Here is a 56155-nt window from a genome sequence, read left to right as displayed (position 1 = left end):
TGGGTGTACTCGGCCGCCAGCGCGACGTCGCCGGGCAGATCGGCCGGGTCCAGCCGGATCAGCGGGACCCCGCGCTCCTGGAGCGCCGCCACCACCAGGTCCGCGGTCACGTCCTCCTCACAGGTGAGGATCAGGACCGTCATCGACGGGTCAGTCGTCGAAGTGCGTCTTGGATCCGGCGGTGGAGGTGGTGGTACCGGTGATGAGCAGCCATGCCCGGTCGTCGATGGCGGGGCGCCCGTCGGGCAGGACGTTCAACTGCCGGGCGTGATCGTAGGTGTAGGGGACGATGACCGGCGTCTGCTGTGTCTGCCGGGCGTAACCCAACGCGAACGGCCGCATGTTCTCTCCTTCGTCCGAGCTCCGGTTCCGCCGCCCGGCACGCTGGTCGTGCGGCCGACCCGGTCTCGCTCGTCGATGTCGTAGGTGACCGTACGCGGCCCTCGACCGTCGATTGCCAAATTTGTTCGCCTTTGATGACGACCTTGACGCTCCCTCACATGACGGTCCGACTCATATGACGGCCCGACTCATATGACTGCCCGGCCCATATGACGGACCGACTCGTATGACGCCCCGACGACTCGCGCTCGACCGCCACCCCGACCGCGCGGATCCACCTTCCGTTAACCTCTCGTTCACCTGTTCGTCGATCCCACTGATGATCAAGAATGGCCGTCGTCACGGGATGCGCACCGGCGGACCGTGATCACCCTGTACGACCTCTCCTAGCGAGGATCCATGCGTTCCACCATCGTCGCCGGCCTCCTGGCCGCCACGGTTCTCGTCACCGCGGCACCCGCGGACGCCGCCCCCACGTCCACCAGCGGCGCGTCGTCCCGAGACCGCTGTCCCCAACTCGACACCAGCCTGCCCTGGTACGGGGACAACCGCGCCAAGCTCCAGAAGATGATCGACGAGCGGGGCACCTGTTCCGGCATCGACGGCCGGCGACCGGTCGCCGCGTTCGACTGGGACAACACCGTGGTCAAGAACGACATCACCGACGCCACGCTCGCCTGGTCCCTCCGGCACGACAAGATCCTGCGCCCGGCGCGCTGGCGTGACACCAGCCGCTGGCTGACGCCGGCCGCCGACCGGGCCCTCACCGCCGCCTGCGGCACCTCCGTTCCCGTCGGCCGCCCGCTGCCCACCTCGGTCGACACCGACTGCGCCGACGAGATCTTCGAGATACGCGAGAAGTCGCAGACCATGGGCGGGGAACCGGCCTTCGCCGGGAACTGGAACCACCGTCGCACGGTGCCGGGCTACGCCTGGATCCCGCAGCTGTTCGCGGGTCACACCCCCAAGGCCCTGCGGTCCTTCGCCGCCCAGGCGCGCACCGAGCAGTTGGCGGCCCCGGTCGGCGCCACCCAGAAGGTCGGCACCCACACCATCGCCGGATACGTCCGCTACTACGAGCAGCAGAAGGACCTGATCCGCACGCTCAAGGCCGCCGGTTTCGACGTCTACATCGTCTCCGCCTCCTCCGAGCCGATCGCCGAGGCCTGGTCCGGAGGCGTCGGCCTCGACCGCCGACACACCATCGGCATCCGCAGCCTGACCCGGCACGGCAAGCTCACCACCGGGATTCGCGGCTGTGGCGACATGCCCGACGGACGCGGCGAGGCCCTGCCCTACATGGACGGCAAGCGCTGCTTCATCAACCAGGAGATCTTCAAGATCAAGGGTGCCGCGGCCTGGGAGCGCCAGGACCCGGCGCACCGGATCGCCCTCGGGGCGGGCGACGCCGACACCGATGTGACGTTCGTGGACGACGCCACCGGGGTGCACCTGGCGATCAACCGCAACAAGCCCGAGCTGATGTGCCGCGCCCTCGACGACGCCGACGGGCGCTGGGCGGTCAACCCCATGTTCATCGCCCCGCTGCCCCGCAAGTCCGGTGTCTACCCGTGCTCGACGACCGGCGCCACCCGCCCCGACGGCAGCCTCGGCCCGGTGCTGCGCCATGACGGCAGCGTGATCCCCGACCAGGAGGACCTGGCCCTCCAGGCAGGCTGACGACCGGGCCGGTGAGGCCCGGCCGGTGGCGTGTGGGCGGCGACTCCAACGGGCGGCCGGCCGCCGGCGACCGCTCCCCATCACGTGCCTGCCCCGTCGCCCGCCGATCCCCGTCGGCGGGCGACGGGGCCACCGGCCCGTCGATCCCACCAGGCAGCCGCCCGCCGTCCGGCGCCGCCCACCACGTCAGCCCCCATGGTGGTCGCGCGCACACCTGCTCGCGGAACTGTGGTGTCCCACCACATACGCCTCTGACCTGCGCATTTCTACGGTGCGGCGGCACGGAATCGTCCCCGCCGGCCCTCTGGAAGTGATGCTCATGCCCTCCCCCGCAACCGCTTCTCCGCCCGCCCCCGCCAGCCTCCGCCGCATCGTCGCCGCCAGCCTCATCGGCACCACCATCGAGTGGTACGACTTCTTCCTCTACGGGTCCGCGGCCGCGTTGGTGTTCAACAAGCTGTTCTTCCCGGACTCCGACCCGCTCGTCGGCACGCTGCTCTCCTTCCTCACCTACGCGGTCGGCTTCGCCGCACGCCCGATCGGCGCGCTGGTCTTCGGGCACTACGGCGACCGGCTCGGCCGCAAGAGGCTGCTGGTGCTGAGCCTGCTGCTGATGGGCGGGGCGACGTTCGCCATCGGGCTGCTGCCCACGCACGCCACGGTCGGGTCGGCGGCCCCGGTGCTGCTCACCGCGCTGCGGCTGGTGCAGGGCTTCGCGCTGGGCGGCGAGTGGGGCGGGGCGGTGCTGCTGGCGTCCGAGCACTCCGACCAGGCGGGCGGGAACCGGCGCGGCTTCTGGGCGTCCTGGCCGCAGACCGGCGCCCCGGCCGGACAGTTGCTGGCGACCGGGGTGCTCTCGGCCCTGACCGCGCTGCTCTCGGACGCGGCCTTCGAGTCGTGGGGGTGGCGGGTGCCGTTCCTGCTGTCGGGTGTCCTGGTCCTGGTCGGCATGTGGATCCGGCTGTCCGTCGACGAGTCGCCGGTCTTCAAGGAGGCGCTCGCCCGCGCGGAGAGCCGGAAGCAGGAGGCGGAACAGCCGCCGATCGTCGCCGTGTTGCGACACCACTGGCGTGACGTTCTGGTCGCCATGGGCGCGCGGATGGCGGAGAACATCAGTTACTACGTCATCACCGCCTTCGTCCTCGTCTACGCGACCGAACAGGCCGACCTGGGCAAGCAGACCGCCCTCAACGCCGTCCTCATCGGCTCGGCCGTGCACTTCGCGGTGATCCCCGCCTGGGGCGCGCTCTCCGACCGCCTCGGTCGCCGCCCGGTGTACCTGCTCGGCGCCGCGGGGGTGGGCGCCTGGGCCTTCCCGTTCTTCGCCCTGATCGACACCCGGGAGTTCGGCTGGGTGATCGTGGCGGTCACGGTGGGGCTGGTCTTCCACGGCGCGATGTACGCCCCGCAGGCGGCCTTCTTCTCCGAGATGTTCGCGACCCGGATGCGCTATTCGGGCGCCTCGATCGGAGCCCAGTTCGCCTCGGTCGCCGCCGGCGCGCCCGCGCCGCTGATCGCCACCGCCCTGCTGGCCGACTACGACAGCGGCACCCCGATCGCGCTGTACGTGATCGTCGCGGCCCTGCTCACCCTGGTCGCGGTCGGGGTGGCGAAGGAGACCCGCCAGCGCGACCTCGCCGCGGTCGAACCGACGGCCTCGGCGACGGCGAACGCTTCCGCGTCGGCTTCCGCGTCGGCTTCCGCGGCTCACCATCCGACGACGGGGCGGGCGTGAACCGCGCGGGCCCCACCGGTCAGCGGGCGACCGCCGCCGAGAGCCGGTGCAGCCGCAGCGCGAGCTGGATCTCCAGCAGGTGGGACGGCTCCTGCCAGCCGGGGCCCAGCAGCCGCGCCACCCGCTCCAGGCGCTGCGCCACGGTGTTGACGTGGACGTGGAGCGCGTCCTTCGTACGGACCGGGCTCATGCCGCTGGCGAAGTAGGCGTCCAGGGTGCGGACCAGGTCGGTGCCGCGCCGTCGGTCGTAGTCGATGACCGTGCCGATGGTGCGGTGCACGAACTCCGCCACCCGGTCGCCGTCCCGCGCCCCCGCCAGCAACAACCCGAGGAAGCCGAAGTCCTCCGCGGCGCCGCCCTCGCCCGCGCGGCCGAGCAGGTCCAGCACGCTCAGACAGCGCAGCGCCTCCGCGTAGGCGTCGGCGACCGCGCCGGGGGCGGCCGCCGGGGCGGGCACCGGCGCCGAGGCCCCCACGGTGACCGGTGCGTGTACGGCGGTGCCCAGTTGCCTGGCCGCCCGGCGGGCGGTGGCCGCGGCGTTCTCTCCAGGGGCGAGCGGCAGCAGCAGGACGACACCGCCGTCCCGCGCGGCGGCGAGGCCGTGCCCGGTCGCGGCCAGATGGGAGGCCGCGGACCACAGGCGCTGCCGGTCGACGGTCTGCCGGTCGACCGCGCGCCGGTCGACCGTCGCCCCGCGCGCCGCGCTTCCGCCTGGGGGACGGCGGTAGCCCACCGGTCCGCCCACCGGTCCGCCCGACGTGCGACGCCCGCTCGCCCGCGGGTCCGCTGTCGAGCTCGGGACCCGGCTCGGATGGGCGCCCGGCCCTGCGCTCGGACCCGCCCCAGGACCCCCGCTCGGACCCCCGCTCGGAGCCGGGCTCACGGTCCGGCCGGCGTCCGAGGTGTCCGCCGGGCCGCGGCCGGCCGTGCTGTGGCCGCCCACGCTCGGGCGACCGGCCGCGGGGGCGCCCGCCTCCCGGTCCCCGTGCGCCCGGGCACCGGGGACGGGGCGGGAGTCGGCGCCGGCCCGGCCCGGGGAGGCGGCGGGCCGGCCCCCGCGGACGCCCGCACCGGCGCCCGTCGGAGCCTTGGGGGCCGCGGCGGCCGGGTCGACGGCGTCCCCACCGGTGTCGACGCGGGCCGCCAGGACGACATGCGGCGCGTCCAGGTCCGCCCGCAGTCTCAGGGCGCGCTCGCGCAACAGCCCCGGGTCGCGGTCGGGGGCGTCGAGGAGGTCGTCCAGGAGCTCGCCGCGGACCCGCTGCTCCGCCTCGCCCGCGGACCGGCGGGCCAGTTGCAGCAGCGAGGTGACCATCGCGGCGCGCTCGAGCGTGCGTTGGTCGACCGGGTCCAGCCCGGGGTGGCCGTGCAGGACGAGCGCGCCGAGGAGTTCGCCGCCGGCGGAGACGGCGGCGATCCAGTCGTCGCCCTGCCGCACCGCGCGGCCGTCGGCGCGCGACCGGTCGACGGCCGCGAGCGGGCACGCCTCCGGCTCCACGAACTCCACCGCTCCGTTGAGCACTTCGGCGACGGCGGCGGCGACGTCGTGCACCCCGCCACCACGCAGCACCAGCTCGGTGAGCCGGTCGTGCACCTCAGAGGCGCGCTCGATGACGGCGCTGCGGTCCCGGATGATCTCGTTGGCGGCCTCCAGTTCGGCCAGCGCCGAGCGGGTCTCGGCCAGCAGGTTGGCGGTGTCGAGGGCGACGGCGGCGTGCGCGGCGAAGGAACCGAGCAGGGCGATCTGTTCGCGTTCGAAGACCCGCGCCCTCCGGTCCGCGGCGAACAGCACCCCGATGACGCCGCTGCCCAGCATGAGCGGCACCCCGAGGATGGCCACCAGCCCCTCGTCGATGACGCCCTCGTCGATGGTGTGGGTGTGCTGGAAGCGGGGGTCGTCCAGATAGCTGTCGGTGACGTACGGGCGGGCCGTCTGCGCGACCAGCCCGCCGAGCCCCTCCCCCATGCCGAGCCTCAGTTGCTGGAAGCGTGCCGAGACCGAGCCGTCGGTGACCCGCATGTAGGTGTCGCCCGCGCGGGGGTCGTTGAGCGTCAGATAGGCGACCTCGGTGCCCAGCAGCGAGCGGGCGCGCTGCACGATGGCCTGGAGCACCGCGTCCAGGTCGCGCAGCCCGGCGAGGTCGTGGGCGGTCTCGTAGAGGGCGGAGAGTTCGGCCTCGCGTCGCCTGCGGCCCTCCAGCTCTCCATGGACCCGCAGCGCCGCCAGCTTGGCGCGCTCCAGGGCGGCGAGCCGGGCGGGGCTTTCGCCCTCCGCGCGGGCGCGCAGGACGGGCCGCTCGAACGCCTCGGCGGGTGCGCCCCGCGCGAGCAGCTCGATATAGGGCTCGGCGCGTTCGGCGCATGCGGCGGCCTGGGCGGGCTCGGTGCGTTCGGCGGGCCCGGTGCGTTCGGCGGGCTCGGGGTTCAGTGGGCCGTCCATCCGCCGTCCATGGTGAGGGTGGTGCCGGTGACGAACGAGGTGTGGGGTCCGCAGAGGTAGGCGACCGCCTCGGCGACCTCCTCCGGCTCGACGAGCCGCTTGAGGGCCGTGTCGGCCAACAGCAGGTCGCTGACGACGCGTTCGGCGGGTATGCCGTGGGCGGCGGCCTGGTCGGCGATCTGCCGCTCGACCAGGGGCGTGCGCACGTAGCCGGGGCTGACGCAGTTGGAGGTGACGCCCCGCGCGGCCCCCTCCAGGGCGGCGACCTTGGAGAGGCCCTCCAGTCCGTGTTTGGCGGCCACGTACGCGGACTTGTAGGCCGAGGCGCGCAGCCCGTGCACGGAGGAGACGTTGACGATGCGCCCCCACCCCTGGCCGTACATGTGCGGCAGTGCGCCCCGGATCAGCCGGAAGGGCGCCTCCAGCATGACCGTCAGCACGGTCGAGAAGGTCTCGGGCGGGAACTCCTCGATCGGGCGGACCAGTTGGAGGCCCGCGTTGTTGACGAGGATGTCGGCGCCGTGGGCCGCCGCCTCGGCGGCGTCGAGGTCGGTGAGATCCAGCGGGCACGACTCGACGCGGCCCGACAGGCCGGGGGTGCCCGCGGCGCGCGCCGCGAGGCGGGCCAGGCCGTCGGCGTCCCGGTCGGCCGCGCGGACCGTGGCACCGGAGGCGGCGAGCCGCAGCGCGCACGCCTGCCCGATACCGCCCGCGGCGCCGGTGACGAGTGCGGTGCGACCACGAAGGTCGACGGTGCCTGATGTGGTGGACACGCTCATAGCGGGCAGGCTAGACGCCGCCGCGGCCGCGAACGATGTGTCCCCGCACCACCCTTCACCGGCGTTCGGCGGGTTCGAACCACGTGGGTCCGTCGTACGCCGCCTGCTTGATGCGGGTGACGGCGAACTCCTCCATCTCGGGCAGCTCGTCGACGGCGAACCAGCCGACCTCCAGGGACTCGTCGTCGTTGACCCGCGCCTCCCCGCCGACCGCGCGGCAGCGGAAGCAGACGTCCATGAACTGGCAGACGTCGCCGTTGGGGTAGACGACCGGCTCCAGGGTCTCGACAAGGACGATCCGCTCCGGCACGCAGCGCACCGCGGTCTCCTCGTACACCTCCCGCACCACCGCCGTGGCGGGCTGCTCGCCCGGCTCCGGGATGCCGCCGATGATCGACCAGCGCCCGTTGTCGGACCGGCGGCCGAGCAGCACCCGCCCCTCGTCGTCCAGGACGATCGCGCTCACTCCGGGCAGCGGCAGCAGGGCGTTCCCCAGGGAGGTGCGGAGTTCACGGATGAAGTCGGGTGTGGGCATGCGCCCGAGGGTATCGGCCGCGCGGCCCCCGCCCGGACCATGTGCCGGTCGTCCGCGGCCCCTTGCCACCCGGCGTGCGCCCCCGCACGCGGACGGGCGCACACCACGCCCACGGCTGCTCAGGGCCGTCGCCGAGCGCGATCCGGAGGCGGAACCTCTTCGTACACATATTCGCCCCAACGTTTCTGCATGGGTCCTCCCACGGCGCACCCCCACCCGCTACGGTGTCAGTCCTTGCCCGCGCCCGGGGCCGGCCGTGCCGCACCGTGGCGCGGCGCCCGTCAGCGCTCGGGGGGTCGACGGGATGGCGACGCCGACGGCGATACGACATGGCGCTTCGGAGCGCGGGGCGGCGCCCGATGTCGCGGGCGCCGCCCTTCTGAGCTGCTGCGCCGTCTGGGCGCTGGTCAGCGCGGCCGGGCGCGCGGCGCGCCCCGAAGGGACCCTGCTCGCGCTTCTCGCGGTGACCGCCGGGTACGCCTGCGGCCGGATCGCGGGCTCGCTGCTGCCGGTCGCCGCCGCGACGGCCGGCGCGCTGGCCGGGGCCGCGCTCACCGTCGCCCCCGAGCAGGCCGCGTCCACCGGCGGCGTCACGGTGGACGCCGCGCGGCTGACGCTGGCCACCGGCGCCGCGTGCTGCGCCGCGTGGGCCGCCGGCCCGGGGCCGCCGCGCCGGGCGCTGTGGCTGTTGGCCGGTGCCCTGGCGGCGCTGGCCCTCACCGCCGGCTGCGCGGCCGGCTTCGTCGCGGCGTGCGGGGTGCTGCTGTGTTCCCTGGCCGCGGGGCGGGTACGGCACCGGCTGCCGGCGCTCGCCGGGCTGGCGCTGGTGGCGGCGCTGGCGGTCGGCTCCACCTGGGCGGTGGCCGCGAACGCCCTGCCGCGCGGGCTCGCCACCTCCCTGGAGGGACAGCTCACCGAGCATCGGGTGCGCCTGTGGCACGACGCCGCCACGATCACCGCGGAACATCCGCTGCGCGGGGCGGGCCCCGACCTGTTCGGTGAGGTCAGCCCGGCCTCCCGGCAGTCGGCCGAGCCCCACGGCACGCCGTACTCCGCCCCCATGCAGCAGGCCGCCGAACAGGGGCTGCCGGGGGTGGCCCTGCTGGCCGCGGCCTTCGGCTGGACGCTGTACGCGCTGTGGCGCTCGCCCCGCGCCACGGCGGTCGCGCTGACCGCCGCGGCCGCCCTCACCGGGCTCGCCGTCCAGGCCGCCGTCGGCAACGCGCTGAGCTCCCCTCAGATCACCGCCGGCGCCGGCCTGCTGGCCGGCCTGGCCACCGCCCGCCGCCCCGGCGCCCCGATCGAGTCCGGCTGATCCGGCCGCACCCGGCCGCACTCGAACCAGCCCCGATGCGACCGAGCCCGGCCGTGGGCGTGACCGCTGGCGCGGACACGGCCGCGGAGACCGGGCCGGGCGCCCTGAGGTCGGGCCGCAGGCCGCCCCGGGAGCCGAGCCCCACACGGGCCGGCACCCGAGAGGCACCACCCCGTACCCCACCCGCGCGGGACGCCGACGCCCGCGGCACCCCCAGGCGACTCCGGGCGACCCGGTGGCGCCCCGCCCCGATGGGCGACGCACCGGCGACCGCCCTGGGGGCCCACCTCCGACAGCCCTCGGCGCGCTCTTGCTCCCATGCCCCTGCCCGCGCGGGACGGGCGTGCGATCGCCGCCCTTGACACGCCCTCGACAGCCCGCGGGGGCGGGAGGGCGACCGCTAAGCCTGTGACGTCGGGCGGGCCCGCAGTCGCAGGTGATCGCGGACGACCCGGACCGCGGCTTCGGCATCGTCCACGGTGACGGTGAAGACCCGGCCGTCGGAGAGGTGCAGGGCGATCCCCTCACCGCGCCGTACGATCACCGCGGTACCCCTCTCGGGGCGCCAGCGGTAGCCCCAGCCGCCCCACTGTCGTGGGGTGACCCATGGGACGAACTCGGCGCCGACGACGTCCTGGAGGAGGATGCGGCGGCGCGGCACGCCGATGTGGCCGCAGCGCACCTCCAGGCAGTCCTTGTCGACGCGCACCGCCACCTGGACGAAGGCCAGCGTGCCGAACAGCACGAGCAGTCCCGCCGCCACACAGCCGATGACGGACATGAGCAGCGGGGCCAGACCGGAGGTCCACGCGGAGTCCACCGCCAGCTCGACGCCGAGGGCCATGCAGCCGGCGCCCAGGAGGGCCAGCAGCCACTGACCGCGGTTGGTCGCGCGGCCGGTCCATACCTCGGGCGGTCGCTCTTGGGAGTTCGGCATGGGGTCCGTGGGAAGGTCCCTCATGGTGGCAGCCTACTCACGTTCCGCCTCGCGGGCAGCGAGCGCGGGCCGTCCGTACGACCAACCCGTGAGTAGCTCTCCGACGCGCGCGGAGGGCCCCGCGCGGAGGGCTCCCGACCCGCGAGTGGGGCCTCCCGGCCGCGTGCCCGCGCGGACCGGGCCGGGCCGGCACCGTACAGACTCGTGCGGTCCACGCGGGCAGCCGTACGGACCCGCGCGGTCCGCGCCGGCGGCCGTACGGAACCGTGCGCCGCGCGCGGAGGCCCGCGGTCCCGCGCGCCACGCTCCCGGAGCCCGCGCGCCCGCGGCGGGGGCGGGCAACACGGCGCCGCGGGCGCGTTCCACCGAAGGCGGGGTTTCCACCGAACGGGGGGTTCCGCCGAACGGGGGGTTCCGCCGAACGGGAATCCCCCGTGTCGCCGTACGACGCCGACGCCGAGCGCGCGGCCGGTCCGCGCCGAGGGCCGCCGAGCGGCCCGCGCCTAGCGCCCCGCGACGCCCGCCGGTGCCAGCAGGCCGCCTTCGGCGTAGTCCAGGGCCTCCGCCGGCAGGGCGGACTCGCGGCCGGCGAGGAGCACGGTCAGGGTGCCGGAGGGGGCCACGGTGCCGGCCGGGGCCGGGGTGGCGCCGATGCGGCGCAGCGCCTGGGCGGCGACGGCGCCGGCGGAGCCGTGCAGCACGATCGGCGGCGCGCCGGCCGGCTGGACGGCCGCGCGGATGCGCTCGGCGACCAGTTCGTAGTGGGTGCAGCCCAGGACCACGGCCCGGACGTCGCGGGGCGTGCGGGCGGCCGCGTCGGCCACCGCGGCGTCGATCGCCGCCGCGTCGGCGTGCTGGACCGCGTCGGCGAGCCCGGGGCAGGCCACCTCGGTGACCTGGACGCCGTCGGCGAAGTCGCGGATCAGGGCGCGCTGGTAGGGGCTGCCGGTGGTGGCGGGTGTGGCCCAGATGGCGACCGGGCCGCCGCCCGCCGCCGCGGGCTTGATCGCCGGCACGGTGCCGATCACCGGCAGCGCGGGCTCCAGCTCGGCCCGGATGGTGGCCAGGGCGTGCACGGAGGCGGTGTTGCAGGCGACGATCAGCGCGTCCGGCCGGTGCGCGGCGGCCGCGCGGGCGCAGGCCACGGCGCGGGCGGTGAGGTCCTCGGTGGTCCGGGGACCCCAGGGCATGCTCTCCGGGTCGGAGGAGAGGACCAGATCGGCGTCGGGCCGCAGTCGGTGCACGGCGACCGCCGCCGGGAGCAGACCGATTCCGGAGTCCATAAGCGCGATCTTCACCAGGTTCTCGCCTCGCTCTGTCGATCCTCGCCACTCCGTTGTGGCCCGTCCGCCGCCCCCCGGGCGCCGGATACGGCGCGAAAGCGACACCGGGACACTTTAGTCGATCGTCTGTGCGCGCCTCGGGGCGGCGGACCCGTCGGTCGGGCAGACTGCGGCGGATGAGCGCGCTGATGTGGATCGCCTGGGCGTCGTCAGGCGCCTGGGCGTGGCTGCTGCTGGGGCAGGGGTTCTTCTGGCGCACGGATCTGCGACTGCCGGCCCCCGGAGGGCTGGGAGACGGCCTGGGCGGCGCGGGGGGCGGGAGGGCCCCGGAGGACCCCGGCGAGGCCGCCCGGGGTGCGCCCGAGGGCGGGCCGGAGGGGTCCGCGGAGCCGCCCTGGCCCTCGGTCGCCGTGGTGATCCCGGCCCGGGACGAGGCGGAGGTGCTGCCGAGCAGCCTGCCGTCGGTGCTCGCGCAGGACTACCCGGGGCGCGCGGAGGTCTTCCTCGTCGACGACGGGAGCACCGACGGCACCGGCGAGCTGGCCCGCGCGCTGGCCGCGGCGGAGAGCCACGGGCTGCCGCTGACGGTGTCCTCTCCCGGCGAGCCGGCGCCCGGCTGGACCGGCAAGCTGTGGGCGGTGCGGCACGGCATGGCGCTGGCCCGCGCGCGCACCGACGCCGAGTACCTGCTGCTGACCGACGCGGACATCGCCCATGAGCCGGACAGTCTGCGGGAGCTGGTGCGGGCCGCGCGGAGCAACGGCCTGGACCTGGTCTCGCAGATGGCGCGGCTGCGGGTGGCGACCGGCTGGGAGCGGCTGATCGTCCCGGCGTTCGTCTACTTCTTCGCCCAGCTCTACCCCTTCCGCTGGATCGGCCGGACCGATCGACGCACGGCCGCCGCGGCCGGCGGCTGCGTGCTGCTGAGCCGGGCCGCCGCCGAGCGGGCCGGGATCCCCGGGGCGATCCGGCAGGCGGTCATCGACGACGTCGCCCTCGCGCGGGCGGTGAAGAGCGGCGGCGGCCGCGTCTGGTTGGGCTTGGCCGAGCGAGTGGACAGCGTGCGGCCGTATCCGGGGCTGCGCCCGCTGTGGCGGATGGTCTCGCGCAGCGCGTACGCCCAACTGCGGCACAACCCGCTCCTGCTGGTCGCGACGGTGGCGGGACTGGCGGTGGTCTACCTGGCGCCTCCGGTGGCGGCCTGCGCGGGTCTGCTGACGGGCGGCGGGGGGCCGCTGCTGCCCGGGGTAGTCGCGTGGGCGGTGATGGCGGGCACCTATGTGCCGATGCTGCGCTACTACCGGCAGACGCTGTGGCTGGCGCCGCTGCTGCCGTTGTCCGCCGCCCTGTACCTGCTGATGACCGTCGACTCGGCGGTCCAGCACTACCGGGGGCGCGGCGCGGCCTGGAAGGGGCGTACGTATCCCCGTCCCGAGGCCGCGCCGTAGCCCGCCCGTCATGCCGAAGACATGACCGCCCGGGAAGACATGAGCGCCCGGTAGGCGTTCGCCGTCACTTGCGGCCCGGGGTCCAGTTCATCCCCCAGCCGTAGGCGTGGTCCAGGGTCCGCTGCGGGCTGACGCCGCGGTCGGGGACCAGGTAGCGGGCCTCGCGCTGGACGACCAGGTCACCGCCGTCGTTGGTGATGAGGGCCAGCGCGCAGACCGGCGAGGGCACGGTGCACTCGTCGAGCGAGAACTCGATGGGCGCGCCGTGCTGCGGCGTGAGGGTGACGGTGGCGCTGAGGTTGGCGAAGCTGCGCGCGCCCTCGTAGACCGAGACGAAGACCAGGATGCGGCGGAAGGCGTCCTTGAAGTCCAGGTTGACGGTGAGGTTCTCGCCGGAGGCGCGGGCGCCGGTCCGGTCGTCGGCGTCGAGGTGGATGAAGGGCGGCTGGTGCAGCGAACCGAAGGAGTTGCCCAGCGCCTGCACGACGCCCTTGCTGCCGTCGGCCAGTTCGAAGAGTGCGCCGAGGTCGAGGTCCAGGTCGCCGTGGAGGGCCATGACCTTGCCGAGCTTCTGCTGCCAGCCCTTGAACTGCTTGCGCACCTCCCAGTTGAGGTTGACCCGCAGGACGCCGGCGGTACCGCCCTGCTTGGTGAGCGAGACGGTGGGCGCCTCCTTCGTCAGGGTGACCTTGGTGAGCCGCACCGGCGCGCCCGAGGTGGCCGGGGCGGCGGCCGGCGGGGGCGGCAGCGGCACGGACGCCCCGGCCGGCGGGGGCGGCGCGACCGGCGGCGCGGCGGCCGGGGGCGGCGGCGCGACCGGCGGGACCGGGGCCGGGACGGAGGCCGGGGAGGGCTCGGCCTCCGGGTCGTCGACGGTGATGCCGAAGTCCGTGGCGAGGCCGGACAGTCCGCTGTCGTAGCCCTGGCCGACGGCGCGGAACTTCCACGCTCCCTGCCTGCGGTAGAGCTCGCCGAGGACGAAGGCGGTCTCGACCGTGGCGTCCGTGCTGTCGAAGCGCGCCAGCTCCGCGCCGCCGGCCGCGTCCAGCACCCGGATGCGCAGCCCGGGGACCTGTCCGAAGCGGCCGCCGTCGGCGGAGGCGGCGAGCACGATGGTCTCGATGGCGGGCTCCACCCTGTCGAGATCGACGGCGAGGGAGTCCGTCACCTCGCTCCCGGCCGTGCGCTTGCCCTCGTGGCGGACCGCCCCGGAGTCGTGCGTCGGCTGGTTGTAGAAGATGAAGTCCGCGTCCGAGCGGACCTTCCCCGACACCAGCAGCAGCGCCGAGGTGTCGACGTCCGGCACCCCCGCTCCGGTCTGCCAGCCGAGCTCGACCCGCACGGCCGACACCGGAATCTGAACATTGGCGCCCTTGGACATCGCCATCTGTTCCCCCTGCCCTTCTCTTCGTTTCGCTTTCGTTCGCTTTCGCGAGGTTCTCGACTCATCAAGCCAACCGCGGGTAACCCGTCAAGACGCGCTCTTTACACGATCTCAACGGCCTTCGGCGACCGATTTTCCCAGGTTCGCTCTGATTGGGGAGCCGCGACCACGAGAAGCCCATGAAACAACCCTCTTATCGGACTCCCCAACCAGCACATCGTGGGCTTAACTTATGGACTATGACCTCCCCCCGCTCTACCTACGGCGGCGGCTACTACTCCTCGCCGTCCTTCCCGGACACCCCCATCTACGACAGTCTCGTCGCCGAGCGGGGGACGCCGCAGATCGCGCCCATCCGGGTCCCCTCGCCGTACGACCCCAGCGGCCACTTCCCCTCGGCCGCGCCCGCCCTGCCGGCCGCGCTACCCGCGCTTCCGGCCGCCCCGTCGCACCACACCCCGCCGCACGGCTACCCGGCACAGGGCCCCGCCCAGCCGCAGCCCGGCGGACTCCAGCACCCGCCCGCGCCGTACATTCCGCCGCAGGCGAACGGCCCGCGCGGCTACCCGGGCCCGCAGCCGTACCCGGCCCAGCAGGCAGCCCCGCAGCCGCAGCGTCCGGCCCTGCCCGGGCCGGGCGGACCGACCGGCTATGAGGCGATGCGCCCCGCGATGCCCCGCCCGGCCGCGCCGCGACCCGCCGTGTACGAGGACCAGTACGGCCGCCAGCAGCAGTACCCGAACCAGGGCTACTGACCCGGGCCGGCGACGGGACCGGACCCGTTCCTGACGGAGGGTCCGCGATCCCCCGCGCCACTCAGCCGACGACCCCGCGGGGGGCGAGGCCGTCGGCCGGCATGCCGTCATCCGGAGGCGTGGGCGCACCGCGCGCCCGCGCCTCCGAGCCATGATGCCGGGAGGCCGCGCGCCCGCGCCTCCGAGTCATGGCGCCGGCGTGTCGCGCGCCCGCCCGGCGCGCGGCACGCCCGTCACCCACCGCCCGGCCCGACGGCCGATCCGACGCCCGGGGACGCCCCGGCGCGCTCGCGCTCAGTGCCCCGGCAGGCTGGTCCCGTACGGGCCGTACAGGTCCAGCAGCCGGGTGCGCGCGCTCTGCAGTCGGTGCCCCATCGCCTGGGCGCAGGCGAGCACCAGCTCGTAGCCGAGCCGGGTGTCGTCCCGACAGAGCTGACGCACGAGCTCCGATTCGAACTCATGTGCGCGCACCGGGCTCAGTGCCTCCGCGCCCAGGTGCCAGCCGCCCGGCGGGAACAGCCAGGACCAGCCCAGCAGCTCGCCCGGCCCCAGGGTCTCGATCACGGCCGGTCGCCGCCCGGGGACCCGCATGTCCAGGGTGACCGAGCCGGTGCGGATGATCCAGAAGCGGTCGGCCTTGCCGCCCTCCTCGAAGATCCGGGCACCCGAGGCGAAGGCCACGTCGTGCGCGAGCTCCATGAGCCGGGCCCGGTGCTCCGCGCTCAGCCCGCTGAGAAGTCGACTCATGACCTCACTGTGCAACTTCGTCGGCCGACGCGCCTTTCGACGGGAGCTGTGGCATGGTCGGTCGAGGGGGCGGTTGGCGCGGGCGGCAGGGAGCCCGCGGTGGAGAACAGGTGGACGGAGCGCGCCGGCCCCCAGACGTCCACTCCCTCGGGGAGGGCAAGGCATGGAGACACGGTCCTCGCTCACGGACACCGCCGTGGAACAGCTCGACGCGCACTGGCGCGCGCTGAACTACCTCGCCGCCGGACAGATCTACCTCCGTGGCAACCCGCTGCTCACCGAGCACCTGCGGCCCGACCACATCAAGCCCCGGCTGCTGGGGCACTGGGGCACCTGCCCCGGGCTGAACCTGGTCTACACCCATCTCAACCGCGTCATCTCGGAGCGGGATCTGGACACGGTGTGCGTGTGGGGCCCCGGGCACGGCGGGCCCGCGGTGCTCGCCGGCGCCTGGTTGGAGGGCACCTACGGCGAGCTGTACCCGGACGTGGGCCGGGACGCGGCGGGGATGGGCCGGCTCTTCCGCCAGTTCTCCACCCCGGGCGGCGTGCCCAGCCATGCCGCGCCGGACGTCCCCGGCTCCTTCCACGAGGGCGGCGAGCTCGGCTACTCACTCGCGCACGCCTACGGGGCGGCCCTGGACAACCCGGACCTGCTGGTCGCCTGCGTGGTCGGCGACGGCGAGGCGGAGACCGGCCCGCTGGCCGCCTCCTGGCACGGCAACAAGTTCCTGGACCCGGTCCACGACGGGGCCGTGCTGCCCATCCTGCACCTCAACGGCTACAAGATCGCCAACCCGACGGTGCTGGCCCGCATCCCCGAGGACGAGCTGGACGCCCTGCTGCGCGGCTACGGCCACGAGCCGCTGTATGTGAACGCCGAGCCGGACAGCGACCCGGCCCACGTCCACCGCTCCATGGCGGCCGCCCTGGACGTGGCGCTGGACCGCATCGCGGCCGCCCAGCGCGGAGCGCGGGAGGGCGGACGGCATGGACAGGCCCCGCGGCCCGACGACGCCCCGGCCGGCCTCGGGCGCCCGCGCTGGCCGATGATCGTGCTCCGCACACCCAAGGGCTGGACCGGCCCGGCGCAGGTGGACGGGGTGCCCGTGGAGGGCACCTGGCGCGCCCACCAGGTGCCGCTGTCCGCCGTCCGGGAGAACCCGGACCGGCTGCGGGAGCTGGACCTGTGGCTCCGCTCGTACCTGCCCCAGGAGCTGTTCGACGAGGAGGGGCACCCGCGCGAGCACGTGCTGGCCTTCGTGCCCTCGGGGGACCGCCGGCTGGGCGCCAACCCGCATGCCAACGGCGGCCGGCTGCTGCGCGAGCTGCCGCTGCCCGACCTCGCCGATCACGCGGTCGACGTGGACAAGCCCGGCACCCGGCTGCACGAGCCGACCCGGGTGCTGGGCGGGATGCTGCGGCAGGTGATGGCCGACACCGCCGAGCGCCGCGACTTCCGGGTCATGGGCGCCGACGAGACCGCGTCCAACCGGCTGCAGGACCTGTACGCGGCCACCGACAAGAGCTGGCAGGCGCGGCTGCTGGAGGTGGACGAGCACCTGGGGCGGCACGGGCGCGTGATGGAGGTGCTCTCCGAGCACCTGTGCCAGGGCTGGCTGGAGGGCTATGTGCTCACCGGGCGGCACGGCCTGTTCTCCTCGTACGAGGCGTTCGCGCACATCGTCGACAGCATGGCCGCGCAGCACATGAAGTGGATCGCGACCGCGCGGGAGATCCCGTGGCGGGCGCCGGTCGCGGGCTTCAACTACCTGCTCACCTCGCATGTGTGGCGGCAGGACCACAACGGCTTCTCGCACCAGGACCCGGGCTTCGTCGACCATGTGCTCAACAAGCGGCCGGACGTGGTGCGGGTCTATCTGCCGCCGGACGCCAACACCCTGCTGTGCGTCGCCGACCACGTGCTGCGCACCCGGGACGTGGTCAACGTCGTGGTCGCCGGCAAGCAGCCCGCCTTCGACTGGCTGACGCTGGAACAGGCGCGCGCCCACTGCGCGCGCGGCGCCGGGATCTGGGAGTGGGCCGGCACCGAACGCCCCGGCGTCGACCCCGACGTGGTGTTGGCCTGCGCCGGCGACGTGCCCACCCAGGAGGCGCTGGCCGCCGCCGCGCTGCTCCGCGAGCACCTGCCGGAGCTGGCGGTGCGGGTGGTGAACGTGGTGGACATGACGCGGCTGGTGCCGCGAGACCAGCATCCGCACGGGATGCCGGACGAGGAGTTCGACGCCGTCTTCACCCGCGACAAGCCGGTGATCTTCGCTTACCACGGCTACCCCTGGCTGATCCACCGGCTCGCCTACCGGCGGACCGTCCACCCGCAGATCCATGTGCGCGGCTACAAGGAGATGGGCACCACGACCACGCCCTTCGACATGGTGGTCCGCAACGACCTGGACCGCTACCGGCTGGTCATGGACGTCGTCGACCGGGTGCCGGGGCTCGCGACACACGCGGCCGGGCTGCGCCAGGCCATGACCGATGTCCGCCATCGGCACCACGACTGGGTGCGGAAGCACGGCACGGACCTGCCCGAGGTGGTGGACTGGAGCTGGCCGGGCTAGGCGGGAGCGGGTGCGAGCGACGGCGTCGGCGACGCGCTGATGGACCGTCCTCTCGCCCCGCTCCAGGCAACAGAAAAGCGATCGGTCGAAGTCGAGCGGAACGCATCTCCGCATCAGCCACTTCAGGCCAGATCAGATGCAATGTGCGACAACCGCGGTCCCGCCGGGCAGCCATGCGAAGCCACAGTCCGTCCCGCCGTAGCCTCTGCCAACCACAGACAGCGCACGGCCATCAGGGGGGCGACACCGAATGCCTGCCCGGGACGCGGAAGCGGCACAGGCGGCGGCCGACGGGAACTGCGACCGGTCCATACCCGTGCACCGGATGCGCCCGGGCGACCACGCCTTCGTCAGCTATGACGACGACGAGACGCGGTGGGAGGTGCTGACCGCCTTCACCTGGCTCGGGCTGGCGCGGGGCGAGAAGGTGATCGTCCTCCCGCCGCCCGGAGTGCCGGAGTACGAGGTGCTGGACCGGCTGGACGCCGGCAGCCCGGCCGTGGCGGCCGCGCGCCGCCGCGGCCAGCTGGTGATCAGCAGCATGGCGCAGCTGATCGCGCCGGATCGGGAGTTCACCGCGGAACGGCAGATGTTCCGGCTGGCCGAGGAGGCCGCACGGGCGATCCGAGACGGCTACCGGGCGCTCCGTGCCTTCATCGACATGCACTGGGTGGCCGCGCTCGGCGCCGCCATCGCCGCCATGGAACACCGCGAGACCCACGCAGCCCACCTGTTCACCGGCCACCCCTACAGCGAGATCTGCGCCTACGACCGCCGGGCGTTCACGGCGGAGACGCTCAGAGCCATGGCCAGAGCCCATCCACGCAACCTCATGGAACGGCTCGGCTCGCTGCGCGCCGGCTACCCTCTGCCTCAGCTGCTCCACCTCAGCGGCGAGGCGGACGCCGCCACCCGCGAGCGGTTCACCGCGGCGCTGCGGGAGGCGGTGGACCGGACGAGCGTCCACCGTCGGCTGACGGTGGACCTCACCGACCTCCACTTCCTGTCCTTCGGCTGCGCCGGCGACCTGCTGTCGATCGCCCATGGCGCGACCGGCCACGAACGGATCACGGTTCTGTGCGACAGTTACCTTTCCCTGACGCTCCGCCGGCTCGGCGCGGACGCCGTACCCCACCTCACCCTCGCCGAGGGGAGGCCCCGGTGCTAGCCGATCCACGCCGCCCGGCCGACGACGACTCCGGCGCCCCGCAGTGCCTGCTGCGTCGCCGCTTCACCGCCCGTGAACTCCCCGAGCTACGGGTCCAGGTCGAGCAGTGCGCCGCCTGGGCCGGGCTGTCGGAGATCCGCCGCGGCGACTTCGTCCTCGCCGTGGACGAGATCGCCACCAACGCGGTCGAGCACGCCGGCGGCAAGGGCACGCTGCTGCTCCGCCGGATCGGCGAGGAGTTGGAGTGCCAGATCACCGACTCCGGCCCCGGCTTCTCCGCCGATGTGATCCCCGAGCTGCTGCCCGGCCTCGACGGCGCCACCACCGGCCGCGGGCTGTGGCTGACCAAGCTGGTCACGGACCGGCTGACGGTCACCGCGGGGACGAGCGGCGCGGTGGTCACGCTCGCCATGCGGCTGTCCTGAGCCGGGCCCGGCCGGCGACCCCGGCAGCCCCGGCGATCCCGGATCGGCTGCCCCCTCCGGCGGCTCCTCCCGAGTGGATACGGGCGGCTACTTCTGGGCGCTCGCGCCGAGCTCGAACAGCAGCCAGATGAAGGCCCCGAGAGCGTGTGCGGCGACGACGTAGATGAAGACCCGCAGCGCGACGCCGCGCTCCTTGTACTCCTCGGTGCCCGCACCGTTGCTGACGGGCACGGGCCGGGGCTCGGCGGGGGTCTCGTCGGTCATGCGGACAATTGTACGAGGCCGGTACGGAACGGACGGAGGCTCCCCACGACCTCGGCGCAGGGCGTCGCGGACGGCGGGCGGGGCGGGCCGCGAACTCGACGGCAACACGCCCAAGCGACGCCGCGAGCCCGGCCACGACGGGGCGACCACGTCGGCCACGAGGGGGCCGAGCCGGGCCGCGAGCCCGGGCTCGGCCGGGCGCTGTGCCTCGCCACGCCTCGGCTGACCGGTCAACTCGGCCTCCTCCACGCACGCTACGGTGGGGCCTTCACCACACAGCAGACACGGTCATCCGCACGCAACGCGCGCACGAGGTGGGGGCTCGACAGCACCATGGCACACGGCTCAGTCGTCCAGGTGACGCACACCGGAACGTCGCGCTGGCGACGCCGCACGGGAGAGTACGCCTCCCTCGCCGCGGCACTGGAGGCCGCCACCGACGGCGATGTGCTGTCCATCGCCCCCGGCACCTATCGCGAGAACCTGGTCGTCAGCCGGGCGGTCACCCTGCGTGGCCCGGACGGCGCGCGCGGCGTGGTGCGGATCGCCCCGGCCGACGGCGTCGCGCTGACCATCCGGGCCTCCGCGACCGTGCAGGACCTGCACATCGAGGGGCAGGACGCGGCCTCGCCGGCGCTGCTGATCGAGGACGGCACCCCGGAGCTGACGGACCTGCGGGTGGCGACCCGGTCCGCGGTCGGCATCGAGGTGCGGGGCGGGGCCCGGCCGACCGTGCGCCGCTGCACCGTCGACAACCCGGCCGGCGTGGGCGTGAGCGTGCTGGACGGCGCGGGCGGGGTGTTCGAGGAGTGCGAGGTGGTCGCCGCCGGCCAGTCCGGGGTCGCGGTGCGCGGCGGCGGCCATCCGCGCCTGGAGCGCTGCCGCGTCCACCACACCTCCGGCGCGGGGCTCTCGGTCACCGGGGAGACCAGCGCCCTGGAGGCGATCGGCTGCGAGGTGTACGAGGTCAAGGGCGCGGGAGTGCAGGTGTCCGCGCGGGCCACCGGGCACCTCACCGACTGCCGTGTGCACCGGACCTCCGCCGACGGGGTCAACCTCGACACCGACGCCGTCCTCACGCTCGCCGACTGCGACATCCACGACGTCCCGGAGAACGGCGTCGACCTGCGGTCCCGCTCGGTGCTCACGCTCACCCGCTCCACGGTGCGCCGCTTCGGGCGCAACGGCCTGTCGGTGTGGGACCCGGGCACCCGCGTCGACGCCAACCAGTGCGAGATACAGGACAGCACCGGCGACTACCCGGCGGTGTGGGTGAGCGACGGCGCCACCGCGGTGCTGGACGCGTGCCGGGTGCACGACGTCCCGGACGCGCTCTTCGTGCTGGACCGCGGCTCCCGCGCGGACGTCGTCGACAGCGACATCTCCCAGGTCCGCAACACGGCGGTGTCGGTCAGCGACGGCGCCATCGCCCAGTTGGACGACTGCCGTATCCGGGAGGCGTCGACCGGGGCCTGGTTCCGCGACCACGGCAGCGGCGGCGCCCTGGCCGGCTGCACCATCGACGGGGTGGCGACCGGGGTGATCGTCACCAAGGGCGCCGACCCGACCGTCGAGCGCACCACGGTGAGCGCGCCCTCCGAGGCGGGCTTCTACGTCTCCGCGCAGGGCCGGGGCACCTTCCACTCCTGCCGGGTGACCGGCAGCAGCGGCTACGGGTTCCACATCATCGACGGCTGCCGCACCACGCTGACCCGCTGCCGCACGGAGCGGTGCGCCCGGGGCGGCTACGAGTTCGCCGAGCCGGGGCCGGTCAGCGAGGACTGCACCAGCGACGAGAGCGCCACGAAGTCGGCACCGGAGCCCCTGGTGCCGCTGACCGCCACCCAGCCCATCGGCGCCACCGTCGGGCTGCTGGGCAGCGTGCCCACGCCGCGGACCGCCGAGCCGCCCACCACCTCGGCGACGCCGGAGCCGGCCCCCGGCGGCACCGCGCGGGAGGCCAAGGAGGTGCTGGGCGAGCTGGACGCGCTGGTGGGCCTGGAGAGCGTCAAGCGCGAGGTGCGCGCCCTCACCGACATGATCGAGGTCGGCCGCAGGCGCCGGCAGGCCGGGCTCAAGGCGGCCTCCGTCCGCCGGCACCTGGTCTTCACCGGCTCCCCCGGCACCGGCAAGACCACGGTGGCCCGGCTCTACGGCGAGATCCTGGCCTCCCTCGGCGTGCTGGAGCGCGGCCATCTGGTGGAGGTCTCCCGGGTGGATTTGGTGGGCGAGCACATCGGCTCCACGGCGATCCGCACCCAGGAGGCGTTCGACCGGGCACGCGGCGGGGTGCTGTTCATCGACGAGGCGTACGCGCTCTCGCCGGAGGACGCCGGCCGGGACTTCGGCCGGGAGGCGATCGACACGCTGGTGAAGCTGATGGAGGACCACCGGGACGCGGTGGTGGTCATCGTCGCCGGCTACACCGAGGAGATGGAGCGGTTCCTGACCGTCAACCCCGGGGTGGCCTCCCGTTTCTCCCGCACCATCACCTTCGGCGACTACGCCCCAACCGAGCTGGTACGGATCGTGGAGCAGCAGGCGGAGGAACAGGAGTACCGGATCGGCGCGGGCGCGTCGCAGGCCCTGCTGGCGTACTTCACCGCGATCCCCAAAGGCCCCGCGTTCGGCAACGGCCGCACCGCGCGGCAGACGTTCGAGGCGATGGTGGAGCGGCACGCCGGTCGGGTCGCCCAGCTGACCGACCCCACCACCGAGGAGCTGACGCTGCTCTACCCGGAGGACCTCCCCGACCTCCCCTGAGGCGATGCGTCAGTCCGGCCGACCGGGACGAGGAGAGTCCCCGTCGGACGTCGGCGGGGTCGTCTGCCCGGGCACGGCCGCGGAGGCGGTGCCCGCCTGACCGGGGGCGTGAGGACCGGCGGGTGCCGGGGTGTCCCCCGCGGGCTCGACGCCGTCCGAAGCGGCCTCCACCACCGCGGTGACCGCGGCGCCGCCCGGATCGGCCCCCGAGGGACCGGCGTCCTCCAGAACAGCCTCCGCACCAGCGACGACCGCGGCGCCGGCCGAGTCGACACCCGAGAGAACGACGCCCTCCAGAACAGCCTCCGCACCAGCGACGACCGCGGCCCCGGCCGAGTCGACACCCGAGGGTTCGGAGTCCTCCGGCGAGACGACTCCGACCCCGACCCGGCCGGCACCCGGAAGGCCGGCGTCATCCGGAACACCCCCCGCCCCATCGGTACCCGGGCCACCGACCGGCCCGGCAGCCGCAGGGCTCACGTCACCCGGAGCAGCCTCCACCGGCACGGCGTCCCCGGCCCCACCCAGGCCGACGCCCGCAAAGGCGTCTCCGACCGTGTCGGGGGCGGCGTGTCGGGTGGGTGCCGGGAGGCGGGCCAGCAGGGCCGCTCGTTCCCGGTCGAAGGCCGGGTCCGCCTGGTAGTCGGAGTGGCCGAGGATCGGTGCGGGCAGCGGGTGTTCGGGGGTGCGGCCGTAGGCGAGCGGGTCCTTGAAGGCGTCGCAGTCCACGTCCGCTCCCGCCCCGGCCGGCAGGCGGATGGGGCCGCCGATCGGGTCGGTGTAGCGCCAGAGGTTGCGCCAGCAGCGCACCTCCCGGTGGAGCGCGCGCAGCGGGCCCGGGCCGAAGTAGGCGGGGAACCAGCGGCCGTACAGCCGCTCCAGGGGCGAGCCGTAGGTGAGCAGCGCCACCCGGCCGCGGGCCTCGCGGTCCAGTTGCCAGACCGCCGCGGCCGCCAGCACGCTGCCCTGGGAGTGCCCGGAGATCACCAGCCGACCGCCGGTGTGCTCGGTCCAGGTCCGCATCCGCCAGGTGAGGTCGGGCACGGCCCGCTCGGCGTAGCAGGGCGGGGCGAGCGGATGGGCGGCGCGCGGCCAGAAGGTGCCGACGTCCCACAGGATGCCCACGGTGCGGCGGGCGGACGGGCTGCGGTAGGCGCGTCGGGCCCAGGTGACGAAGGTCAGGAAGGCCAGCCCCATCAGCCAGGAGCCGAGGGCCTGCGCGGTCTCGGCGGCGGCGTCCACCACGCCGGGCGCGTCGTCGGCGGCCCGGCCCGGCACCTCGCCGGTCCCCCAGGCCCCGGCGACCGCGCAGGCACCGAGCAGCAGCGCGCACAGGGCGACCGGGCCGACGATGGTCGGCACGTCGTCGGTGGCGCCCGCGCGGGCGACGGCGCCGGCGATGCGGCGGGTGCGCACCCCGTCCGGTCGCTCGCCGGGATAGCCGTACGGCACGGTGTGGATCTCCCGCCCGCGGACCCGCCACACCCGCAGCGCGACCACGCCGGCCAGCAGTACGAGCACCCCCAGCAGCACGGGGACGACCGCGGCCTGCCAGGACAGCAGCACCGGAGGTCCGGGCATCGGCGCGCCCGGCATGCCGGGGGTGGCGCCGCCGTCGATCCAGTCGGCCACCCGCTGGGCCACGCCTCCGGCGAGCACCCCGCCCAGTCCGCAGGCGAGCATCGCCACGGTCGGGCCGCCGAGTCCCTTGAGCGGGGTGCGGGGGGTCGGCGCCGCGCGGTGCAGCACCAGGGCGCATCCCGCCAGCCCCACGACGAGGGCGACCTGGAGCAGGACCAGGGCGCCGAAGGCGCCGTCTCCCGGCAGCCGTCCTCGGGAGCTCCACCCGGGGCGGGACCAGCCCGCGTAGAGCAGGGCGAGGGCGAGGCAGCCGAGTGCGGCGCCGGGCAGCGCGGTGATGGTGAGCCGGTCCAGCCTCTGGTCCATCCGGGTCTCGCTGCGGCCTCGGCGGCACACCACGGAGAGCACCACGAGGGCGCCGGCGGCCAGCAGGGCCGCCAGCAGCCAGCCGGCGACGTCCAGCGCCGTGCTGCCGCCGGGCCGCCGGTCGTGGCGGGCGGCGGCGGCCGTCACCGCGGCGGCGACGGTGAGGAAGCCGGCGGCGGTGTGGGCGGCGCGCAGCCGGGCGACGAGCCGGCGGCCGTACCAGAAGCCGGGCAGGCGCAGGGCCGGGTGGTCGCCGGCGGCGGGGTCGTCCTCGCCCACCGGTCGGCCGGCGGGCTCCTGGGACTCGTAGGCGCTCCAGGTGCGGTTGGAGAGGTACCACAGCAGCCCGGTGAGGGCGGCGGGCAGCACGGCGGCGAGGGCCAGCCGGCGGCCGGGCTGGCTCCACCAGCCGCCGTCCTCGGCGGACATGAAGCCGAGCCAGGAGCGGTCCGCGACGCAGCTCGCGGTGCCGGCGCACTGCCAGGCGAACAGGTCGAGCACCACCTCGCAGGCGCCGGCGACCAGCAGCACGGTGAGGCTGAGCGCCACCAGCCGGACCAGGAGGCCGTAGGCGCGCACGCACGGGTCGCGGCGGCTGGCGGCGGGCGGGCGCATCCAGTGGGCCAGGTTGGCCACCATGAAGGGCAGCAGGAGCAGCCACAGCGCGCGGGCGCCGTTGCCGGAGGTGAGGTTGGACCAGCAGTACGCCTCGCGCACCGGTTCCGCGCGGTAGTCGTGCGGCCGTTCCTCGGCGTCGTCGTCGTCGATGCGCCGGTAGACGCCGGCCGTCTCGTCTCCGGTGACCCGTGTGGTGCGCGGGTCGGTCAGCATGTCCTGGGGCGTCGCCCCGCCGACGCCGTGGACGAGGAGCTCCAGTGCGGGCGGCCCTTCGTCCCGGCCCGTGGATGTGTCGTTCGTCGTGGTCGATCGCGTGCCATCGCGCATGGATGGTGCCACCGTGTCCCCCGAGTCCGGTGTAAGTCCTCCGCCCTCAGCATGGCTTGGGGCGCGCCGCAGAGCGCGCGATATCGGGCGGGCGAGGCGAAACCGTGACCTACGCCCTGGGCGGGCGCTCGCCGGACCGGCCGTCGGTGGCCCGTGCGAAGATGAACGCACCCGGCGGGTAGCTGCTGATCGAAAGGGTTGGGCCAGGGTGAGCGATAACCAGAACCTGCTCGCGGAGCAGCGGCGCGCCCTGATCCTGGACGAGGTCAGGCGGCGCGGCGGGGTGCGGGTCAACGAGCTCACCCGCAAGCTCAACGTGTCGGACATGACGGTCCGTCGCGACCTGGACGCGCTGGCCCGGCAGGGCGTGATCGAGAAGGTGCACGGCGGCGCGGTGCCGGTCGCCGAGGCGAGCACCTACGAACCGGGTTTCGAGGCGAAGTCCACGCTGGAGCTGACCGCGAAGGAGGACATAGCGCGGGCGGCGGCGGCGATGGCGGTCCCGGGCAGCGCGATCGCCCTGGCGGGCGGGACGACGGCGTTCGCGCTGGCGCAGCAGCTGGTCGACGTTCCGGATCTGACCGTGGTGACGAACTCGGTCCGGGTCGCGGACGTCTTCTACACGGCCCAGCGGACGGCGGCGAGCACCGGTTCCGGGCCGCGTCCCGGGGCGGCGACGGTGGTGCTGACGGGAGGGGTGCGCACCCCCTCGGACACCCTGGTGGGGCCGGTGGCGGACGCCGCGATCCGGTTCCTCCACTTCGATGTGCTCTTCCTCGGGGTGCACGGGATATCCGTGGAGGCGGGGCTGTCGACCCCGAACCTGGCGGAGGCGGAGACCAACCGGCAGTTCGTGCGGTCCGCGCGTCGGGTCGTGGTGGTGGCCGACCACACCAAGTGGGGCACGGTGGGGCTCAGCTCCTTCGCCTCGCTGGACCAGGTCCACGCGATGGTGACGGATTCCGGGATGCCGGCCGAGGCGCGCGCGGTGATCCGTGAGCACCTTCCGGAGCTGCTGGTGGCGGGCGAGCCGGCCGAGGACGTACGAGGCGGCGCGGACAGCTGACGCCCCGACAGCTATGGTGCGGACATGACACGGCGCCTTCGCTCCGTCGGGCTCGACTTCGCCGATGCCGCACCGCTGCGGCTGGCCTTCACCGCCGATTCGGCCGCGCCGCCGGGCGCGGTCTTCGACGTCCTCGCGGACGTGGCGGGCTGGCCGGCCTGGTTCTCGGCCGTCTCCCGCGCCCGCCCCTTCGACATCGGCGGGCGGCCACACCGCGAGGTCCTGCTGCGCGGCGGGGTCCGCTTCGTGGAGACCGTCCTCGCCGCCGACCCGGCCCGGGCTTACGCCTACCGCGTCGACGAGACCAACGCGCCCGGCCTTCGGGCGCTCCTGGAGGTGTGGCAGCTGACGCCCACCGGCCCGACGCCGGCCCCGGCCCCGACCCCGGCGTATGAGTCGGGACCTGGGGGCGGGGCCTCGCGCGGCGCGGGGACGCGCATCCGGTACGTCTTCGCGGTGGACGGGACGGCCGCGCTGCGCTGGTCCGTGCGGGCCGCCCGGCCGGGCATCGGCGCCTCCTTCCGGCGGGCGGTGGCCGCACTGACGGCGCGGGCCGTCTCGCACTGACGACGCGGGCCGGCTCGCACCGGCGCGCCGCGGGCCGTCTGATCCCCGCGGGCCGCGGCTACTCGCTCCAGCGGCCGGTGGCCAGGAAGCCGTCGAGCGCGAGGGTGTACGGGGTGATGTCCAGGCCCTGGTCGGCCAGCCAGCTGTCGGAGTAGTACTTGTCGAGGTAGCGGTCGCCCGGGTCGCACAGCAGGGTGACCACGCTGCCGGTGCGGCCGGCGGCGACCATCTCGGCGACGATGCGCAGCGCGCTCCAGAGCCCGGTCCCCGTGGAACCGCCCGCCTTGCGGCCGATGACCCGCTCCAGGGCCCGTACGGCGGCGACGCTGGCCGCGTCCGGCACCTTCATCATCCGGTCGATGGCGGTGGGCATGAAGCTGGGCTCCATGCGCGGCCGTCCGATGCCCTCGATCCGGGAGCCACGGTCGCTGGTGGCGTCCGGGTCGTCGTGCACCCAGCCGTCGAAGAAGCAGGAGTTCTCCGGGTCGGCGACGCAGACCCGGGTGTCGTACTGCATGTAGTGGACGTAGCGGGCGATGGTGGCGGAGGTGCCGCCGGTGCCCGCGGTGGCGACCACCCAGGCGGGCTCCGGGTACCGCTCCAGGCGCAGCTGCTCGTAGATCGACTCGGCGATGTTGTTGTTGCCGCGCCAGTCCGTCGCCCGCTCGGCGTAGGTGAACTGGTCCATGTAGTGGCCGCCGGTCTCCGCCGCGAGGGCGGCGGACGCCTCGTACATCGTCCGGGGGTCGTCCACGAAATGACACCGTCCGCCATGGAACTCGATGAGGCGGCACTTCTCGCGGCTGGTGGTACGCGGCATCACGGCGATGAACGGCACGCCGATCAGGTTGGCGAAGTACGCCTCGGAGACGGCGGTGGAGCCGCTGGACGCCTCGATGACCGGCCGGTCCGGCCGGATCCAGCCGTTGCACAGCCCGTAGAGGAAGAGCGAGCGGGCCAGTCGGTGCTTGAGGCTGCCGGTGGGATGGGTCGACTCGTCCTTGAGATAGAGGTCGATCTTCCATTCCTCGGGCAGCGGGAACCGCAGCAGGTGCGTGTCGGCGGAGCGGTTGGCGTCCGCCTGGACCTTGCGCACGGCCTCCTTGAGCCAGCTCCGGTAGCCGGGATCGCTGCGGTCTACATCGATGGTTTCGGTCGCTTCCGGCGCCGTGCTGTCCACGCTGCCCATGGTGTTTCCTTTGGTCGTGCCCCGGCCCGGCTGGCATGTGCCGGTCCGTTTCGATCATATGTGGGCACTGGTGCCGGGCTCCCGTCACAGGCAGACTGCGCACGAGGGACACTGTGGGAGCGAGGCCCGCCGAGTGCGGGGCCCGCGTGCTGTCACATCACCGGGGAGGCGGTTCACCGTGGCCGAAACCGAGTTCAACGCCCGTGGGGTGCGGATCGAGAAGTCCCTGCGCTCCGTCACGAGGGCCGGTCAGGTTCTGATCAAGAACGGTCGACTGGAGCTGCTCACCAGTGACAGCCGGGAGATCGACAGCGCTCCGGTGCAGTCCGTCCAGGCCAGCCGGCCGTGGTTCGCCGGTGACGACCAGGCACTCGCGACGGTCAACGGCACCCGCTACCGCCTCACCCTGGGCGAGAACCAGCCCGAGCCGTCGGCCAAGGCCACGGCCGGCCGCGGCCCCGCCACCCGCTTCCTCGACGCCATCCGCAGCGCGCGCGGGCGCGCCGCACAGGACTGAGCCTGGACCTCGCCGCCGGGGCGTGCCGCCGCGGCAGCGCGCGCGTCCCCATCCGGCGTAACGGAGCGAGGCGCAGGCGCACCCCGACACAGGCAGGGAACAGGCACGAACACACCTCGGGCGCATCAGAAGTGACCCGAGTTGCGCATGCGAGCGGGTGGGTCGACCCTGGACGCGTATCAGTATCACTGAGGGTTAACCGGCGGTGACGCTGAGAACCGGCCCCCTCCGGTCGTGCGCGGCGGCCAGCATTGCCGCACACGCTCGTCGCCCGCATCTGAATCAGGCTAGCCCTAACTCTTCTCAGGGAGTCGCAGCCGTGATCAGTCGTCCAAGCAGGCACTGCACGGTGGAGCTCCAGGCTCTGCCGGCGCGGATCGGACAGGTCCGCAGAATCGTATCGGCGCAGCTGCGCTACTGGCATCTCGACGAGCTCATCGACCCCGCGGCGCTCGGCGTCACCGAGTTGCTGACCAACGTCCACCGGCACGCGGAGCCCGACAAGGAGTGCACGGTGGAGATCGTCCTCATGCTGGACCGACTCACCGTCTCGGTGCGCGACCGCGATCCGCGGCTGCCCAGCCTCGGCGACGCCGACCCGGTCAGCACGCACGGCCGCGGCCTCGCCCTGGTGGAGGCGGTCAGCGAGAGCTGGGGCATGCACGCGCGGGACGACGGCAGCGGCAAGGTGGTGTGGTTCACGCTCGCCGTGCCGCAGACCACCGCCCCCGCGAGGTCGCCGTTCGCGACGCACGGCACCGGCCGCGCGGCCCCGCCCGACCGCCGGGACCCGGTGCGTCCGCCGGCCGCCCCGGTGAACGTCCGCGAACGCGCGAAGTCCGGTGTGGCCGGCTGACCACCACGAGACCGTACGGGCATGGTGGCGGCGCGCCGTGGAGCCGCGCCCCCGTGCCCGTACGGCTCGTGCGCCCTCGTAGGGCGGCCATCGCCTCCTCACGGAAGCCGTCGCCAGTCCAGAGCGGCCGCCCCGGCCAGCCTGGCCGCTGTACCAACTAGTATGTACAGTGATCACATGAGCACCACGGAACGCCTGATCGAGAGCACCCAGGAGCTCCTCTGGGAGCGCGGTTACGTCGGCACCAGCCCCAAGGCGATCCAGCAACGCGCGGGCGCGGGCCAGGGCAGCATGTACCACCACTTCCGCGGCAAGCCCGACCTCGCGCTGACCGCGATCCGCCGTACCGCCGAGCAGTTGCGGGCCGCCGCCGAGGCGTCGTTCTCCGCCCCGGGCGCCGGGGCGTACGAGCGCGTCCGCGGCTATCTGCTGCGCGAGCGCGACGTGCTGCGCGGCTGCCCCGTGGGCCGGCTGACGATGGATCCCGATGTCATCGCCGACCCGGAGCTGCGGCGGCCGGTCGAGGAGACGCTGGACTGGCTGCGCGGGCGACTGGCGGAGATCGTCGCGGAGGGGCAGCGGCAGGGCGAGTTCACCGCGGACCTCGACCCCGCGCGGATCGCCGCCACGGTCGTGGCCACCGTGCAGGGCGGCTATGTGCTCGCCCGCGCGGCCGGCACCACGACCCACTTCGACCTGGCGGTCCGGGGGTTGCTGGACCTGCTCGCGGCCGCCCGTACCCCGGCGGCCTGACCCCCGAGACCACCTCACTCGCGGAGAACCCATGGAGATCGCCAGGACACGCCCCGACACCCGTCCCGGCCCGCCGGAGCGCTTCACCGGCACGGTGTGGCTGGACCAGCTCGCGGCGCCCCCGGCCCCGTCCCGACTGCGCCTCTTCAGCGTCCACTTCGCCCCCGGCGCCCGCACCTTCTGGCACCGGCATCCGCACGGTCAGGTGCTGCACGTGACCGAGGGCGTCGGACTCGTCCAGCGCGCCGGTGGGCCCTTGGAGGAGATCCGGGCCGGCGACACCGTGTGGATCGCGCCCGGCGAGGAGCACTGGCACGGGGCCGGCCCGCGCACCTTCATGACCCACCTGGCCATCGTCGAGGCCGCCGCCGACGGCACGACGACCGAGTGGGTCGCCCCGGTCGGCGACGACGTGTACCCGGCCTGACCCGCCCCCGAACGAGAGACACGCCATGCACGCGATGCAGTACCGCGTCACCCTGCCCGCCGACTACGACATGACGATCATCCACCGTCGGGTCCGGGCGAAGGGCCATCTGCTCGACGACTTCCCCGGACTCGGTCTGAAGGCGTACGGCATCCGCGAGCGCGGGGTCGACGGCTCGCCGGTGAACGCCTACGCGCCCTTCTACCTGTGGACCACCACCGAGGCCATGAACGGTTTTCTCTGGGGCCCCGGATTCCGCGGCCTCAGCCATGACTTCGGCCGACCGACCGTCGAGAACTGGCTGGGGCTCGGCTTCGCGAGCGGCCCGGCCACGGCCACCGCGCCGCGCTCCTTCAGCCGCCGCGCGGAGCCGGTCCCGGCCGGCACCGACCCGGACGCCGCCGTCGAGCGCGCCCTGGAGGAGCTGGAGCGCCGGGCGGCGGCGGACGGCGTGCACTGCGCCGCCGTCGGCATCGACCCGCACCGCTGGGAGCTGCTCCACTTCACCCTCTGGGCGGACGCCGCTCCCACCGCGGACGGGGAGCTCTACCAGGTGCTGCACCTGTCCGCCCCGCACCTGGACGCGCTCCCACGGGGACGGGGGTGGTGACGGCCGCGCGCCCCGCACATCCCGCGCCGAGCGTGCGTACGGTGCTGGGCGACCTTCCCGCCGCCGAGCTGGGCGTGTGCGACGCCCATGACCACCTCTTCCTGCGCAGCCCGCTGCTGCCCGGCCAGGAGCTCGACGACCCCGCGGCGGCCGCCGCCGAACTGCGGGCCTTCGCCGCGGCGGGCGGCCGCGCGGTGGTGCAGTGGACCCCCTACGGCATGGGGCGCGGCGCCGGGCACCTCGCGGAGCTCTCCCGTACGACCGGGGTCCGCGTCGTCGCCGCCACCGGACTGCACCAGGCGCGGCACTACGCCCCGGCGCTGCTCGACCGGGTACGGGACCGACTGGCCGAGCTCTTCGTGGCCGAACTGACGGTCGGGATCGGGCGCGTCGAGGGAATCGAAGGCTTGGAGCCCTCCACGGGCTTGGCGGTCCCCGGCGGCGGCGGTGGGGCGGCGAGAAGGGCCGCTCGCGCGGGGCGCGACACGGAAACGCCGCCCCGCGCGGAGCGCGACACGGAAACGCCGCCCCGCGCGGAGCGTGTTTCGGAGACCTCCCCCCGCGCGGGGCTCATCAAGGTCGCCGGCGGGTTCCACGGCCTGGACGGCCATGCCCGCGCCACCATGGCCGCGGCCGCCGTCGCCCACCAACGCACCGGCGCCCCCATCGGCGTCCATCTGGAGCTGGGCACGGCGGCGTTGGACGTGCTCGACCTGCTCTGCGGCGAGCTGGGCGTGGCGCCGGACCGGGTGATCCTGGGCCACCTCAACCGCTCGCCGGACCTCGCCGTCCACCGCGAGGCCGCCGAACTGGGCGCCTATCTCGCCTTCGACGGCCCCTCCCGCGCCCACCACGCCACGGACTGGCGCCTTTCCGACGCCCTGTCCGCCCTGGCCGACGCCGGACACGCCGACCGGCTGCTGCTCGGCGGCGACACCACCACGGCCACGGCCCGCTTCGTCAACGGCGGCCCCGGCCTGCCGCACCTCCTCCGCGGCCTGCGCGCACGGCTCGAACTGGGCCTCCCGGCCGAGCTGGTGACCCGCGTGTTCACCGCCAACCCGGCCCGCGCCTTCGCCGTCGACTGGCCGGCCCCGGCCGGCTGAACAGCGGCCGGGGACACCACCGATCGCACCCGCGCCCGCGCGGGCCAGCGCACCAGGCCCGGCCGGGACCGACCGGGCCCACGCCCTACCCGCTCGTCAACGCCCCCAGCGGATCGTCCAGCACCGGCTGCCAGGCCAGCTCGGCGGCGCCGACGAGGCTGTTGTAGTCGAGCGTGCAGGGCAGGATCGGCACGCCGCCGCTGCGCCCCCACAGGCTGCGCTCGGCGACGACCGCGCGGAGCCGTTCCGGGTCGGCCTCCAGCAACTCGCGGTGGAGGCCGCCGAGGATGATGCGGTCCGGGTTGAGGATGTTCACCAGTCCGGCGAGGCCGAGGCCGAGCCGGTCGATCAGCTGGTGGGTGGCGGCCCGTACCCGCGGGTCCCGGGGCACGGACCCGGCCCCGCCGCCCGGGGCGGCGGCCGCGGCCGGACCCGCGGCGCCGCCCGACGTCACGTCAGAAGCCCCACGCGCACCGGTCGGTGTGGCCGGCCCGGCGGCGTCGTCCGCGGCGGATTCCCCGGGGACGCCGGCGCCGACCGGCTCCCCGTACTCCGCGCGGAGCAGCTCGCGGGCCTGTTGGAGCAGCGAGACCTCCGGCCCGGGCTCGCGCCCGGCCGCGGTGAGGAAGGCGAGCGGGTCCGCCTCGATGTCCAGGCAGCCTCGGCTGCCGCAGTGGCAGGGCGCGCCTTCGGGGTTGACGGTCAGATGGCCGACCTCCAGCGCCAGCCCGGCACTGCCCGTGTGCAGCCGGCCGTCCAGAACCAGCGCGCCGCCGACGCCCCGGTGACCGGTGGCCACGCACAGCAGGTGCTGGGCCCCGCGGCCGGCTCCGTGCCGGTGTTCGGCGAGCGCCGCCAGGTTGACGTCGTTGCCCGCGAACCCCTCGTGCGGAATGCCGGCCGCCGCCAGGCTGCGGGTGAACAGCTCCCGCACCGGCGCGCCCGCGGACCAGGCGAGGTGCAGCGGGTTGAGCGCGGTGCCCTCCGGCTCGGCGACGGCGGACGGCACCGCCAACCCCGCGCCCACACAGCGCTTTCCGGTCTCCCGCAGCAGACCGGCGCCCGCCTCGACCACGGCGCCCAGCACCTGGGCCGGGTCGGCGGGCACGGTCATGCAGCCGGGCGCGGTGGCGACGATCCGGCCGCCGAGTCCGACGAGCGCGGCGCGGAAGCCGTCGGAGTGCACCTGGGCGGCGAGGACGACGGGGCCGTTCGGGGCGATCGCGAGCCGGTGCGAGGGACGCCCCTGGGAGCCCCCGGCGCCACCCGGCCGCGCGTCGACCTGGATGAGGCCGAGCGCCTCCAGCTCGGCCGCGACGGCGCCGGCGGTGGCGCGGGTCACGCCGAGTTCGGCGGTCAGCACGGCACGCGTGGGCGCGCGGCCGGTGTGTACGAGCTCCAGTGCCGGGCCGAGCGCGCTTCGGCCCCGCTCCAGCCTTGTCCGAGTCTGGGTCACAGCCCTATTCTCACTTTGTGCCGACGCTAAACAAAATACGGGCGGCTATGCGGGGGCAAACGGCGGGCAACGCGCCGGACCCCGCCCTCTCCCGCCTCCGCGCAGCCCTGACCCTCTTCTTCGCACTCGACGGCTTCGTCTTCGCCGGTTGGGTGGTCCGCATCCCCGCCGTCAAGGAGCAGACCGGCGCCTCCCCCGGAGCGCTCGGACTCGCCCTGCTGGGCGTGTCGGCGGGCGCCGTGGCGACCATGGTCGTCACCGGGCGCCTGTGCCGCCGCTTCGGCAGCCACCCGATGACCGTGGCGGCCGCCGTCCTGATGTCGCTCAGCGTCGCGCTGCCGCCGCTGACCCACTCGGCCCTCGCACTGGGCCTGGTGCTGCTCGCCTTCGGTGCCGGGTTCGGCGGTCTCAACGTCGCCATGAACAGCGCCGCGGTCGACCTGGTCGCCGCCCTGCGACGCCCTGTCATGCCCACCCTGCACGCCGCCTTCAGCCTCGGCGGCATGGCCGGGGCGGGCCTCGGCGGACTGGTCGCCGGACACCTGTCCGCCACCCGCCATCTGGCGCTGCTCGCCGCCGCCGGGGTACTGCTGGCCCTGTTCGCGGGCCGCACCCTGATCGCCCTGCCGGCACCCACGGTTCCCGACACGGCCGCGACCGCGACCCCGGACGGGCCGGCCACGGACGCCACGGCGTCGGACGACGGCCGGCCGCGAGCCGAGGGACACTCCGCGCGGGCGGGCGGTTCCCGCTGGCCGGTGCTGGTCTTCGGACTGATCGCCCTGTGCACGGCGTACGGCGAGGGCGCGATGGCCGACTGGGCCGCGCTCCACCTCGACCAGGACCTCGGAGCGTCCCCCGGCATGGCCGCCGCGGGCTACTCCCTCTTCGCCCTCGCCATGACCGTCGGCCGGCTCACCGGCAGCGCCCTGCTGGAACGACTCGGCCAGACCCGGGCCCTGGTCGCGGGCGGCGCCACGGCCGCGGCCGGGATGCTGCTGGGCTCCCTCGCCCCCGTGCTTCCGCTGGCCCTGGCGGGCTTCGCGGTCACCGGCCTGGGCCTGGCCAACATCTTCCCGATCGCGATCGGCCGCGCGGGGGCGCTGGCCGGCCCCGACGGCGTCGCCACCGCGTCCACCCTCGGCTACGCGGGCATGCTGCTGGGCCCTCCGACGATCGGCTTCCTGGCGGACTGGAGTTCGCTCTCCACGGCCCTGACCACGGTGGCGCTGCTGTCCGCGCTCGCCGCGGCCGTCGCGTACGGCACCCGGCACACGGTGCACGACACCGGGCGGCGCACGGCGGGGAGAAAGCCGCGGTCCACGTGACGGGCGACGCCCCAGAGATGGGTTACTTGCGAGTAACAAAGCGTGCTAGCGTCGCCGGCATGGCCCGTAGATCACACTCAGCGCAGACCCTGCGGCGCGGCATCAACCTCTGGCCGCCCTTCCTGTTCGCCGGCGTGCGGGTGCTCCACATCGCCGACGACTGGAGCAGCGCACGGGTCCGGCTCCGCATGCACCGCTTCAACCGCAACTACGTGGGCACCCACTTCGGCGGCTCGCTGTTCGCCATGGCCGATCCGTTCTGGATGCTGCTCGCCATGAACAGCCTGGGCCGCGACTACATCGTGTGGGACAAGAAGGGCGAGATCGACTTCATCTCCCCCGGGCGCGGGGACGTCTTCGCCGACTTCAAGCTCACCGAGGACCGGCTGGAGGAGATCCGGCAGGCCACCGCGGACGGCTCCAAGGCTCTGCCCTGGTTCGAGAACGACGTGGTCGCGGCCGACGGTACGGTGGTGGCACGGGTCCGCAAACAGCTGTACGTGCGGCGCAAGGAGCGGGCCTGACCTGGAACGACGAACAGACGGCGGAGGGGTTCGGCATGGCGAGGGTCCGAAATCAGGCAGGGCGCGACGCGCTCACCGTGGAGATCGTGTTCGCGGTCTTCACCGGCGCGCTGCTCGCCGCTCCGCTCTTCGTGGCCGTCGCCTCCCCCGCGCTCTTCGGCGACCCCGACGAGGGGCGCGCGAGCGCCTGGATAGTCGCCGGCGCCATCACCGCGGCGGCCGGTTTCACGGTGCGCGTGGTGCGGGTGCTGCGGCGGTTCAGCCGAGCCGAACGGGCCTGAGCGGCGGCTGACCGCGCGGAGGTACCGGGACCGGACGCGCGACCGCGCGGACGCACGGTTCGAGCGGACGCGACCCGCGCGGGCACGCGGTTCCAGCGGACGCGACCCGCGCGGGCAGGCGGACCGGAGCGACCGGTGACGCCGGCCAGCGGAGTCGTCACCCGGACGGCGCGTCACCGGACGGCGCGTCACCGGACGGCGCCGCCCGGACAGGGTCACCCCCAAGGCGCGTCACCCACACGGCGAGAGGCGGCGGATGTGACCGGCGAAGCGGCGGCGCGGGCCGCCGAGTGGCGATGTGCGGGGTTGCGTTGGGATCGCACCGGCCCCGCGCTGGCCTGGCAGCACCCGCTGCGCGGCCGCCGCGCCTCGCCGCTCTCCCCCGGCCGACCCCTGGCCTTCACCACCGGTGCGCGACGCTCCTGCGTCGGCGTGCGGCGCGGCGACCGACACACTCCCTGCCCCTCGGCCGCGGAGGTGTCGGTCACGGCCGCCTCCGCCCAGTGTGCGGACTGCGCCCGGCTCGACCGCTCGTACTCGGTCGCCGCCGACACCCGCACCGACGACACGCGCCCCTACGACGTCTACCTCGCCTGGTTCGGCCCCGGGCTGACGAAGGTCGGCATCACGGCGGCCGAGCGCGAGGGCGTCCGGCTGCTGGAGCAGGCCGCCCTCTCCTTCACGCTCCTGGGGCGCGGCCCGCTGATGGCGGCGCGCCGCGCGGAGGCGGTGTTGGGCGCCGCGCTCGGCGTCCCGGACCGCATCCCGTACGCCGCCAAGCGCGGCGCCCGTCTGGCGCCGCCGCCCCCGCGCGAGCGCGCCGCCGAGCTGGAGACCCTCTACGGGCGGGCTCGCGAACTGCCGGGCTGGCCCGAGTCCCTGGAGGCGCTGCCCTGCGCGCCGGTCCACCATGACGAGATCTTCGGCCTCGGCCGCATCCGCTCGCTGGACGGCGTCGTCGCCCTCGCCCCCGGCAGCACGGTCGCGGGGACCGTCGAGGCCGTCGCCGGGCCGGATGTGCACCTGCGCACGCCGGACGGCCGGATGCCGTTGCTGGACGCCCGGCGGCTGGCTGGCTGGGCGCTGTCCGCGGCCGCGCCGGGCTCCGCCATGACGGCGGAGGTACGGCCCCTGCCGGCGCCCACGACCGAGCCGGAGCGGCTCTTCTAGGACCCACCGAGCGGTGCGGGGCACCGCGGGGGTCTAAGGCCCGCCGTATGGGCCAGCCCGGCCGCCGCGTGGGCGAAGAAGTCCTCGCGCGCGTCGACCACGTTGGTGAACTGGCCGAACAACTCGAAGCTGATCAGGCCGAAGAGCTGAGCCCAGGCAGCGACGAATCCGGCGAAGGCGGCCTCGGGCAGATCCTCGGCGTCCAGCGTCCGCGCCAGTCGGCGCGCGTCGCCGAGCACGCCTTCCGGGAGGACGGCCGGGTCCGGCGTCCGGAGCGCGCCGGCGGCGTGGGCGTCGCGGGCGACGCCCAGCAGCGTGAGGCCGACGCGGGAGGCGGGGACGACGGTGTCGCGCGGGGCGGCGTAACCGGGCACCGGGGAGCCGTAGATGAGCGCGTACTCATGCGGGTGGGCCAGGGCCCAGCCCCGTACGGCCCGACAGACGGCGATCCAGCGCTCCAGCGGAGTGCCGTCCGCCGCCTCGGCGGCCGCGGCCTCGGCCGCGGCGCCGATGGCGTCGTAGGCGTCGACGATCAGGGCGGTCAGCAGGTCGTCGCGGCTGGGGAAGTAGCGGTACAGGGCGGAGGAGACCATGCCCAGCTCCCGCGCGACGGCACGCAGCGACAGCTTGGCGGCGCCCTGCTCCGCGAGCTGCCGGCGCGCCTCCTCCTTGATCGCCGCGGTCACTTCGGTACGGGCCCGCTCTCTGGCCCCTCGGATCGCACTCATGGGGGCAGTGTGCCATCGACTCGGAGCACCAGCCAAGAACGAGAGCACTGCTCTTGCATGGCGGCACGTCGCTCTGTAACACTGCTCAGCAACGAGAGCACTGCTCTCATCACCCGAGGAGGCCCCCATGGCACAGCGCTCCGAGCACCACATGAAGACCAGCCGGCTGGAGACCGCGCTCTTCCACCGCCCCATCGCCTGGTTGGCGGCCCATGGCATCAGCCTCAACGGCAAGGCCGTGCTGGCCGTCCGCGGCCGCACCAGCGGACAGTGGCGCACCGTACCCGTCAACCCGCTCAGCCTCGACGGCGAGCGTTATCTGGTCGCCCCGCGCGGGGCGACCCAATGGGTCCGCAACCTCCGCGCGGCGGGCGGCGGCGAGCTGCGCGTGGGTAAGCGGATCGAACCGTTCACCGCGGTGGAGCTGACCGACGCCGACAAGCCCGCCGTGCTGCACGCCTACCTCAAGCGCTGGGGCTGGGAGGTGGGCCGCTTCTTCGACGGCGTCACGGCGACGTCCCCCGAGAGCGAGCTGCGCCGCGTCGCCCCGCGGCACCCGGTGTTCCGGATCACGGGGTGACAGCGCCCCGCGCGACACCCCGCCCCCTGGCGGCATCCCGCGCGACAGCGGGCCCGGCGACAGCGCACCGCGCGACGGCTTCTCCTGCTACGGCGTTTCCCGCTACAGCGGGCCCTACGGCAGCCCGCCGCGCGGCACCACGGTCCGTGGGGGCAGTCCGTAGCGGCACACCGCGCGGAAGCGCATCGCACCGCACCGGACCAGACCGGACCGCACCGGACCGAGCCCCGCCGTCCGAGGCCGCGTCACACCCTGCGTCCGCGCGGGGAGGGCGCCACATCGCCTGGCACGGCGACGCCCCGCGCGCGGCCGGCGCCCGGGGCGTCCCGAGGGCTCAGCCCTTGTCGACCGCCATCAGGGCCCGCCGCGCCATCGGATGCGTGCGCACCAGCTCGGCCAGCGTCGTCGTGCCGCGGGTGATCTTCGCGAAGGCGCGCCAGGCCGGCCGGAAGCCGGTGATGGCCGCGTGGAACATGCCGGGGCGGCGGGCGTACGCGGCGTACAGCCGGCGACCGACGCCCATCTCCACGCCGAGCCCGGACTTGATGGCGAAGGCGTAGTTCAGGGCCTGACGCCGGGCGTCGACCGCGTCGTGCGCCTCGGCGATCCGCACCGCCCACTCCCCCGCGAGCCGCCCCGAGCGGAGCGCGAAGGAGATGCCCTCGCGGGTCCACGGCTCCAGCAGACCGGCCGCGTCACCGCACACCAGCACCCGGCCGCGCGACAGCGGCGAGTCGTCGGAGCGGCAGCGGGTCAGATGCCCGGAGGAGATGCTCGGCTCGAAACCGGCCAGGCCCAGTCGGGCGATGAACTCCTCCAGATAGCGCTTGGTGCCGGCGCCCTCGCCACGGGCGGAGATGACGCCCACGGTCAGCGTGTCGCCCTTGGGGAAGACCCATCCGTAACTGCCGGGGATGGGGCCCCAGTCGATGAGCACGCGGCCCGCCCAGTCCTCGGCGACGGTCGGCGGCACCGGGATCTCCGCCTCCAGGCCCAGGTCGACCTGGTCGAGCTTGACCCCGACATGGGCGCCTATGCGACTCGCGCTGCCGTCCGCGCCGACCACGGCGCGGGCGAGCACGGTCTCCCCGCCGGACAGCACCACCGCGACCGTGCGCCGGTCGGGGACGGACGGGCCGTGCTGCTCCACGCGCGAGACGGCGGCGCCGGTGCGGACCTCGGCCCCCGCGTCCTGCGCCGCCCGCACCAGGCCGGCGTCGAATTCAGGCCGGTTGATGAGGCCGAACAGCGGCTGCTTGGAGCGGCGGGTGCGGCTCAGCCTGCCGTTCAGCGAGAACGTCACGGCGTGCACGCGCTCCCGCAGCGGCAGTTCGAAACCGGGCGGCAGCGCGTCTCGCGAGGGGCCGATGATGCCACCGCCGCAGGTCTTGTAGCGGGGCAGTTCGGCCTTCTCCAGCAGCAGCACCCGGCGTCCCGCGACGGCGGCGGCATACGCCGCGGAGGCACCCGCGGGGCCCGCGCCGACCACCACGACGTCCCACACCGGTTCACTGCCCTGGCTTGCGTTGTCGCTGCTCACGTGTGCTGTCGCTCCACTTCGACCGACTTGATCCGGCTACCGGGGCATCCTACGGCGCGCCTGGTTCGGGCAGCGCTGTGGGAGGATCGGCCACGCACCAAGTCGTACAAACGTACCCACCACAGTGCCCAACGCCGAGCACCCCAGGAGCGTTCCCATGGAGCAGGCACCACTCGCCTCGTCCGCCGACACGGCGATCGCCCGGACCGTCGCCGCGCTGCAGCCCCGCGCCCGCGCGGAGCTCGCGGAGCTGGTGCGGTTCCGGTCGGTGGCGGATGAGGCGCAGTTCCCGAAGAGCGAGTGCGAGGCCGCCGCGAACTGGGTCGCGGACGCGCTCCGCGCGGAGGGCTTCACGGACGTCGCGCTCCTGGACACCCCCGACGGCACGCAGTCCGTCTACGGCTACCTGGCCGGCCCGGCGGGCGCCCCCACCGTGCTGCTCTACGCCCACTACGACGTGCAGCCGCCGCTGGACGAGGACGCCTGGCTCTCCCCGCCGTTCGAGCTGACCGAGCGCGACGGCCGCTGGTACGCGCGCGGCGCGGCCGACTGCAAGGGCGGCGTGATCATGCACCTCACGGCGTTGCGCGCGCTCAGGGAGCACGGCGGGGTGCCGGTCAACGTCAAGGTCATCGTGGAGGGTTCGGAGGAGCAGGGGACCGGCGGCCTGGAGCGGTACGCCGAGGCCAACCCCGAGCTGCTGGCCGCCGACGCCATCGTCATCGGCGACAGCGGCAACTTCCGGGTCGGCCTGCCGACCGTCACCGGGATCCTGCGCGGGATGACGCTGGTCCGGGTCCAGGTCGACACCCTCGAAGGCAACCTGCACTCGGGGCAGTTCGGCGGCCCCGCCCCGGACGCGCTCGCCGCGCTGATCCGCATCCTGGACTCGCTGCGTGCCGAGGACGGCTCCACGACGGTCGAGGGGCTGCCGGCCGACGGCACCTGGGACGGCATCCCCTACCCGGAGGAGGACTTCCGCAGGGACGCCAAGGTGCTCGACGGCGTGCGGCTGACCGGCTCGGGCACGGTCGCCGACCGCGTCTGGGCGCGCCCCTCCGTGACCGTGATGGGCATCGACTGCCCGCCGGTCGTGGGCGCCACCGCGTCCATCCAGGCGAGCGCCGCGGCGCTGGTCAGCGTGCGGATCCCGCCGGGCTTCGACGCCACCGAGGTCACCAGGCTGCTGACCGCGCACCTGGAGCAGGCCGCCCCGTGGGGCGCACGGGTGGCGGTCGAGCAGCTCGGGCAGGGTCAGCCGTTCCGCGCGGACACCGACAGCCCGGCGTACGCCGCCATGGGCGCGGCGCTCTCCGAGGCGTACGACGGGCAGCAGATGGCGGTCTCCGGGATGGGCGGCTCGATCCCGCTCTGCAACACCCTGGCCGCCCTGTACCCGCGGGCCGAGATGCTGCTGATCGGGCTCAGCGAGCCGGACGCCCAGATACACGCCGTCAACGAGAGCGTCTCCCCTGAGGAGCTCCAGCGGCTCTCCCTCACCGAGGCCCTCTTCCTCCAGAAGTACGCGGCCGCCCACGCCGGCTAGGCGTCACCGCCCGCCCGGCCCACCCGGCCGGGCCACGGCGGCGCACGGGCACCGTGACGCCCGGCCGCGACGCCTGGCCGAACCACCCGTCGCGCGGGGCCCGGCCGCCGGTGGCCTGCCGGGCGGGCCGGACCCCGGCCCGCCCGGCGACCGACTCCCTCGGCCCGTCCGGTGTCCGCGGTCAGCCGACCGGGACCCCCGCTTCGAGGTGCAGCGGGAGCCCCCGCTCGCGCGCCCGCAGCGCCCAGCTGAGCCGGTGCAGCCGGGTCGGCGGCAGCAGTTGTGCCGCCTCGCGCTCGGAGACGAAGCGCCAGCCGCGCAGTTCGTCGCCCGGCAGCAGCAGCCGGCCGGCGGTGTCGGCGTCGAGCCGGCCGCCGTCGAAGAGCAGCCGCAGACCGCCGTGGCCGGGCGGCCGGGGCGGTTCCCAGTCGACGACGAGCAGCCGCAGCGGCCGGTCCAGTCGTACGCCCAGCTCCTCCGCGACCTCACGGACCGCGGTCCGCGTCGGCGGCTCGCCGGTCTCGACGACGCCGCCGGGGAACTCCCAACCGGGCTTGTAGGTCGGGTCGACGAGCAGCACCCGATCCTCCTCGTCGAAGAAGAGGACCCCCGCGGCCACGGTCTGGGCCGTGGGCTCCGGGGTCTGCACGATGTCGCACGGTCCGGCGTCCCCGCGGCGGACGGCCTCGGCGACCCGCTCGGCCGTCTCGTCAGGAGTGAGGGAGCCGGTGTCCAGGACGTAGGCGTCCCCGGTGAGCCAGCTCAGGGCCGACCGGTAGGGCGCGAGGTGGTCCAGGCACCACCGGCGCACCGAGGCGCTGGCCTCGGCATCTCCCGGTATCTCCTCACGGAGCTCGATCCGCCGGCGAAGGATCGTTTCGTCGGCATGGAGCAACACATGGCGCACCGGGATCCGGCGGGAGGCGAAGCCCCCGAAGATCTCGTCGCGGTAGTCCTGTCTGAGCAGCGTCATCGGCGCCACCAACACCCCGCCGGTCTCGGCGTACAGCGCCGTTCCGACCTCCACGACGAGCCGCCGCCACGACGGCAGGTCCTGGTAGTCCGAAACGTCTTCCAGGCGCTTGCGCGGCAGCATCACGCGCAGGGCGTCGCCCACCAACTCCGGGTCGTAGAGCGTGCTGCCGGGGAGCAGGTCCACCAGGATGCGCGCAGCGGTGGTCTTCCCCGCGCCGAACGTTCCGTTCAGCCAGACGATCACGGTTCCCCCTCTTCCGTCGCCCCCTGTCAGTTCCCGCAACACCCTGCCATGGAAACGCGCGACACCGAGGGAGCCGGACACGCCACAGGCGGCGCGTACCTCTCTTCTCCCGAGGGGCAATCGAACACAACCCAACGCGAGCCGCCCGACCACTCCCCTCACTTGGGCCGGAGATACCGCCTTTGGCGAGAAACCTGACCTTCTGTCAGTTCAGTCTTCCAACATAGTCCAACAAGGTCTACCGTAACCGCTCGATCGAGCATGACGCGTACATGGCTTTGCGTCACCCCCGTGAGGACGGAGACTCACCGATGCGCCGACCATGCCCCCGCACCTCCCGCCCCGGACCGGGCGGACGGAACCGGCCGAACCCCCTCCTCGGAGCGCTCGCCGCCGCCCTGCTCTGCTCCACCGGCCTCGCCGCCGCCCCGGCGGCGACGGCCACCCCGGCGCGCACACCGGCCCCCGGCCCCGCTCCCGCCGCTCGACAGGACGCCGCTGCCGCCCGACAGGACGCCGCTGCCGCTCGGCAGGACGTCGCTGCCGCCCGGCCGGCCGCGTCCGCCCCCGGCGACGGCCTGGCCCTGACGCCCCCGATGGGCTTCAACAACTGGAACAGCACCCACTGCCGGGCGGAGTTCAACGAGGCGATGATCAAGGGCATCGCCGACATCTTCGTGGCGAGGGGCCTCAAGGAGGCCGGATACGAGTACGTCAACATCGACGACTGCTGGGCGCTCCCGCGGCGCGACGCGAACGGCAAGCTCGTCCCGGACCCCGTTCGCTTCCCGCACGGCATCAAGGCCGTCGCCGACTACGTCCACTCCAAGGGCCTGAAGTTCGGCATCTACACCAGCGCGGGCACCAGGACCTGCGATGTCGCGGGCTTCCCCGGCGGCCTCGGCCATGAGCGTTCCGACGCCCAGCAGTTCGCCGACTGGGGAGTCGACTACCTCAAGTACGACAACTGCAATAACCAGGGCGTGGACGCCAAGCAGCGCTACACCGCCATGCGCGACGCCCTCAAGGCCGCCTCCCAGACCACCGGCCGGCCCATCGTCTTCAGCCTGTGCGAGTGGGGCGAGAACAGGCCCTGGGAGTGGGCCCGGGACGTCGGCCACCTGTGGCGCACCACCGGCGACATCAGCGACAACTGGTCCAGCATGGTGTCGATCATGAAGCGGAACCTGCCGCTCGCGCGCCACGCGGGCCCCGGCCACTGGAACGACCCCGACATGCTGGAGGTGGGCAACGGCGGGATGACCCCGACCGAGTACCGGACCCACTTCTCCATGTGGTCCATCATGGCCGCGCCCCTGCTCATCGGATCCGACCTGCGCACCGCGGACGAGGAGGCGTTCCGGATCCTGGGCAACCGCGAGGTCATCGCCGTCGACCAGGACCCGCTGGGCAGGCAGGGCACGGTGCGGTCCTCCACCGACGGCCGCTGGGTCGTCGCCAAGGAGATGGCCGACGGCAGCCGCGCGGTGGCGCTGTTCAACGAGTCCGGTACGGCGCGGCGGATCTCCACCACCGCACAGGAGGTCGGGCTGCCGGCCGACACCGCGTACCAGGTGCGCGACCTGTGGCAGCACAGGAGCTACCACTCCGCGGGCACCATCTCCGCGACCGTGCCGGCGCACGGCACCGTACTGGTGCGGGTCTGGCCCGACCGCGCCTGGGCGGACTATCCACCGGCCGTCGAACTTGGCCTGGACGAGGTCCCCTTGACCGAGCCCGGCACGCCGGTGGAGGTCACCACCACCGTCACCAACCTGGGCCGCGCCCCCGCCCGGCAGGTCTCGACCCGGCTGACCGCGCCCCAGGGCTGGACCGTACGGCCCACCTCACCGACCACCGCCCGCACCCTGCCCGCCGGTCGCGCGCTGACCGTCACCTGGTCGGTGACCCCGCCGAAGGGCACCCCGGTCGGCGGGTACGACCTGGACGTCACGTCCGCGTACCGCTCGGTGCGGGGGACGCCCGCTCAGGCCGAACTGCCCGTCCAGGGCAGGGTGGCCGTCCCGCCGCCCGCCGGCACCTCGTCCCTCAGCGACCTCCCATGGCTCGTCGCCGACAACGGCTGGGGGCCGGTGGAGGAGAACACCAGCGTCGGCGAGTCCCGCGCGGGCGACGGCAACCCGATCACCATCGGCGGCACCGTCTACGCCAAGGGCCTCGGCGCCCACGCGCCCAGCAGCGTCGAGTACTACGCGGGCGGGCGCTGCGAGCGGGTCACCGCCCAGGTCGGGGTGGACGACGAGAAGGAGTCCAACGGCTCGGTGACCTTCGAGATCTGGGCCGACGGTAGGAAGGTCGCCGGCACCGGCGTCCTCACCACCGCCATGCCGGCCCAGCCGCTCTCCGCCGACGTCACCGGCGCCCGGCTGATCCGCCTCGTCGTCACCGACGCCGGCGACGGCATCAACTCCGACCACGCGGACTGGGCGGACGCCAGGCTGAGCTGCGCGGGACCGACGACCGCGCGGTAGCCGCACTCCGGCTCGGTGACCGCGAGGGCGGTGACCGCGCGTGCGGTGGCCGCGGAGGCGGTGGCCGGGGGCGCGCTGTCCGCGGGCGCGCTTCCCGCGGGCGCGCTGTCCCAGGTACGGCGCCCAGGGTGCGAGCCCCGTCGTACGGCAGGCCGTGGCACGGGGCCCGGCCACCTGGCCCCGCCCACGAGGGTTCGCACCGTCCCGGATGGGCCGGACTTCCGGCCCATCCGGCCCCGGCCCCGGCCCCGGCCCCGGCCCCGGCCCCGGCCCCCGAGCGTCTGGGGCCGGCGCATCGTGCGTCCCGGCGATTCCGACACCGCCTCGGAGCGCCGAGCGGGAGGTTCTGCTCCGCCGCGCGCGGGCACGTCCGCCGCGCTCCCCCGCCCCGTACGATCAACTCGCAACGGTGGCGAGGGCCCACGGCTCCGGCTGCGGCCCACGGCTCCGGCTCCGGCTCCGGCTCCGGCTCCGGCTCCGGCTCCGGCTCCGGCTCCGGCTCCGGCTCCGGCGAGACGATGGTGAGGATCGATGGACACGCGTACCGCACTGCTGGCAGGAGCGACCGGCCTCGTCGGTGGGCAGGTCCTGTCCCGGTTGCTGGCCGACCCGCTCTACGAGCGTGTGACGGTCCTCTCCCGCCGCCCCCTTGAGGTCTCACACGCGAAACTCGACGTCCGCATCCTGGACTTCACCACGCTCGCGGAGGACGACGTGCCCGCCGTCGAGGACGTGTACATCACGCTGGGCACGACGATGAAGGCCGCAGGCTCGCGGCAGGCGTTCCGCGCGGTGGACCACCACCACGTCGTCGCGGTCGCCCGCCTCGCCCGGCTGGCCGGCGCCCGCCGTATCGCGCTGTGCTCGGCCATCGGCGCGAGCCCGACCGCGCGGGCGTTCTATCCGCGGGTCAAGGGAGAGGCCGAACGCGACGTCATCGGCCTGGAGTACGCGTCCACGCAGATCTTCCGCCCGTCCCTGCTGCTCGGCGCCCGCGCGGAGAGCCGGCCCGCGGAGCGCCTCGGCGTGGTCCTGGCGCCCGTCTTCGCCCCACTGCTGGCCGGACCGCTGCGCCCGTACCGCCCGGTGCGGGTGGAGCGACTCGCGGCGGCCATGACCAGGACCCTCGCCACGGCCGGGCCGGGCACCCGGGTGCACACGTACGGGGACTTCGTGACGGCGTGAGCGCCACCGCGCGGAAGCGGTCGGAGAACGGGGCGAGCTCCCGCGGAGCGCGACACCCCTCACCGAGAGGCGGCGAACCCGTCCAGCCGCGCCTCCCAGGCGGCCGCCACGGCGGCCCCCACCAGCCCGGCGTCGGTGCCCATCTCGGCGGGCACGACGGTGAGGTCGCGCACGAAGGAGAGGGTGGCGTAGTCGCGCAGCGCCCGGCGGAGCGGGCCGAAGAGCACCTCGCCGGCACCGGCGACGCCACCGCCGACCACCGCCACCTCGATCTCGACGAGGGTCGCGGTGGCGGCGATGCCCGCCGCCAGGGCACGGGCGGCACGTTCGAAGGAGGCCCTGGCCGCGGGGTCGCCGGCGCGGGCCGCCTCGGCGACGGCGGCGGCCCCGGTGTCGCCGCCGGGGCCCGGACGCCAGCCCAGGGCGAGCGCGCGGCGGGCGATGTTGGGGCCGCTGGCGATGCGTTCGACGCAGCCGCGCGCGCCGCAGGGACAGGGGTCTCCGTCCAGCTCCACGCTGATGTGGCCGATGTGGCCGGCGTTGCCGGTCGGGCCGGGATACAGCCGACCGTCCAGCACCAGCCCGCCGCCGACCCCGGTGGAGACCACCATGCACAGGGCGCCGGCGCGACCCCGGGCCGCGCCCTGCCAGGACTCGGCGGCGGTCATCGCCACCCCGTCGCCGACCAGGGTCACGGGCAGCGCTCCGGTCGTCTCGCGTACGCCCGCGACGAGCGGGAAGTCGCGCCAGCCGGGGATGTTGACGGGGCTGACGGTGCCGACGGAGGCGTCGACCGGCCCGGCGCTGCCGATCCCGACGGCGGCCACCCGCGACCACTGCGCCGAGCCGGCCAGCTCCTCCAGCACCGCCCTGACCTCGCCCATCACCACCGCTCCGGGCTCCCGCGCGGGGGTGGCCCGCCGGGCCCGTACGACCAGCTTGCCGGCGCCGTCCACCAGCGCGCCCGCGATCTTGGTGCCGCCGATGTCGAGCGCGGCGATGAGGTCACGTGCCATGCGGGTCGTCTCTCCTGGTGGCCGCGCGGACGGGGATGCGTGCGCCGAATAGTCTCGCCTGCCACTGACAACGTTGTCCAGAGGCTATGCTCGACTCTCCTTACTACCATCAGACCGCCCCCGGAAAACGGCAGACAGGAACCGCGCACCGTGGTCGACCCCGCCAGCAGCACCGTCCCACGCCGGTACGGCACCCGGCCCACGATGAAGGACGTGGCCGCCCGCGCCGGGGTCGGTCTCAAGACGGTCTCCCGCGTGGTCAACGGGGAGCCCGGGGTCACTCCGGACACCGAGCGCCGGGTGCAGGAGGCGATCACCGCCCTCGGCTTCCGGCGCAACGACAGCGCCCGCATCCTCCGCAAGGGCCGCACCGCCAGCATCGGGCTGGTCCTCGAAGACCTCGCCGACCCCTTCTACGGCCCGCTCAGCCGCGCCGTCGAGGAGGTCGCCCGCTCCCACGGCGCGCTGCTCATCAACGGTTCCAGCGCCGAGGATCCGGACCGCGAGCAGGAGCTGGTCCTGGCCCTCTGCGCGCGCCGCGTCGACGGCCTCGTGATCATCCCGGCCGGGCAGGACCACCGCTATCTCGAACCCGAGATCGCCGCGGGCGTCGCCACCGTCTTCGTCGACCGCCCGGCCGCCCGGCTCGCCGCCGACGCCGTCCTGTCCGACTGCTTCGGCGGGGCCCGCGACGCCGTGGCCCACCTCATCGCGCACGGCCACCGCCGCATCGGCTTCATCGGCGACCAGCCCCGCATCCACACCGCGGCCGAACGCCTCCGCGGCTACCGCGCCGCCATGGCCGCCGCCGGCCTGCCGGTGGACGACTCCTGGCTCTCCCTGGGCCCCACCGACCCGGACCGCGTGCGCTCCGCCGCGCGGGCCATGCTCGACACCCCGGCCCCCGTCACGGCCCTCTTCGCGGGCAACAACCGCGTCACCGTCACCGCCGTCCGCGTCCTCGCCGCCCGCCCCCGCCCCGTCGCCCTCGTCGGCTTCGACGACTTCGAACTCGCCGACCTGCTCTCCCCCGCCGTCACCGTCGTCGCCCAGGACGCCGCCCAACTCGGCCGCACCGCCGCCGACATGCTCTTCCGCCGCCTCGACGGCGGCGCCGACGAGCCCCGCCAGGTGGTCCTGCCCACGCGGTTGATCGTGCGCGGGTCGGGGGAGGTTCCGCCGGCGGACTGACGGCGGCCGTCGGCGCGGCACGGAGGAGCGACGGACGGCTTGCGGGGGGCTCCGGGGCCTAGTTCAGCGGCAGCGCGTCGTTCACCGGGGCGACGATCCCGAGTGCGGAGTCCATGTCCCGCACGACCTGCCCGGCCTCGTTGAGCCGGTTCACCTGGCCGAGCCACCTCGGAGCGCCGCCCGGCCGCGGGCCGATCCGCGGCCCCTCCCCCTGGGCGGGGGTGTACGGGGTGGCGTGCTCCCCGGAGTACGAGATGCGGCCTTCCGGCACGGGAGCGGCCGCGGCGCCGGGGGCGCCCAGGGTGCAGGCGGCGCCGGCCAGCGCGGCGAGGGCGAAGCGCTTTTTCATGCGCGGCCTAACGAGGAGTGTGCGCCCGGGACACTTTCCTTCGGCCGTGCGGGGGCGGAGCCGGCCTCCGCGGCGCGCCGCGGCCGTCCCGGCTCACCGGTGTCCTGTCGATCGTCAGTCGTCGAAGTGGCGGCGGGCGGCCTCGATGTGTCCGAGGTACCGCTGGGTCCAGCCGCACATGCCGTCGACCGTGGCCCGCAGGGCCCGGCCCGGCTCGGTGAGGGTGTACTCGACGCGCGGCGGCACGGTGGGGTGGACCTCGCGCTCGACCAGGCCGTTGCGCTCCAGCATGCGCAGGTTCTGGGTGAGCATCTTGTGGCTGATGCCCTCGACCTCGTCGCGCAACTCGCTGAAGCGCAGGGTGCGCTCGCCGATGGCCTCGATGATCAGGAACGCCCACTTGTTGGCGATGTCCGAGAAGATCTCCCGCGCCAACGAGTCCGCGCGCCGCAGGTCCACATCCTCGGGCGAGCCCCCGAACTGCTTGGTCACCATTGAGTTCCCCAGTCACTGAAAAGTGCGTTCTTCCACGTCAACCGCCACTCTCCTATGGTTCCCGAGTAACCACAAGAGACCACGAACGCTCCTGTTTCGCACGAGCGTTCGCGGTGCGGCGGACGCGGGCGCACCGGCGCCCGGACAAGGAGCGGCGACATGGCCATCACCCTGGTGAACCCCGACGGACTGCCCGTCATCGACGTCTACCGGCAGGTGTCGATCGCCTCGGGGTCGAAACTCGTCTTCATCGCCGGGCAGGTCTCCTGGGACGCCCAGGGCACCACCGTCGGCGAAGGCGACCTCGCCGCGCAGGTCGAGCAGTGCTACCTCAACATCGGCACCGCCCTGGCCGAGGTGGGCGGTTCCTTCGACGACGTCGCGAAACTGACCGTCCACGTCGTCGACTGGACCCCCGACAAGATGCCCGCGCTTCTGGAGGGGATCTCCCGCGCGGCCGCGAAGCTGGGCGTCACCCCGGTCCCCCCGGCCACGCTGCTGGGCGTCGCGGCACTGGACGTCCCGGAGCACCTGGTCGAGATCGAAGCCACCGCGGTCCTCGACTGAACCGGCTTGGCCCTGCTGTCCGCGCTGGTCACCGACGAATGTCAGTGGCCGGGGGTACGGTTCCCCTCAAGATCCGATCGAGATGCCGACATCTCCCACGGGGGCGATCCGCCATGAGCAGCAGCGACAGCAGCGCGCACGAGGGCTTCACGGCCGAGGAGCGGGCCGCGATGAAGGACCACGCCCAGGAGTAAGGTCGTCTGCTTCTTCCAGAGCGCGGAGAAGTTCAAGGCCCGCTACCCCACGCTCGGCTTCAGCGACCAGGCGAAGCTGGACGAGGGCCCGATGTGGCCGACCGGTTTCGCCCTGACCGAGGTGACACCCGAGGTGGAGCAGCGGATCGCGGCGCTCGTGAAGCGGGCGGTGAGCTGACGGGCGCCCGGTGAACGGGCGGGGGCCGTGGGCCGCCAGCGTGCTCGGTCACCGGTTGCCGACCACTCGACGGAGGGGAGCGCGCGGGGCGGAGTCGCGCCGTGCCTGGAGTCAGTGGAGACGCAGGTGGTGCAGCATCAGCAGGGCGGCAACCGCATTCGCCGAGCGGATCTCGCCGCGCGCGACCAGGTTTGGCACCGACTTCAGCGGCACCCATTCACGCCGCGTCGACTCAAAGCCGTCACGCGGCTCGCCGATGTGCTCCGCACGCTCCGACCAGTACACCCGGTGGTGCGATGTCGAGATCCCCGGCTGTGGATCCACGGACAGCAGTAGCCGCATCGGGCCCGGCCGCCACCCTGTCTCCTCCTCGAACTCCCGCGCAGCGGCGACTGCCGGGTCTTCGCCCTCGCCGGTGCCGCCCGAGGGCAACTCCCACCCCCACGCGCCCGTGATGAACCGGTGCCGCCACAGCAACAGCACCTCGTTCGCTTCGTTGACGACGGTAGCCACGGCGACAGGCCGCAGCCGGATCACCGTGTGGTCGAGGTGGCGTCCGTCCGGCAGTTCGACATCGGCCATGCCGACCGTGACCCATCGGTTCTGGTACACGGTGCGCTCGCCGAGGTTGTTCCACTGCACGCTAGCCGCCCTTCCGTCGGAGAACGCCACCATCCCAGCTCAAGGAGCGCTACACCGGCAAGCCGAGGACGTCGTCGATCAACTCAGCCACTTCCTGGGTGGCCCCGCCGCCGTGGCTGACAAGGGAATTCCGAACGGTCACCAGGCGGTCACGCAACCGCCGAGACTCCATACCTTGAACGGTCTCCAGCATCTCCGCCGCGGTCCCCGCAGCCCGCTCCCCCTCGCCGCTCAACAGCTCGATGTCCGTGAGCGTCGCCAGCCGGTGCGCGCGCCCCCGCGTGTGTGACTGGACCCGTACCGCCTCGCGTGCGTACTCCTGCGCCGGGTGCAGGTCCCCGAGGCGTAGCAGTGCGTCGGCGAACTGAGCCTCGACCAGGCCGGGCTGTACGTACCCGGTCTCGTCCGGCTCTTCGTCGCGGCGAATTCTGCCCACAGCCGTTTCGGCAAGCGTCATGCACCGGTGGGCCGAGGTCTGGTCCCCCACGCGCGCGTACGCCTTGGCCTGCATCGCGTAGATGTCAGTCGCGAGGGCAGGCGAGATGTGCTGCCCGGCCGTACGCACCGCAGCCTCGGCGAAGGCGACGGCTTGCCTGTACTCCCTCAGATACAGGCACTGATTGACCAGCAACGCGATCACATATCCACCGAAACCGCGGTCACCACTGGCCTTGGCAAGCCGCAGTGCCTGGTGGAAGTAGCGCTGGGCAAGCCCTTGCGAATCGCTGTCGTAGCTGCAGATCCCCGCGATGGCGACCAAGCCCCCGACGGCGCGGTGTAACTCCCGTCCGATGGCATCGGTGTACGAGCCGCGGAGTATCGGCGCGGTCTCGACGGTGAGGAAACGGATGATGCGCGGCCGTGTCGCCACACCTCCGGCCTTGCGGTACATCTGCTCGTAATGTCGCCGTGCGACGCGCAGCATGCTCACATCCGCTGTGCTGACGCGGAGAGTGCCGGGGCGGGAGACGTCGCGCTCATCGGGTGGGTTCTCCCATTCCCAGACCGGCCCGACGGCTCGAAGCCCGGTGATGACGGGCACTTCTCGAAGGTCCGGCCGCTGGTTCTGGTCGCCCCGCCAGAAGGCAGTCGACTGCTCAATGAAGCTGTCGAGCGGTGCGGCGCCCGGCTCGGGTGTCGCTGGTGTGCCCATGCCGATGTCCTCCAGAGTCACCAGGCGGCCGAGGCGCTCGGTGAGGATTTCACAGATCAGATCCGGAACGCTGCCGCGCGGTCGTTGCCCCTTGAGCCACCGGATCACGGATGTGTGGTCGTAGCTCGTCGCTCGGCCACGAGCCTGGCTGGCCAGGTTGAGGCGCGTGGCCAAGCCGAGTCGGGACATTCCCGCCTCGTCGAGGATTGCGTCCAGCAGGGTGTTGGGCTCCATGTGTTCCTCGAATCACTCAGTGCGAGCGATGGTAGCGACAGTGCGTTCACACACTGTGCGAATGCAGTACTCACACCTGCTCCTGACGCACACTTATGGTGTGCTGCCCGTCGCGAGACCGTGTGCGTATGACCCTGAGAACCGCACCATGGAATCCGCCCAGCAGGGGCGATATCGAGGCGCAGCCCGCCGGTGACCGGTGGGACGGCGTGCGGGTGCCCTCCCTGATCGGCGAGCGCGCCCTGACGCTCCTCGGCGCTGACTCCGGAGCGATCATCGCCGACTCCAGCGGCGCGGTCTGGTACTGGCTGGTGGCGCCAGGCGCCGCCTCGGACTGGACGTTGTGCCGAGTCCTCAGCAGCGGGTCCTACGTCGCCGTGCCCCCGGCGGACCGCCGCAGCGGTTTCGGTCCGCACTGGCGTGTGGCGCCGGCTCCCGGCCGCTGCCTCACCGACCCGGACCGGCTCCACGCCGCACTGCTGGCTGCCAGCCGAGCCGTGAAGCCCTGCCAGCGGTGCGACCGGTTGACCGACTCCCCCGTGGCCGTCGCGGAGACGCACGGCGCCAGCAACTCCGGCCGCACGATCTACGCCTGCCCGCAATGCGCCCCGCACTTCCCCAGGCAGCCAGACGTCCTCGACCAGGTCGCCGCCGGCCGGCGCGCGTTGGAAGGGCGGACCCAGTGAACCGCAGCGACACCTTGGAATGCGTGGCCATCACTCCGCCGAACGGTGCGGAGCCCGTGAAGCAACCCGCCGGCCTGACCTGGGACGCCGTACGGGTGAGCCTCGACAGCGCCGACGACGTGCTGAAGCAACTCGGCGACAAGAGCGGGGCCGTCATCGAGGACCCGCGCGAAGCGTGCCTGTACTGGCTGGTGGCGCCGGGTGCCGCCGAGGGGTGGACCCTGCCGCACCCCGTCCTCCAACAAGGCGCGTTCGTACCGGTGCCCCCGGCTCCACGCACGGAAGGCCCCGCCGTGCACTGGCGCGTGCCGCCCGGACCCGGGCGCGGCCTCACCGACGCGCTGCGCCTGCACACCGCACTGCTGGAGGCGACCGGCGGTCGGGAGGACCCGATCCGCGCGGCCTGGTTCCCCTTCATCGTCCACGCCTCCGACTGCCCCACGTGCCGCCACCGCCCCACGGCGTGCGCGACAGGGCTCACACGATGGACCCGCTACAAGGAGGCGCTGGCCACGGCACGCGGCAGGAAGATGACCGGCACACAACGACCGGAGTGAGCTACCGAGCCGAAAGGGGATTGGGAATGAGCACGATCACCGAGAGCAGGACGGCTCCCTTCGCGCCACGAGTCGTCGCGTTGGAAATCACGGGAGCCTGTCAGCTCCAATGCGTCACGTGCTTCGCCGAATCGGGGCCCAGCGGCGCGCACGGTGCCATGACTGTCGACGACTGGCGACGGGTCATCAGCGAGGCTGCTTCGCTGGGAGCGCGCGAGGTGCAGCTCATCGGCGGTGAGCCGACGACTCACCCGGCGTGGCCGGAGCTGGTCGAGCACGCCCTCGATCTTCGTCTCTGCGTCGAGGTGTACAGCAACCTCTTTCATGTGCGGTCCGACTGGTGGAGCCTGTTCACCCGCCAAGGCGTGAAGCTGGCCACCAGCTACTACAGCGATCGTGCCTCAGAACATGACGTGATCACGACCCGCCCCGGCAGCTACCTCCGGACGCGAGCCAACATCGCCGAGGCCGTACGACGTGGTGTCCCGCTACGCGTCGGGATCGTTTCCGTTCTGCCACGGCAGCGGGTGACCGAGGCGTGCCAGGAGCTGCGTGCCCTGGGCGTGAGGCTGATCCGCACCGACCGTGCCCGGCGCATCGGCCGCGCCGCCTTGCCGGTCGGTACGGTGACCCCGAGCGAACTGTGCGGGCACTGCGGACACGGCCAGGCGGCCGTGTTGCCCTCGGGCGAGGTGGCGCCCTGCGTGATGGCCCGCTGGCTGCTCGCGGGCAATGTTCGGCAGCACAGCCTCGGCGCCATCCTGAACAGCTCGACATGGAGGCAGGCTCTGGCCCGCGTACCGGCCCGCGCGCACAGCCCGTGTGACCCTGAGTGCAACCCTGCCTCGGACGGGAGCGATTGCGCGCCGGCCGAGCAGGAGGCTTGCAATCCGAAGTACGACGAGTAGGAGGGCGGCTGATGGACTGGAAGGCACCCGCCGAGCGACTGGCCACCCAGGTGACGGCACCCACTTCACGGTGGCGCGAGATCGTCGCCACCACTCCACGGCACCTCTTCGTCCCGCGGTGGTGGGAGTCGACAGCCGACGGCGCATGGGCATTGCGCGACGGCCCCACGGACGAGTCGGAGTGGCTCCGGGCGGCCTACTCCGACACCTCTCTGGTGACTCGCGTCGGGCCTCACCACGCCGACGACGCGCAGCTCGACGACCGGCCGACGGGGCGCCCCACGTCGTCCAGCACCATGACGGGCCTGGTGGTACGGATGCTGCGTCACGGACTTCTGTACGACGGCGCGGACCTGGGCTTGATCGGGACCGGCACCGGCGCCAGCACCGCCCTGGCGGCACGCCGACTCGGTGACCGGCGTGTGACAGCGTTGGACGTCGATCCGTACCTGACGGATACGGCAGCGGCGCGGCTCGCCTCACTCGGTCTGTTCCCCAAGCTCGTCACCTGCGACGCCACAGAGGCCGGGGGCTTTCCAGGGGACTTCGACCGGATCGTGGCCCTGGTGGCGTTGCCCAACCTGGCCGGTGTGCTCGCCGCGCTCCGTCCCGGCGGCCGGCTGGTGACCACCCTCGCCCGAATGAACGTGATCATCACGGCCGACAAGGACGCGGACGGCACCGCTCGTGGAGTCGTCGAGTGGGACCGGGCCGGCTTTATGAGCACCCGCGCCGGATCCGACTACCCCCCGGACGCCGGGGCGTCGCTCTCCGCGGTCCGCGATCGGGAAGGCGAGGTGGTGAGCGAAGGCCGCTACCCGGTACTGAACGTCTCCAACGCGTGGGACGTGGGCGCGATGCTCGAACTCACCGCCCCCGGGGTCGAAGCCCACTACGAGGAACACGGTGAGCGGCGCACGACGTGGCTGGTACACGCTGACGGATCCTGGGCACGCGCATCGGCGACGTGGCTTCAACCCCCCACCGTCCACCAAGGCGGCCCGCGCCGGCTATGGACGGTGCTGGAACGCATCCGACACCGGCTGAACGCCGAGGGCACCCTGCCGATCTACGGGAGCCACGTGCGCATCACACCCGACGGCCGGATCCACTTCACCCGCGGCAAGTGGTCGGCAACCTTCGGATGACCGCCAAGCCCGGCTGCCACCGGGTACCCGGCCCGCGCGGGGAACACGGGTTTTACAGCCGTAAAACCAGCCTGCTCCTCGGACCCCCGCCCGCGCGGGGAACACCTCGCCGGTCAGCTCATGCGGGATCTCAAGATCGGACCACCCCCGCCCGCGCGGGGAACACGCCGGAATGGCGTTGGGCTGCTTTCTTGGCGTCGGACCACCCCCGCCCGCGCGGGGAA

At 74.0% G+C, this 56155-nt stretch carries 51 protein-coding genes and 1 pseudogene (1 of these 52 running past the window's edge); 31 read left to right on the top strand and 21 right to left on the bottom strand.

Annotated elements, in window-relative coordinates; translation table 11 throughout:
* A protein-coding gene (tgmB, locus tag CD790_RS09700; RefSeq protein WP_144382623.1) for an ATP-grasp ribosomal peptide maturase crosses the window boundary here: on the bottom strand, positions 1–143 show its 5' end (the start). The gene continues 784 nt to the left of window position 1, outside the view; the window shows 143 of its 927 coding nt (coding positions 1–143); it begins with the start codon at positions 141–143; its stop codon lies off the left edge, out of view.
* A 7-nt stretch (positions 144–150) separates the two neighbouring features.
* Positions 151–342, bottom strand: coding sequence for a putative ATP-grasp-modified RiPP (gene tgmA, locus CD790_RS09695; protein WP_144382622.1), 192 nt, complete (start codon positions 340–342; stop codon positions 151–153).
* 399 nt (positions 343–741) lie between these two features.
* Here tgmA and CD790_RS09690 point away from each other — a divergent pair, with 399 nt between their 5' ends.
* Both CD790_RS09690 and CD790_RS09685 read left to right on the top strand, forming a co-directional pair.
* Positions 742–2022: a haloacid dehalogenase-like hydrolase gene (locus tag CD790_RS09690; protein WP_144382621.1), complete on the top strand. Its 1281-nt coding sequence runs from the start codon at positions 742–744 to the stop codon at positions 2020–2022.
* A 319-nt stretch (positions 2023–2341) separates the two neighbouring features.
* A complete protein-coding gene (locus CD790_RS09685) occupies positions 2342–3757 on the top strand; it encodes an MFS transporter (RefSeq protein ID WP_186318942.1) in 1416 nt (471 codons plus the stop codon).
* Between the two features lie 19 nt (positions 3758–3776).
* Here CD790_RS09685 and CD790_RS09680 read toward each other — a convergent pair whose 3' ends face one another.
* Genes CD790_RS09680 through CD790_RS09670 form a run of 3 tightly spaced genes read right to left on the bottom strand, consistent with a single transcriptional unit; the run spans position 3777 to position 7511 of the window.
* Positions 3777–6197: a GAF domain-containing protein gene (locus tag CD790_RS09680; RefSeq protein WP_144382619.1), complete on the bottom strand. Its 2421-nt coding sequence runs from the start codon at positions 6195–6197 to the stop codon at positions 3777–3779.
* Positions 6182–6976 (bottom strand): 3-hydroxybutyrate dehydrogenase, encoded by a 795-nt coding sequence (locus tag CD790_RS09675; RefSeq protein WP_144382618.1) that lies wholly within the window; start codon positions 6974–6976, stop codon positions 6182–6184. The genes CD790_RS09680 and CD790_RS09675 overlap by 16 nt, the downstream gene beginning before the upstream one ends.
* Before the next feature lie 55 nt (positions 6977–7031).
* The gene (locus tag CD790_RS09670; RefSeq protein ID WP_144382617.1) at positions 7032–7511 is read right to left on the bottom strand and encodes an NUDIX domain-containing protein; all 480 of its coding nucleotides are present in this window, start codon (positions 7509–7511) and stop codon (positions 7032–7034) included.
* Between the two features lie 304 nt (positions 7512–7815).
* Here CD790_RS09670 and CD790_RS09665 point away from each other — a divergent pair, with 304 nt between their 5' ends.
* Positions 7816–8826 carry an O-antigen ligase gene (locus tag CD790_RS09665; RefSeq protein WP_144382616.1) on the top strand — a complete coding sequence of 337 codons (1011 nt, stop codon included), beginning with the start codon at positions 7816–7818 and terminating at the stop codon, positions 8824–8826.
* Between the two features lie 400 nt (positions 8827–9226).
* Here CD790_RS09665 and CD790_RS09660 read toward each other — a convergent pair whose 3' ends face one another.
* Together CD790_RS09660 and CD790_RS09655 are read right to left on the bottom strand one after the other, a co-directional pair.
* Positions 9227–9787, bottom strand: coding sequence for a hypothetical protein (locus CD790_RS09660; RefSeq protein WP_144382615.1), 561 nt, complete (start codon positions 9785–9787; stop codon positions 9227–9229).
* A gap of 479 nt (positions 9788–10266) precedes the next feature.
* Positions 10267–11061, bottom strand: a complete 795-nt coding sequence (locus CD790_RS09655) for a glutamate racemase (protein WP_186318941.1) — start codon at positions 11059–11061, stop codon at positions 10267–10269.
* Positions 11062–11222: 161 nt separating this feature from the next.
* Between CD790_RS09655 and CD790_RS09650 the strand changes: the two genes are divergently transcribed.
* Positions 11223–12494 carry a glycosyltransferase gene (locus CD790_RS09650; protein ID WP_260867444.1) on the top strand — a complete coding sequence of 424 codons (1272 nt, stop codon included), beginning with the start codon at positions 11223–11225 and terminating at the stop codon, positions 12492–12494.
* A gap of 64 nt (positions 12495–12558) precedes the next feature.
* Here CD790_RS09650 and CD790_RS09645 read toward each other — a convergent pair whose 3' ends face one another.
* On the bottom strand, positions 12559–13881 hold the full coding sequence (locus tag CD790_RS09645) for a TerD family protein (RefSeq protein ID WP_144382614.1): 1323 nt from the start codon (positions 13879–13881) through the stop codon (positions 12559–12561).
* 236 nt (positions 13882–14117) lie between these two features.
* Here CD790_RS09645 and CD790_RS09640 point away from each other — a divergent pair, with 236 nt between their 5' ends.
* Positions 14118–14633, top strand: a complete 516-nt coding sequence (locus CD790_RS09640; protein WP_144382613.1) for a DUF6643 family protein — start codon at positions 14118–14120, stop codon at positions 14631–14633.
* 294 nt (positions 14634–14927) lie between these two features.
* On the opposite strand, the gene CD790_RS09635 is transcribed toward CD790_RS09640, so the two are convergent.
* Complete coding sequence (locus tag CD790_RS09635) at positions 14928–15380, bottom strand: cyclic nucleotide-binding domain-containing protein (RefSeq protein WP_144382612.1); 453 nt, start codon at positions 15378–15380, stop codon at positions 14928–14930.
* A gap of 163 nt (positions 15381–15543) precedes the next feature.
* Here CD790_RS09635 and CD790_RS09630 point away from each other — a divergent pair, with 163 nt between their 5' ends.
* The 3 genes from CD790_RS09630 (at position 15544) to CD790_RS09620 (ending at position 19554) form a co-directional block, all read left to right on the top strand.
* Entirely contained in the window at positions 15544–17961 is a 2418-nt protein-coding gene (locus CD790_RS09630) for a phosphoketolase (RefSeq protein WP_144382611.1), read from the top strand.
* 250 nt (positions 17962–18211) lie between these two features.
* Positions 18212–19129 carry an MEDS domain-containing protein gene (locus CD790_RS09625; RefSeq protein ID WP_144382610.1) on the top strand — a complete coding sequence of 306 codons (918 nt, stop codon included), beginning with the start codon at positions 18212–18214 and terminating at the stop codon, positions 19127–19129.
* Complete coding sequence (locus CD790_RS09620) at positions 19123–19554, top strand: ATP-binding protein (RefSeq protein WP_144382609.1); 432 nt, start codon at positions 19123–19125, stop codon at positions 19552–19554. The genes CD790_RS09625 and CD790_RS09620 overlap by 7 nt, the downstream gene beginning before the upstream one ends.
* An 87-nt stretch (positions 19555–19641) precedes the next feature.
* Here the strand turns inward: CD790_RS09620 and CD790_RS34490 are convergent, their stop codons facing one another.
* A complete protein-coding gene (locus CD790_RS34490) occupies positions 19642–19818 on the bottom strand; it encodes a DUF6126 family protein (protein ID WP_186318940.1) in 177 nt (58 codons plus the stop codon).
* Positions 19819–20151: 333 nt separating this feature from the next.
* On the opposite strand from CD790_RS34490, the gene CD790_RS09615 reads away from it, so the two are divergent.
* Positions 20152–22581, top strand: coding sequence for a right-handed parallel beta-helix repeat-containing protein (locus CD790_RS09615; RefSeq protein WP_144382608.1), 2430 nt, complete (start codon positions 20152–20154; stop codon positions 22579–22581).
* A gap of 528 nt (positions 22582–23109) precedes the next feature.
* On the opposite strand, the pseudogene CD790_RS09610 reads toward CD790_RS09615, so the two are convergent.
* Positions 23110–25473, bottom strand: a pseudogene (locus CD790_RS09610) (hypothetical protein); the annotation flags it as partial.
* Positions 25474–25681: 208 nt separating this feature from the next.
* Here CD790_RS09610 and CD790_RS09605 point away from each other — a divergent pair.
* Both CD790_RS09605 and CD790_RS09600 read left to right on the top strand, forming a co-directional pair.
* Entirely contained in the window at positions 25682–26539 is an 858-nt protein-coding gene (locus CD790_RS09605) for a DeoR/GlpR family DNA-binding transcription regulator (protein ID WP_144382607.1), read from the top strand.
* Positions 26540–26563: 24 nt separating this feature from the next.
* Positions 26564–27106: an SRPBCC family protein gene (locus CD790_RS09600; protein ID WP_144382606.1), complete on the top strand. Its 543-nt coding sequence runs from the start codon at positions 26564–26566 to the stop codon at positions 27104–27106.
* 58 nt (positions 27107–27164) lie between these two features.
* On the opposite strand, the gene CD790_RS09595 is transcribed toward CD790_RS09600, so the two are convergent.
* Positions 27165–28295 carry a PLP-dependent cysteine synthase family protein gene (locus CD790_RS09595; protein WP_144382605.1) on the bottom strand — a complete coding sequence of 377 codons (1131 nt, stop codon included), beginning with the start codon at positions 28293–28295 and terminating at the stop codon, positions 27165–27167.
* Between the two features lie 178 nt (positions 28296–28473).
* Here CD790_RS09595 and CD790_RS09590 point away from each other — a divergent pair, with 178 nt between their 5' ends.
* The 6 genes from CD790_RS09590 to CD790_RS09565 all read left to right on the top strand — a co-directional run bounded on the left by CD790_RS09590 (position 28474) and on the right by CD790_RS09565 (position 32564).
* Positions 28474–28812, top strand: a complete 339-nt coding sequence (locus tag CD790_RS09590; protein WP_144382604.1) for a hypothetical protein — start codon at positions 28474–28476, stop codon at positions 28810–28812.
* Positions 28813–29131: 319 nt separating this feature from the next.
* The gene (locus tag CD790_RS09585; RefSeq protein WP_144382603.1) at positions 29132–29668 is read left to right on the top strand and encodes an ATP-binding protein; all 537 of its coding nucleotides are present in this window, start codon (positions 29132–29134) and stop codon (positions 29666–29668) included.
* 162 nt (positions 29669–29830) lie between these two features.
* The gene (locus CD790_RS09580; RefSeq protein ID WP_144382602.1) at positions 29831–30421 is read left to right on the top strand and encodes a TetR/AcrR family transcriptional regulator; all 591 of its coding nucleotides are present in this window, start codon (positions 29831–29833) and stop codon (positions 30419–30421) included.
* A 31-nt stretch (positions 30422–30452) separates the two neighbouring features.
* Complete coding sequence (locus CD790_RS09575; RefSeq protein WP_144382601.1) at positions 30453–30848, top strand: cupin domain-containing protein; 396 nt, start codon at positions 30453–30455, stop codon at positions 30846–30848.
* A gap of 25 nt (positions 30849–30873) precedes the next feature.
* Entirely contained in the window at positions 30874–31458 is a 585-nt protein-coding gene (locus CD790_RS09570; protein ID WP_144382600.1) for a DUF4865 family protein, read from the top strand.
* 32 nt (positions 31459–31490) lie between these two features.
* Complete coding sequence (locus tag CD790_RS09565; protein ID WP_399217197.1) at positions 31491–32564, top strand: phosphotriesterase; 1074 nt, start codon at positions 31491–31493, stop codon at positions 32562–32564.
* An 85-nt stretch (positions 32565–32649) separates the two neighbouring features.
* Here the strand turns inward: CD790_RS09565 and CD790_RS09555 are convergent, their stop codons facing one another.
* Positions 32650–34020: an ROK family protein gene (locus CD790_RS09555; protein ID WP_260867442.1), complete on the bottom strand. Its 1371-nt coding sequence runs from the start codon at positions 34018–34020 to the stop codon at positions 32650–32652.
* Positions 34021–34037: 17 nt separating this feature from the next.
* Between CD790_RS09555 and CD790_RS09550 the strand changes: the two genes are divergently transcribed.
* The 4 genes from CD790_RS09550 to CD790_RS09535 all read left to right on the top strand — a co-directional run bounded on the left by CD790_RS09550 (position 34038) and on the right by CD790_RS09535 (position 37323).
* Positions 34038–35348: an MFS transporter gene (locus tag CD790_RS09550; RefSeq protein ID WP_144382598.1), complete on the top strand. Its 1311-nt coding sequence runs from the start codon at positions 34038–34040 to the stop codon at positions 35346–35348.
* A 59-nt stretch (positions 35349–35407) separates the two neighbouring features.
* Positions 35408–35872, top strand: a complete 465-nt coding sequence (locus CD790_RS09545; protein ID WP_144382597.1) for a DUF4442 domain-containing protein — start codon at positions 35408–35410, stop codon at positions 35870–35872.
* Positions 35873–35907: 35 nt separating this feature from the next.
* On the top strand, positions 35908–36153 hold the full coding sequence (locus tag CD790_RS09540; RefSeq protein ID WP_144382596.1) for a DUF6332 family protein: 246 nt from the start codon (positions 35908–35910) through the stop codon (positions 36151–36153).
* Between the two features lie 258 nt (positions 36154–36411).
* Positions 36412–37323, top strand: coding sequence for a DUF2797 domain-containing protein (locus tag CD790_RS09535; RefSeq protein ID WP_144382595.1), 912 nt, complete (start codon positions 36412–36414; stop codon positions 37321–37323).
* Here the strand turns inward: CD790_RS09535 and CD790_RS09530 are convergent.
* The gene (locus tag CD790_RS09530) at positions 37320–38051 is read right to left on the bottom strand and encodes a TetR/AcrR family transcriptional regulator (RefSeq protein WP_144382594.1); all 732 of its coding nucleotides are present in this window, start codon (positions 38049–38051) and stop codon (positions 37320–37322) included. The two genes, CD790_RS09535 and CD790_RS09530, sit on opposite strands and share 4 nt — an antisense overlap.
* 127 nt (positions 38052–38178) lie before the next feature.
* On the opposite strand from CD790_RS09530, the gene CD790_RS09525 reads away from it, so the two are divergent.
* The gene (locus CD790_RS09525) at positions 38179–38631 is read left to right on the top strand and encodes a nitroreductase family deazaflavin-dependent oxidoreductase (protein WP_144382593.1); all 453 of its coding nucleotides are present in this window, start codon (positions 38179–38181) and stop codon (positions 38629–38631) included.
* A gap of 334 nt (positions 38632–38965) precedes the next feature.
* On the opposite strand, the gene CD790_RS09520 is transcribed toward CD790_RS09525, so the two are convergent.
* The gene (locus CD790_RS09520; RefSeq protein WP_144382592.1) at positions 38966–40171 is read right to left on the bottom strand and encodes a geranylgeranyl reductase family protein; all 1206 of its coding nucleotides are present in this window, start codon (positions 40169–40171) and stop codon (positions 38966–38968) included.
* Positions 40172–40328: 157 nt separating this feature from the next.
* Here CD790_RS09520 and CD790_RS09515 point away from each other — a divergent pair, with 157 nt between their 5' ends.
* Positions 40329–41717 carry a dipeptidase gene (locus tag CD790_RS09515; RefSeq protein ID WP_144382591.1) on the top strand — a complete coding sequence of 463 codons (1389 nt, stop codon included), beginning with the start codon at positions 40329–40331 and terminating at the stop codon, positions 41715–41717.
* 181 nt (positions 41718–41898) lie between these two features.
* On the opposite strand, the gene CD790_RS09510 is transcribed toward CD790_RS09515, so the two are convergent.
* On the bottom strand, positions 41899–42936 hold the full coding sequence (locus CD790_RS09510; protein WP_144382590.1) for an NUDIX hydrolase: 1038 nt from the start codon (positions 42934–42936) through the stop codon (positions 41899–41901).
* A 311-nt stretch (positions 42937–43247) separates the two neighbouring features.
* Here CD790_RS09510 and CD790_RS09505 point away from each other — a divergent pair, with 311 nt between their 5' ends.
* Positions 43248–45428, top strand: a complete 2181-nt coding sequence (locus CD790_RS09505) for an NPCBM/NEW2 domain-containing protein (RefSeq protein WP_144382589.1) — start codon at positions 43248–43250, stop codon at positions 45426–45428.
* Positions 45429–45959: 531 nt separating this feature from the next.
* The gene (locus CD790_RS09495) at positions 45960–46613 is read left to right on the top strand and encodes an NAD(P)H-binding protein (RefSeq protein WP_144382588.1); all 654 of its coding nucleotides are present in this window, start codon (positions 45960–45962) and stop codon (positions 46611–46613) included.
* 59 nt (positions 46614–46672) lie between these two features.
* Here CD790_RS09495 and CD790_RS09490 read toward each other — a convergent pair whose 3' ends face one another.
* Positions 46673–47629 carry an ROK family protein gene (locus tag CD790_RS09490; protein ID WP_144382587.1) on the bottom strand — a complete coding sequence of 319 codons (957 nt, stop codon included), beginning with the start codon at positions 47627–47629 and terminating at the stop codon, positions 46673–46675.
* Positions 47630–47833: 204 nt separating this feature from the next.
* Between CD790_RS09490 and CD790_RS09485 the strand changes: the two genes are divergently transcribed.
* Complete coding sequence (locus CD790_RS09485) at positions 47834–48820, top strand: LacI family DNA-binding transcriptional regulator (RefSeq protein WP_144382788.1); 987 nt, start codon at positions 47834–47836, stop codon at positions 48818–48820.
* Positions 48821–48878: 58 nt separating this feature from the next.
* Here CD790_RS09485 and CD790_RS09480 read toward each other — a convergent pair whose 3' ends face one another.
* Positions 48879–49169 carry a hypothetical protein gene (locus tag CD790_RS09480; RefSeq protein WP_144382586.1) on the bottom strand — a complete coding sequence of 97 codons (291 nt, stop codon included), beginning with the start codon at positions 49167–49169 and terminating at the stop codon, positions 48879–48881.
* A 114-nt stretch (positions 49170–49283) separates the two neighbouring features.
* The gene (locus CD790_RS09475) at positions 49284–49664 is read right to left on the bottom strand and encodes a helix-turn-helix domain-containing protein (RefSeq protein ID WP_144382585.1); all 381 of its coding nucleotides are present in this window, start codon (positions 49662–49664) and stop codon (positions 49284–49286) included.
* A 159-nt stretch (positions 49665–49823) separates the two neighbouring features.
* On the opposite strand from CD790_RS09475, the gene CD790_RS09470 reads away from it, so the two are divergent.
* Positions 49824–50231, top strand: a complete 408-nt coding sequence (locus tag CD790_RS09470; protein ID WP_144382584.1) for a RidA family protein — start codon at positions 49824–49826, stop codon at positions 50229–50231.
* A 483-nt stretch (positions 50232–50714) separates the two neighbouring features.
* On the opposite strand, the gene CD790_RS09460 is transcribed toward CD790_RS09470, so the two are convergent.
* Together CD790_RS09460 and CD790_RS09455 are read right to left on the bottom strand one after the other, a co-directional pair.
* On the bottom strand, positions 50715–51278 hold the full coding sequence (locus CD790_RS09460; protein WP_144382583.1) for an NUDIX hydrolase: 564 nt from the start codon (positions 51276–51278) through the stop codon (positions 50715–50717).
* 16 nt (positions 51279–51294) lie between these two features.
* Positions 51295–52632, bottom strand: coding sequence for a transcriptional regulator (locus CD790_RS09455; protein WP_144382582.1), 1338 nt, complete (start codon positions 52630–52632; stop codon positions 51295–51297).
* Positions 52633–52760: 128 nt separating this feature from the next.
* Between CD790_RS09455 and CD790_RS35635 the strand changes: the two genes are divergently transcribed.
* Genes CD790_RS35635 through CD790_RS09435 form a run of 4 tightly spaced genes read left to right on the top strand, consistent with a single transcriptional unit; the run spans position 52761 to position 55931 of the window.
* Positions 52761–53318 (top strand): hypothetical protein, encoded by a 558-nt coding sequence (locus tag CD790_RS35635; protein WP_260867439.1) that lies wholly within the window; start codon positions 52761–52763, stop codon positions 53316–53318.
* 56 nt (positions 53319–53374) lie between these two features.
* Positions 53375–53875 (top strand): hypothetical protein, encoded by a 501-nt coding sequence (locus CD790_RS34480; protein ID WP_186318939.1) that lies wholly within the window; start codon positions 53375–53377, stop codon positions 53873–53875.
* A 26-nt stretch (positions 53876–53901) separates the two neighbouring features.
* Complete coding sequence (locus CD790_RS09440; RefSeq protein WP_144382581.1) at positions 53902–54783, top strand: radical SAM/SPASM domain-containing protein; 882 nt, start codon at positions 53902–53904, stop codon at positions 54781–54783.
* 11 nt (positions 54784–54794) lie between these two features.
* Positions 54795–55931 carry a methyltransferase domain-containing protein gene (locus CD790_RS09435; RefSeq protein WP_144382580.1) on the top strand — a complete coding sequence of 379 codons (1137 nt, stop codon included), beginning with the start codon at positions 54795–54797 and terminating at the stop codon, positions 55929–55931.
* Positions 55932–56155 lie beyond the last annotated feature (224 nt).

Origin of the sequence: Streptomyces sp. SAJ15 (genome assembly GCF_007595705.1) — a bacterium.
Taxonomy (GTDB): Bacteria; Actinomycetota; Actinomycetes; order Streptomycetales; family Streptomycetaceae; genus Streptomyces.
This window is presented reverse-complemented; position numbering and strand designations above follow the sequence as displayed.

Excerpts from the sequence above, each read along its gene's own strand:
- tgmA (WP_144382622.1), bottom strand. The coding sequence starts at position 342 with ATGCGGCCGTTCGCGTTGGGTTACGCCCGGCAGACACAGCAGACGCCG.
- CD790_RS09690 (WP_144382621.1), top strand. The coding sequence starts at position 742 with ATGCGTTCCACCATCGTCGCCGGCCTCCTGGCCGCCACGGTTCTCGTC.
- CD790_RS09685 (WP_186318942.1), top strand. The coding sequence starts at position 2,342 with ATGCCCTCCCCCGCAACCGCTTCTCCGCCCGCCCCCGCCAGCCTCCGC.
- CD790_RS09680 (WP_144382619.1), bottom strand. The coding sequence starts at position 6,197 with ATGGACGGCCCACTGAACCCCGAGCCCGCCGAACGCACCGGGCCCGCC.
- CD790_RS09675 (WP_144382618.1), bottom strand. The coding sequence starts at position 6,976 with ATGAGCGTGTCCACCACATCAGGCACCGTCGACCTTCGTGGTCGCACC.
- CD790_RS09670 (WP_144382617.1), bottom strand. The coding sequence starts at position 7,511 with ATGCCCACACCCGACTTCATCCGTGAACTCCGCACCTCCCTGGGGAAC.
- CD790_RS09665 (WP_144382616.1), top strand. The coding sequence starts at position 7,816 with ATGGCGACGCCGACGGCGATACGACATGGCGCTTCGGAGCGCGGGGCG.
- CD790_RS09660 (WP_144382615.1), bottom strand. The coding sequence starts at position 9,787 with ATGAGGGACCTTCCCACGGACCCCATGCCGAACTCCCAAGAGCGACCG.
- CD790_RS09650 (WP_260867444.1), top strand. The coding sequence starts at position 11,223 with ATGAGCGCGCTGATGTGGATCGCCTGGGCGTCGTCAGGCGCCTGGGCG.
- CD790_RS09645 (WP_144382614.1), bottom strand. The coding sequence starts at position 13,881 with ATGGCGATGTCCAAGGGCGCCAATGTTCAGATTCCGGTGTCGGCCGTG.
- CD790_RS09640 (WP_144382613.1), top strand. The coding sequence starts at position 14,118 with ATGACCTCCCCCCGCTCTACCTACGGCGGCGGCTACTACTCCTCGCCG.
- CD790_RS09635 (WP_144382612.1), bottom strand. The coding sequence starts at position 15,380 with ATGAGTCGACTTCTCAGCGGGCTGAGCGCGGAGCACCGGGCCCGGCTC.
- CD790_RS09630 (WP_144382611.1), top strand. The coding sequence starts at position 15,544 with ATGGAGACACGGTCCTCGCTCACGGACACCGCCGTGGAACAGCTCGAC.
- CD790_RS09625 (WP_144382610.1), top strand. The coding sequence starts at position 18,212 with ATGCCTGCCCGGGACGCGGAAGCGGCACAGGCGGCGGCCGACGGGAAC.
- CD790_RS34490 (WP_186318940.1), bottom strand. The coding sequence starts at position 19,818 with ATGACCGACGAGACCCCCGCCGAGCCCCGGCCCGTGCCCGTCAGCAAC.
- CD790_RS09615 (WP_144382608.1), top strand. The coding sequence starts at position 20,152 with ATGGCACACGGCTCAGTCGTCCAGGTGACGCACACCGGAACGTCGCGC.
- CD790_RS09600 (WP_144382606.1), top strand. The coding sequence starts at position 26,564 with ATGACACGGCGCCTTCGCTCCGTCGGGCTCGACTTCGCCGATGCCGCA.
- CD790_RS09595 (WP_144382605.1), bottom strand. The coding sequence starts at position 28,295 with ATGGGCAGCGTGGACAGCACGGCGCCGGAAGCGACCGAAACCATCGAT.
- CD790_RS09580 (WP_144382602.1), top strand. The coding sequence starts at position 29,831 with ATGTACAGTGATCACATGAGCACCACGGAACGCCTGATCGAGAGCACC.
- CD790_RS09575 (WP_144382601.1), top strand. The coding sequence starts at position 30,453 with ATGGAGATCGCCAGGACACGCCCCGACACCCGTCCCGGCCCGCCGGAG.
- CD790_RS09570 (WP_144382600.1), top strand. The coding sequence starts at position 30,874 with ATGCACGCGATGCAGTACCGCGTCACCCTGCCCGCCGACTACGACATG.
- CD790_RS09545 (WP_144382597.1), top strand. The coding sequence starts at position 35,408 with ATGGCCCGTAGATCACACTCAGCGCAGACCCTGCGGCGCGGCATCAAC.
- CD790_RS09540 (WP_144382596.1), top strand. The coding sequence starts at position 35,908 with ATGGCGAGGGTCCGAAATCAGGCAGGGCGCGACGCGCTCACCGTGGAG.
- CD790_RS09530 (WP_144382594.1), bottom strand. The coding sequence starts at position 38,051 with ATGAGTGCGATCCGAGGGGCCAGAGAGCGGGCCCGTACCGAAGTGACC.
- CD790_RS09525 (WP_144382593.1), top strand. The coding sequence starts at position 38,179 with ATGGCACAGCGCTCCGAGCACCACATGAAGACCAGCCGGCTGGAGACC.
- CD790_RS09515 (WP_144382591.1), top strand. The coding sequence starts at position 40,329 with ATGGAGCAGGCACCACTCGCCTCGTCCGCCGACACGGCGATCGCCCGG.
- CD790_RS09505 (WP_144382589.1), top strand. The coding sequence starts at position 43,248 with ATGCGCCGACCATGCCCCCGCACCTCCCGCCCCGGACCGGGCGGACGG.
- CD790_RS09495 (WP_144382588.1), top strand. The coding sequence starts at position 45,960 with ATGGACACGCGTACCGCACTGCTGGCAGGAGCGACCGGCCTCGTCGGT.
- CD790_RS09490 (WP_144382587.1), bottom strand. The coding sequence starts at position 47,629 with ATGGCACGTGACCTCATCGCCGCGCTCGACATCGGCGGCACCAAGATC.
- CD790_RS09485 (WP_144382788.1), top strand. The coding sequence starts at position 47,834 with ATGAAGGACGTGGCCGCCCGCGCCGGGGTCGGTCTCAAGACGGTCTCC.
- CD790_RS09480 (WP_144382586.1), bottom strand. The coding sequence starts at position 49,169 with ATGAAAAAGCGCTTCGCCCTCGCCGCGCTGGCCGGCGCCGCCTGCACC.
- CD790_RS09475 (WP_144382585.1), bottom strand. The coding sequence starts at position 49,664 with ATGGTGACCAAGCAGTTCGGGGGCTCGCCCGAGGATGTGGACCTGCGG.
- CD790_RS09470 (WP_144382584.1), top strand. The coding sequence starts at position 49,824 with ATGGCCATCACCCTGGTGAACCCCGACGGACTGCCCGTCATCGACGTC.
- CD790_RS09460 (WP_144382583.1), bottom strand. The coding sequence starts at position 51,278 with ATGGTGGCGTTCTCCGACGGAAGGGCGGCTAGCGTGCAGTGGAACAAC.
- CD790_RS09455 (WP_144382582.1), bottom strand. The coding sequence starts at position 52,632 with ATGGAGCCCAACACCCTGCTGGACGCAATCCTCGACGAGGCGGGAATG.
- CD790_RS35635 (WP_260867439.1), top strand. The coding sequence starts at position 52,761 with ATGACCCTGAGAACCGCACCATGGAATCCGCCCAGCAGGGGCGATATC.
- CD790_RS09440 (WP_144382581.1), top strand. The coding sequence starts at position 53,902 with ATGAGCACGATCACCGAGAGCAGGACGGCTCCCTTCGCGCCACGAGTC.
- CD790_RS09435 (WP_144382580.1), top strand. The coding sequence starts at position 54,795 with ATGGACTGGAAGGCACCCGCCGAGCGACTGGCCACCCAGGTGACGGCA.